Origin of the sequence: Nocardioides phosphati (assembly GCF_014646375.1) — a bacterium.
In the GTDB taxonomy this organism is placed as follows: domain Bacteria; phylum Actinomycetota; class Actinomycetes; order Propionibacteriales; family Nocardioidaceae; genus Nocardioides; species Nocardioides phosphati.
On record NZ_BMNI01000005.1, the window covers coordinates 1 to 57,015 of the forward strand.

The following is a 57,015-nucleotide window of genomic DNA, read 5'->3' on the forward strand; positions in this document are numbered from 1 at the left end:
AAGGATTCACCCGGTGGCCGCGCCTACGTTGGAGGCACGCGCTCACTCAGGACGTCGTACACCACTCTGCTGGACTCCACTCGTACGGGCGGCCTCGGTGACGGCCAGCTCGTCCTCGACGGCGGCGAGCCGGAGGAGCTCCTTGCGCATGAGCATCGCCAGTGCGACGTCAGGGGCGAGCTCTGGACCCGCTGCTTCTGACTCCATGCCACCCACCTCCTGTCGTCCGGTCACCTCTCGACCGTACGGCGACCGGGCGTCGCGCACATCGGCCAGAAGGGCCGCCCGGCCCCACCCGTCCGGGTGGTCTGGACCCCTCCGCACGGGCCACCAACGCGACCGACGGGTCAGCCGCAGGGAGCGCCTTCGCAGCACGGGCGGATGTAGCCGCAGCCGTCGCAGCGCTCGTGGGAGGTCTCCCAGCGCATCAGCGTCTCGCAGTTGGGGCAGGGTTCGGTCAGGTCGGGCACGGGCCAGATCCTAGGGCCGTCAGCGGGTCGCGGCAGGGTCGAAGCCGAACGGCAGCTCGAGGCGGTGTGCCCGCATCAGCGCCTCGTCGGTGAGCACGTCGTACGTCGGGCCGTCGGCCGCGACCACGCCGTCCGACAGCACGATCGACCGCTCGCAGAGCTGGAGCGCGTAGGGCAGGTCGTGGGTGACCATCAGCAGCGTGATGTCGAGCGACACGAGGATCTCGGCGAGCTCGCGGCGCGAGGCGGGGTCGAGGTTCGAGGAGGGCTCGTCCAGCACCAGGATCGAGGGGTTCATCGCGAGCACCGTCGCCACCGCGACCCGGCGCCGCTGGCCGAACGAGAGGTGGTGCGGCGGACGGTCGACGTACGCCGCCATGCCGACGCGGTCGAGGGCCGCCATGACGACGCCGTCGAGCTCGGCGCGGCGCAGGCCGAGGTTGCGCGGGCCGAAGGCGACGTCTTCACGCACCGTCGGCATGAAGAGCTGGTCGTCGGGATCCTGGAAGACCACGCCGACGCGGCGCCGGATCTCCTTGAGGTTCTTCTTCTCGACGGGCAGCCCGGAGACCGCGACCGAGCCCGCGCCGCCGGTGAGGATGCCGTTGAGGTGGTGCACCAGCGTCGTCTTGCCCGCGCCGTTGGGGCCGAGCAGCGCGACCCGCTCGCCCTGGTGCACGTGCAGGTCGACGCCGAAGAGCGCCTGGTGCCCGTCGGGGTAGGCGAACGCCAGACCGCGTACGTCGAGGACCGGGGTGCTCACGAGGGCATCCTTCCTGGGCTGTGGTCAACCGGCCTCTCGCCTGCTGCGCGACCCCATACGGGCTCGTCGGCTGCGTTGTCGTGCCTCGACGGGCCGCCGGCCCGCCTTCGGCGCTCCGCCTTGCCGACGAACCCGTCTGGCGTCGCTCGCGACGGCGTCGGCCGCTCGCCCACGGCCTCGTAGCCGCGCGCCAGCATCGCCAGGTGGACCCGCTCGCCGCGCTCGTAGGAGCGGATGAACAGCGCACCGATCGACTTCGCGAGCACCGGCCAGTGGCGCGGGTCGCGGGCGACGAAGCCGCGGGAGGCGAGGGCGATGTTCTGCCGGCGGAGGTCGTCGGCGACGACCTCGAGGTAGCGGATCATGAACGCTGCGATCTGGACCAGCGCTGACGGCAGCCGCAGCCGCTCGAGCCCACGGACCAGCTCCGGCGGCGAGGTCGTCGCGGCGAGCGTGAGGCCGGCGATGACGCCGAGGGTGCCCTTGGCGAGCAGCGTCCACGCGGCCAGCAGGCCCGACTCGCTGACGGCGACGCCCAGGACGTCGACGCGCGGGCCGTGCGCGATGAAGGGCATCAGCACCGCGAAGACGACGAACGGCACCTCGACGACCAGCCGGGGCAACAGCCAGCGGAACGGGACGCGCGCGACCACCACGACGGTCAGGAGGAGCGCCAGCCAGAGGCCGAAGGCGGAGTGCCAGTGGCCGGGCGTCGCGACGACGAGCAGCATGAAGCCGAGCAGCCCGAGGATCTTCAGGTGCGCAGGCGCGCGGTGCACCGGCGAGTGGCCGTGCACGTGCAGCGCGTGGCCGTGACCGGCCCCCATCAGGCGCGCACCTCAGGAGTCCGACGACGGGGCGTCGGTTGCGGCGGGACGGCGCACGAGCCGGCCCAGGCCGAGGCCGAGCCCGAGGCAGACGAGGACGCCGACGACGCCGGCGATGCCCTTGCCGAGGCGGTGGTCGAGGCCGCTGACGCCGTAGCCGGCCAGGGGGCTGCCGTCGGTCGCGTGGGTCTTCTGCGACGACGCGATGCCCGTGGTGTCGGCGACGTGCATGAGCCCGTCGGGGGAGGTCGAGGCGTAGTAGCTGAGCACGCCCGCGACCAGCAGCGCGGCGACGAGCAGCACGACGTAGAACGTGCGGGTGCGGATCACGCCACCGCCTCCGGCGTGCGGATCTCCAGCGAGCGGTCCGCCAGCAGCGGGCGGGCGGCGTACACGAGGTCGGGGCGGGTGGCGACGACGGAGCTGATGACCAGCGCGGTGATGACCGCCTCGCCGAGGCCGATCAGGGTGTGCCAGCCGATCATCGCCGTGAGGACCGCCCCGAGCGGGACGTCGGCGACGCCGCCGACGGCGAAGAGCGCGGTGAACGCCGCAGCCGCGACGGGCACCGAGATCGCGGCGCCGAGGGCGGCGGCCGGCACCACCGACGAGGTACGCCGGGGGAGCAGCGCGCGGACGAGCACGATGACGGCCCAGCCCACGCCGACGCCGACGAGGCCCATGAGCGTGATGTTGGTGCCGAGCGCGGTGAGCCCGCCGTCGGCGAAGAGGAGGGCCTGGACGAGGAGCACGACGCTCATCACCAGCACGCCGGTCCACGGCCCGACGAGGGCGGCGGCGAGGGCGCCGCCGAGCAGGTGGCCACTCGTGCCGGCGCCGACCGGGAAGTTGACCATCTGGGTGGCGAAGACGAAGGCGGCGACGAGGCCGGCCAGGGGAGCGGTGCGCTCGTCGAGCTCACGACGGGCGCCGCGGAGGGCGAGGCCGACGCCGACGACCGCGACCGTGCCGGTCGCGAGCGACGTCGGTGCGTCGAGAAACCCGTCGGGGACGTGCATCCGCCCACTCTCCTTGTTGCGAAGAACTTGCAACAAGGAGACTAACGCAGGTGCGGAGGCGCGTCCCCGACGGAGTGGCTCAGCCCGCGATCAGCGGGCGGGGCCGTCGTAGTACGTCTCGCTGCGGCGCCACGGCGGTGCCACGACCAGCGAGAGCACGATGGCCAGCACGCCGGCGAGCACGAGGATCCAGCCGAGGGCGTTGTCGTTGATGAACGACAGGTCGACCTGGATGACGTCGAGCACGAACACGAGTCCCAGCACGAGCAGGACGATTCCGAGTCCGATGTACATGAGGCGTCTCCTTTCCTGAGGACGCCTCTCCGGTGCCCCGCGGAGGCCCAATCCATTCGAGTAGCCCGTTCGGACTATGCGGATGGCCCATCCGGGCGGAATTGGGGAGGAGGGGGCGACAGTGCGGTGGTGGAGGGCGCAAGATTCTCCTGACCCCGCGGTGACCCGAGACGCCGCGGGGTCATCCCATTTCCGGACGACGTCCTCCGCCGGGCGCGGGTGCGGTGTCGGCGGGGCCTGACATCCTGTCGCCGTGACGCTGTACCTCCACCGCGCCGAGCGCACGGACCTGCTCGCCGACGGGCTGGCGGACCTGCTGGGCGGCTCGCCGCTCGCGGACCCGTTCGCCCGCGAGCTCGTCGTCGTGCCCGCGCGCGGCGTGGAGCGGTGGCTGACCCAGCGGCTCGCGCACCGGCTCGGCACGGGGGAGCGCGGTGGTGACGGCGTGTGCGCCGGCGTCGACTTCGCCAGCCCGCGGTCCCTGGTCTCGATGCTCCTGGGCCGCGAGCGCGACGACGTGTGGGATCCCGACCGCGTCGTCTGGCCGCTGCTCGAGGTGATCGACGAGGCTGCCGGCGAGCCCTGGTGCCGCGTCCTCGCCGACCACCTCGGCCTGTCCGGCCCGCCTGACGACCTGCGGCGCAACCGGCGCTACGCCGTCGCCCGACGCCTCGCCGGCCTCTTCAGCGCGTACGCCGTCCAGCGGCCGCAGCTCGTGGCCGCCTGGCGCGCGGGGCTCGACGAGGACGGCCTCGGTGGTGCGCTCGCGGAGGACCTGCGCTGGCAGCCCGAGCTGTGGCGACGGCTCTGCGCGCGCATCGGCGGACCCGCTCCCGACGAGCGCCACGCCCGCATCGTCGCGGCCCTGCGCGAGGGAGACGGCGACCGGCCGGGGCGCCCGCTCGACCTCCCGCCGCGCCTCTCGCTCTTCGGCCACACGCGCATCCCGTCGACCGAGCGTGACCTGCTGGCCGCGCTGGCGGTGCACCGCGACGTACACCTCTGGCTGCCGCAGGCTTCCGCTGCTGCGTGGGAGCGGCTGGCGCCGGCGGTCTCCGCGGGCCCGGTGCCGCGCGACAGCGATGAGTCGGCGTTGCTCGTGGAGCACCCGCTGCTCGCCTCGCTCGGGCGTGACGCACGCGAGCTGCAGCGCACGCTGGCGGTGGTCGCGCCGGTCGAGACGGCTCCGCTGGTGGCGACAAGCTCTCCCGCCGACTCGGTGCTCGGCTGGCTGCAGCACGACCTCCGGCACGACACGGTGCCGGACGAGGCGCTGCGGGCCGCCCGCACGCGTGACCCGGAGGACCGGTCGGTCCAGGTGCACGCGTGCCACGGCGCGGCCCGGCAGGTCGACGTGCTCCGCGAGGTGCTGGTCGGCCTGCTCGCCGATGACCCGACGCTGGAGCCGCGCGACATCCTGGTGATGTGCCCCGACGTGGAGGCCTACGCGCCGCTGATCGCGGCGGCGTTCGGCATGGCGTCGGTCGCTGCGCTCCCCGCCCCCTCGGGCAAGGCCGACGCCGCTGACGGCGAGGGGCACCCCGGGCACCGGCTGCGCGTCCGCCTCGCCGACAGGGCGCTCTCCTCGACCAACCCCCTGCTCGGGCTCGCCGCGACCCTCGTCGAGCTCGCGGGCGGGCGGCTCACCGCGACCGAGGTGCTCGACCTGGCCGGTGCGGCGCCGGTGCGCAATCGGTTCGGGTTCGACGACGACGAGATCGACCGGATCCGCGGCTGGATCGCCGAGTCGGGCGTGCGGTGGGGCTTCGACGCCGGCCACCGGGGGCGCTACGGCCTCGACCTCGGCGCCAACACCTGGGCGGCCGGCCTCGACCGGGTGCTCCTCGGTGTGGCCGTCGCGGGTGACGAGCACCGCCACCTCGGGGCCGTGCTGCCGCTCGACGACATCGGCTCGGGCGACGTCGACCTGGCGGGGCGGTTCACCGAGCTGCTCGACCGGGTGCACGCCTTCACCGCACGGGCGGAGGCGGCGCGCGGTGTCGACGAGTGGGCGCGCGTGCTGCGCGACGGCGTCAACGCGCTGGCCCGGGCCGAGGAGCCGTGGCAGCAGGCCGAGTTCGAGCGCGAGATCGGCCGCCTCGACGACGGCTCGGTCGCGACCTCGCTGGGCCTGGCCGACGTACGCACGCTCCTGAAGCAGCGCCTCGGCGGCCGACCGACGCGGGCCAGCTTCCGCACCGGCACGCTCACGGTCTGCACGATGGTGCCGATGCGCTCGGTGCCGCACCGCGTGGTGGCGCTGCTCGGCCTCGACGACGGCGTCTTCCCGCGGCAGACGATCGCCGACGGCGACGACGTCCTCGCCCGGCGGCCGGTCACCGGTGAGCGCGACGTGCGCGCGGAGGACCGGCAGCTCCTGCTCGACGCGATCCTCGCCGCGCGCGAGACCCTCGTCGTCACCTACACCGGAGCCGGCGAGCACACCGGCTCGCCGCGTCCGCCCGCCGTGCCACTCGGCGAGCTGCTCGAGGCCGTCGCGCTGACCACCGTCGACAGCGTCGAGGACATCCACGTCCACCACCCGCTGCAGCCCTTCGACGAGAAGAACCTCCGTCCGGGCGCGCTCGTGCCCGCGCGGCCGTTCAGCTTCGACCGCGCGGCGCTCGTCGGCGCCGAGGCGTCGCGGGGCACGCGCGAGCAGGTCGGCGTGCTCTGCCCCGACCCGCTCGCCGGTCTCGTCCCGGCGCCGGCCGGCGAGCCGCTGGAGCTCGCGCTCGCCGACCTCAAGGCCTTCTTCGCGCACCCCGTCCGCGGCTTCCTGCGTGACCGGCTCGGCCTCGCCGCGCCGCTCGAGGCCGACCCGCTCGCCGACGCTGTGCCGATCGAGCTGGGCCCACTCGAGCGCTGGGCCGTCGGCGACCGGCTGGTCCGCGACGTCCTCGCCGGCATGAGCCCGGGCGACGGCATGACCGCCGAGCTCCTCCGCGGCCTGCTGCCCCCCGGTGCGCTCGGCCAGCGCGAGCTGACCCACGTGGTCAAGGCGGTCCAGCCGCTCGTCACCCAGGCGATGCACCTGCGCCAGGGCACGCCGCGCAGCGTCGACGTCGATGTCGCGCTCCGCGTGCAGGGCCGCGACGTGCGCCTGACCGGCACGGTCACCGACGTCTTCGGCCCCGACATCGTGACCGTCACCTACTCCAGTCTCGGCCCGAAGCAGCGGTTCGCCGCGTGGCTCGACCTGCTTGCCCTCTCGGTCGCGCACCCCGACCAGATGTGGCGCTCGCACGCACTCGGCAAGCAGCGCTCCGGCGCCCAGCGCGCGCTCGCCGGCCCGCTCGACGACCGGGCCGAGCAGTGGCTCACCGACGTCGTCGACGTCTGGCTGCGCGGGCAGTCGGAGCCGCTCCCGATCCCGCCGAAGACGACCCTCGCCTACGCCGAGGAGGCCGGCCGCCTCCGCCGCGGGGCCGACGCGCACCCCGACGAGCGCGCGGCCAAGGCGTGGGCCACCGACCCGTTCAGCGACCACGGCATCCCCGGCGAGGACGCCGACGCCTGGCACGTGCGCGCCTTCGGTGCCCACGCGGCGTACGACGTGCTGACGGGCGCCCCGCGGTCCGACGAGCGCTGGGACGACGAGGAGCGCCACCGGCTGGGGCAGTACGCCTGGCGGCTCTGGGGGCCGCTCGTCACCGGCGCCGAGCTGGTGAGGTCGCTGTGACGGCCACGGGCCGGGCGATCGGGCGGTTCGACGTCCGCGGGCCGCTGCCGACGGGCACGACGCTGCTCGAGGCGAGCGCGGGCACGGGCAAGACGTGGACGATCGCGGCGCTCGTGACGCGGTTCGTCGCCGAGGGCGAGGCGCTGCTCGAGCAGATGCTCGTCGTCACCTTCGGCCGTGCGGCGAGCCAGGAGCTCCGCGAGCGCGTGCGCGCGCAGCTGGTCTGCGCCGAGCGCGCGCTGGCCGCGCCCGCGGCCGTCATCCCGGGCGACGACGAGCTGATCGACCTCCTCCTCGACGCGCCGCCGGCCGAGCTCGCGCTGCGGGCAGGACGGCTGCGGCAGGCCCTCGCCGACTTCGACGTGGCGACGATCGCGACGATCCACCAGTTCTGCCAGCAGGTGCTCCGCGGGCTCGGCGTCGCCGGCGACTCCGACGCCGGCGCGCAGCTGGTCGAGGACCTCGACGACCTCCTCGTCGAGGTCGTCGACGACCTCTACCTCCGCGCGTACGCCGGGTCCGCCGCCGACCAGCCGCCGGCCTTCTCCCGCAAGGATGCGTTGGCGCTCGGGCGCGCGGCCGTGGTCGACCCACGGGCGCGGCTGGAGCCAGCCGATGCAGCCGCGGGGTCGACGCCGGCGGTGCGGGTCGCGTTCGCGCAGGCGGTGCGGGCGGAGTTCGAGCGCCGCAAGCGTCGGCTCGGACTGCTCGGCTACGACGACCTGCTCGGGCAGCTCGCGGATGCGCTGGCCGTGCCCGACTCGCCCGCCGCCCAGCGGATGCGCGCGCGGTGGAAGGTCGTGCTCGTCGACGAGTTCCAGGACACCGACCCGGTGCAGTGGCAGGTCTTCGACCGGGCCTTCTCCGGCCACGCCACGATGGTCCTCATCGGCGACCCGAAGCAGGCCATCTACGCCTTCCGTGGCGGCGACGTCGCCACCTACCTCGCGGCCGCCGAGACCGCCGGGTCGCAGGCCACGCTCGGGGTCAACTGGCGCTCCGACTCCGACCTGGTCGACGCGCTCCAGGTCGTGCTCCGCGGCGCTGCGCTCGGCGACGAGCGGATCGTCGTCCACGACGTCGAGGCCCACCACCGGGGTGGTCGGCTCGAGGGTGCGGGTGCGCCGTTCCGCCTCCGCGTCGTGCGCCCGCAGGAGCTCGGCATGGGCGAACGCCGCGCCCCGTCCGTCGCCGCGATCCGCGACCACCTCTGGCCCGACGTGGCCCACGACATCAAGCGACTGCTGACCTCGGGCGCCACCTTCGAGGGCCGTCCGCTCGAGCCCGCCGACGTGGCGGTGCTGGCCCACAAGCACAGCGACCTGGCCTCGATCCAGGCCGCGCTGGCGGAGCTCGGCGTACCTGCGGTGGTGGCGGGCAATGGCAGCGTCTTCTCGACACCCGCGGCGCGGGAGTGGCTGACGCTGGTCGAGGCGCTCGAGCAGCCGCACCGGCCGCCGCGGGTCCGGTCGGCGGCGCTGACGTCGTTCCTCGGGCACACGGCTGCCGACCTCGCCGAGGGTGGCGACGCACTGACCGACGTGGTCGCCGAGACGGTCCGCACATGGTCCGAGCTGGCCACCAGCCGCGGCATCGCGGCGGTCATGGAGGCGGCGGTGACGGGCGGGCTGACCGCGCGCGTGCTCCGCTGCACCGGCGGTGAGCGCCTCCTCACCGACCTGCGCCACATCGGCCAGGTGCTCCACAAGGTCGCCGCCGAGGAGCGCCTCGGCCTCGTCGCGCTGGCCGGCTGGCTCCGCGACCAGATCGCCGACGACCGGCCCGACACCGCCGGCGAGCGGACCCGCCGCCTCGACTCCGACGCGGCCGCGGTGCAGCTGGTGACGATCCACGGCTCGAAGGGCCTGCAGTACCCCGTCGTCTACCTCCCCTCCCTCTGGGACCGCTGGCCCCGCGACCCGGCGGTCGCGCTCTTCCACGGCCCCGACGGCGTGCGTTGCCGCAACGTCGGCGGACCCGGACCGACCTGGTCGCCGCACGCCGCGCTCCACCTCGCGGAGGAGGCCGGCGAGGCGCTCCGCCTGCTCTACGTCGCCCTCACCCGGGCCCAGTCGCAGGTCGTCGCGTGGTACGCCCCCGCCCCCCGCAACGCGCCCACCTCCGCCCTCCACCGGCTCCTGCTCGGCCGCCGTCCCGGCACGCCCGCCGTCCCCGACAGCCACCCGGTCGAGACCGCCGAGTCCCTCGTCGCCAAGCTCGACTGGTACGCCGCCAACGGCGGCCCGTGCTGGGAGCCGGCCGTCCGGGCGACCGTCGCCTCCGAGCCGCTGCCGACGGACCACGCGGCCCTGGCCGTGCGGAGCTTCGACCGGTCGATCGACACCGCCTGGCGGCGCACGTCGTACTCCGCGCTCACCGCCGTCGACCCCACGCCGGGCCATGGCTCCGCGGGTGCCGCCGCTGCCGGGCTGAGCGAGCCGGAGCTGGTGCCGCGCGACGACGAGCAGGACGGCGCGGGTGCTTCCGTGTCGCCGGTTGGCCAGGCGGACCTGGCGACGTCTCCCGGTCCAGGACTGGGAGGGGAATCTGCTCCTGCCTTAGCGATCGCTAAGGCAAGGGAGGATCTGTCGGGCGCCGTGGACGGCAGGGGCACGCCGCCGCGCGCGGCTCGGAGCGAGGTGCCGATGGCGACGCTGCCGATGGGCGCGACGTTCGGCTCGCTGGTGCACGCGGTGCTCGAGCACGCTGATCCGGCGGCGCCCGACTTCGACGGCGACCTGCGTGCCGAGCTGCTCCACCACATCGACGAGCAGCTCACCTGGTGGCCGGTCACCGTCGACCGCGAGGAGCTCGCCGATGCGCTCGTCGCGGTCTGCGACTCCCCGTTGGGCCCGCTCGCGGGCGACCTCACCCTGCGCGAGCTCAGCCGCGGCGACCGGCTCTGCGAGCTCGATTTCGAGGTGCCTCTGGCCGGCGGCGACCTGGCCGCGGCGACCACCGGGGGCGCCGCGAGCCCCCTCCTCGGCGACCTCGCTCCGCTGCTGGAGAAGCACCTGCCGGGGGGCGACCCGGTCCGCTCCTACACCGCCGCGCTGAACGACCCCGCGCTCGGCGGGCAGTCGCTGCGGGGCTACCTCACGGGCTCGATCGACGTCGTCCTCCGCGTCACCACCCAGGCCGGTCCACGCTTCCTGACCGTCGACTACAAGACCAACTGGCTCGCGCAACCCGGCCACGAGCTGAGCATCGACGACTACCGCCCCGAGGCGCTCGACGCGGCGATGGGCCACTCCGACTACCCCCTGCAGGCGCTGCTCTACGTGGTGGTGCTCCACCGCTACCTGCGCTGGCGGCTGCCCGGCTACGCCCCGGAGCAGCACCTCGGCGGCGTGCTCTACCTCTACCTGCGCGGCATGGTCGGGCCGGCCACCCCGCGCGACGGCGACCGTCCCTACGGCGTCTTCGCCTGGCAGCCGCCGGTCGCGCTGGTCGAGGCCGTCTCCGACCTCCTCGACGGCTCGGCGCAAGGAGGCAGTCGATGACCGCCGGCCTGTGGGAGTCCGACGACCCGTGGGATGTCCGGCGTGCACTGGGCGCCGGCGGCGACCTTGCGGCGTACAACGCGGCGGGGGTGCTCGAGGCCGCCGACGTCCACGTGGCGCGGCGGGTCTGCGCGATCGCCGGTGACGCCGATCCGCGGAGCGCGCTGGCGGTGGCGCTGGCCGTCCGCGCGGTGCGCCACGGCTCGGTCTGCCTCGCCCTCGACGAGGTCACCGAGCTCGCGCCGGACCTCTCGTGGCCCGACCTGGAGGAGTGGCGCGAGGGCCTCACCCGGAGCAAGGTCGTCGCGAGCGGCGCCCTCGCCGTCGAGCACGGCCTCGTCTACCTCGAACGCTACCGCGCGCAGGAGCAGCAGGTCGCCGACGACCTCATCGCGCGCGCCGCCCGCCCGGCGCCCGAGGTCGACACGGCGCTCCTCGACGCCTCCCTCGAGCGCCTCTACCCCGACCCGACGTACGCCGAGCAGCGCGCCGCCTGCGCGGGCGCGGCCACGCGGTGGACCACCGTCCTGACCGGCGGCCCGGGCACGGGCAAGACGACCACCGTGACCCGGATCCTGGCCGTGCTGACCGAGCAGCTGGGCCCCGACGCGCGCATCGCCCTGGCGGCGCCGACCGGCAAGGCGGCCGCCCGGCTCCAGGAGCAGGTGCTCGCCGCGGCGACCGACCTGCCGCCGGCCGACGCCGCGCGGTTGCAGGGGCTGCGGGCGACCACGCTCCACCGGCTGCTCGGGTACCGCCGCGACAACCAGACCCGCTTCCGCCACGACCGGTCCAACCGGCTGCCGCACGACCTGGTGATCGTCGACGAGACATCGATGGTGTCGCTGACGATGATGGCCCGCCTGCTCGAGGCGGTCCGCCCCGACGCCCGGCTCGTGCTCGTCGGCGACCCCGACCAGCTCGCGTCGGTCGAGGCGGGCGCAGTCCTCGACGACCTCGTCGCCGGCTTCCGCGGGCGCAGCGACTCCCCGGTGGTCGAGCTCGGCACGGTCCACCGGTTCGGCGCGACGATCGGCGAGCTGGCGCAGGCGATCCGTGCGGGCGACGCCGAGGCCGCGATCGCGGTCCTGCGCGCGGGCCACGACGACGTGCGCTGGACCGAGACCGACGACCCGGCAGCGGTGGCCGAGGCGGTCCGGGCGGCTGCCCTCCCGCCGGCCCGGGTCGTGCGTGCCGCGGCGCTCGCGGGTGACCCGGCCGCTGCCCTCGCCGCGCTCGACGAGCACCGCATGCTCAGCGCCCACCGCGACACGGTCCGCTGGTGGAACTCCCGCATCGAGCTCTGGCTCCGCGAGGCCGAGCCGGGCGCGACCGACCTCTTCGACCGGATGTACGCCGGCCGTCCGCTGCTCGTCACGCGCAACGACCCCGGCCTGGGCCTCCACAACGGCGACACGGGGGTCGTCGTACGCGGAGAGGACGGGCGTCCGCGCGCCGTTGTGGCCGGCGCCGGCGGCCCGCTCGAGCTCGCGCCCGGGCGCCTCGCCGACGTCGAGACGATGCACGCGATGACCATCCACAAGAGCCAGGGCAGCCAGGCCCGCGAGGTGACGGTGCTGCTTCCCGACGCCGATTCGCGGCTGCTCGCGCGCGAGCTCCTCTACACCGCGGTGACCCGCGCGCGGGGTGTCGTCCGTCTCATCGGCGGCGAGGATGCGCTGCGGGCGGCGCTCGCGCGGCGGGCCCACCGGGCGAGCGGATTGCAACGGCGGCTCGCCGGGTCGTTAGATTCTGCGGAGACAACCCGTACCCGGAGGTAACAAACGATGAGCCGCACCCTGCGCGCGACCGCCCTGTCGGCCGCCCTGCTCGGCGCGCTCGCACTCTCCGGGTGCGGCAGTGACACGGCGGCCCACACGCCGACCAGTGCGTTCGGCAAGCAGACCGCCGCGCAGATCAGCGAGGCGGTCCGGTCCGACATGAGCGGTGTCCGCTCGGTCACCATCGACGGCACGACGAAGGACGCGAGGCTCCACGTCAGCCTCGCCGACGACGGCACCTGCACCGGCTCCGTCGAGCCCACCTCTGGTGGCAAGGCGCAGGTCATCGAGGACGCCTCGGGCTCCTACGTGCACGGCGACGCGGCGTACTGGCGGGGGCAGGCGTCGACCGACGCCGACCGCACGCGCGTCGAGCGGGCGCTGAAGGTCTGGGACGGCCGCTGGGTGAAGAGCCCGCGGAGCGGCGGCTACCTGCTGCTGCAGTGCGACCTGAAGTCCTTCCTGCCGCTGCTCACCTCCGGTGACCGCACGCTGGCCACCAAGGGCGACGAGCGGAAGGTCGACGGCGTCGAGGCGGTCGCGCTCAACGCCGACCAGGCCGGCGTGAAGAGCACCCTCTGGGTCTCGACGGACGCGCCGCACCGCATCGTCCGCCTCACCGAGCCGTCGAGCGACGCCGTCTACACGCTGAGCCACTACGACCAGCCCGTCTCCATCCAGACTCCTGACCCCGCCGAGGTGTACGACCTGGCGGCAGCGAACAAGAAGAAAGCGGAGTGACCCATGAAGCGCACCATCTACACCCAGGACCACGAGGACTTCCGCGGCGCGGTGCGCACGTGGCTCGAGCGTGACGTCATCCCCAACGGCGAGCAGTACATCGCCGACAAGGCCCTCCCGCGTGAGTTCTGGCTGAAGGCCGGCGAGAACGGCTTCCTCGGCCTCGCCCTCGACGAGGAGTACGGCGGCGCGGGCGACTTCCGCTACAACGCCGTGCTCGCGGAGGAGCTCGCCAAGGTCAACGCCGCGCTCCCGACCTGCGTCGGCATCAACTCCGACATCACCGCGCCGTACATCAACGAGCTCGGCACCCCCGAGCAGAAGGAGCGCTGGCTCCCGGGCGTCGCGTCGGGTGAGATCGTCCTCGCGATCGGCATGACCGAGCCCGGCGGTGGCTCCGACCTCGCCGCGCTCAAGACCACCGCCGTCCGCGACGGCGACGAGTGGGTCATCAACGGCTCCAAGACCTTCATCACCAACGGCTACTCCTGCGACATCGTGATCGCTGCCGTCCGCACCGCTCCGGAGCTCGGCCCGAAGGGCATCACGCTCTTCGCGATCGAGGCGACCAAGGAGGGCTTCTCGCGCGGTCGCAAGCTCGACAAGGTCGGCATGGAGGAGTCGGACACCTCGGAGCTCTTCTTCGAGAACGTCCGCGTCACCGACGCCGAGATCATCGGTGAGCTCAACAAGGGCTTCATCCACATGATGCAGAAGCTCCCGCAGGAGCGCATCGCCTGCGCGATCGCCAACACGGCGCACGCCAAGCAGATCCTCACCGAGACGATCCAGTACGCCCACGAGCGCCAGGCCTTCGGCCAGCCGATCGGCAAGTTCCAGCACCTCAAGTTCCTGATGGCCGAGCTGGTCACGCAGATCGAGGTGTGCGAGGCCTACATGGACAAGTGCATCGAGGCCCACGACAAGGGCGAGCTCACCGCCGTCGACGCCGCCAAGGCCAAGTGGTGGTCCTCGCAGGCCCAGTCCGAGGTCCTCGACGCGTGCGTCCAGATCCACGGTGGCTACGGCTTCATGAACGAGTACCGCGTCGCCCGCGCCTGGCGCGACGCCCGCGTCACGAAGATCTGGGCCGGCTCCAACGAGATCATGAAGGAGCTCATCGGCCGCGAGCTCGGCTTCTGAGTCTTCTTCCGTACGACGCCGCTCACCGTTGGTGGGCGGCGTCGTCGCATTTCCGGCCGCGGCGAGGCCCGGGCTGCGCCGGAGCGCACCCCGCCCTGGTTCCCGCCGCTCGCTGCGCTCGCTCCGGTCAACGCTCGGGGCTGCGGCCCGGCTCCGCCTGGGCCTCGCCGCGGGTGGGCAATGCGGTTGCGCGCGTCGCCACACTGGTCGGATGAGACTCTTCGCCGCCGTCGTGCCTCCGGAGGAGGTGACCGCCCACCTCGACACCTTCCTCGACGTACGCCGGGAGGTCGCCGGCCACTGGCGCTGGTCGCTGCCGGAGCAGTGGCACCTGACGCTGGCGTTCGCGGCGGAGGCGCCGGAGCGGGTCCTCGACGAGGTGGAGGAGCGGCTTGCGACCGCGGCCGGGAGGCGTCAGCCGTTCGAGGTGCGCCTCACGGGTGGCGGGGTCTTCCCGCACGTGGCCGAGGCGAAGGTGCTGTGGGCCGGCGTGCAGCCGGCTCGTGAGGAGGCTCCTGTCGATGCGCTCGCGGAGCTCGACCTCCTGGCCGCCGGTGCGCGTGCGGCGCTCGCGAAGGCGGGGGCGACTGTCGACGGGCAGCGGTTCCGGCCACACGTGACGCTGGCGCGGCTGGGCTTTCCCGAGGAGCTGAGCAACTGGGTCAGGCTGCTCGACGCCTACGAAGGCCCGGCCTGGACGGTGGACACGCTCACGCTGGTCCGGTCGCACCTGGGCGAGGGCCCGCGTCGTACGCCTCGCTACGAGACGGTCGCCGAGTTCCCGCTCGGCTGAGCCCCCAGACGACGTACAGCTGCGGCCGGTGGAGTGCCGACCGCCCGCCGCACACGTGGTCCGGCGCCACCAGGTGTACGTCGTCCGGGGGCGCCGCGCCCGGGAGGGTGGAGGATGCTCAGGCCACCGACGGATCGACCGACGGCTGGGCGAGCAGCCCGTCGATGAGATCCGCCCCGGCAGCGGCGCCGGACTGCGCGCGGATCGCAGCACCCAGGCGTGCGGCGGCAGCCCGGTGCGGCCCGTCCTCGAGCAGTGCGCGGATGGCTGCGGCCAGGGCATCGGGCTTCGCGCGCTTGGTGAGGAGCCGCCCGGCACCCGCGTCGACGAGGGTCGTGCCGACCATCTTCTGGTCGAGCATCGGGTGCATGGGCAGCACCAGCACCGGCAGGTCGTGGCTGAGCGCGAGCATCGTCGTCGCATGGCCGCCGTGCCCGACGACGACGGAGGCCTGGGGCATCAGCTGCGCGTGCGGGACGTAGCGGTGGAGCTCGACGTTGGCTGGCGCGCGGAGGTCGGCGGGATCGATGACCGGACCGGTCGTGACGATGCCCCGGACGGGCAGGGTCGCGAGGGCGTCGAGCACGTTCTGGAGGCACGCCTGCATGCCCGGGAAGTTCACCGTGCTCAGGCTGACCAGCACGGTCGGCGTGGCCGGGGCGGCGGGCGTGCCGCGCACGACCGGGCCGCAGTAGCGGACGTTGGCCGGGACCGGACGGGCGGTGGCCGGGTCCAGCTCCGGCAGCGTGGCGACGACCCGCAGCCGTGCGCGGCGGACGAGCTCACGGGTGGCGAACCGCTTGATGCGCAGCCCGGTCCCCATCGGCCCGCGCATCCACGTGCGCGTGAAGTACTCGGCGTACGTGTGCTCCAGCAGGACGTACGGCGTGCCGCTCGCCGCGACCGCCTCGATCGGGCCGAAGAGGAGGCAGTCGACGACGACCAGATCAGCCGGGCGGTCGGCGAGCTCGGCGAGCACGTCGCGTCCCATCGCCCGGTCGCCGAAGACGCCGAGGTAGTCGAACGGGCTGTTCTTGCCGCCGCAGGTGAACGCTCGCGCCGTCGTGAACGGCACCAGCGAGAGGCCCGACGCCTCCACGAACTCCGCCTGCTGGGCGTGGCCCATGACCCGGACCTGGTGGCCGCGCGACTGCAGCTCGGCCGCGATGCCGAGCAGGGGCGGGACGTTGCCGCCGCCGTCCCACGTGATGAAGAGGATGCTGCTCATGACCGTGGCTCCTTGGGGTCGGACGTGGCGAGCAGGGCGCCCACCAGTCGGCGCATGCGTGCCTCGGTGCGCGCCCGCGAGAGGCGTCGGTCGAGGCGGAGGATCTTCCAGGTGTAGACGTCCGTGGCGACGACCAGGAGGTCGACCAGCCCGTCGTCCTCAGCGGAGCCGTCGGCCCCGTCCCCTCCTCCGAGGAACGGCGCGAACACCTCCGTGACCCAGTCGCGGTGCAGCTTGCGGCCACGCCGGGTCAGGTCGGTGACGGCCGGGTCGTCCTCTTGCGCGAGCATGAGGAGTGCCGTCCTGCCCCGCTGCTCGTAGTGGTCGACGATGACGCGCACGGCGGCGTCGACGTCGCCGACCGGCGCCTCGCGCTCCCCGGCGACCCGGGCGAGGGCGTACTCCATCGTGGTCTCGAGGAGCCCGGCCCGGGTGCCGAAGTGGCGCAGGATCGTCTGCACGCTCACCCCCGCCTCGGCCGCCACGTCCTCGAGCGAGATGTGCGGGAACATCCGGTCGGCCCCGAGGTCGAAGAGCGCCGCGAGGATCCGCTCGCGGGTCTGCGTGACCGCCTCCGCCCGGGCCCCCATCCGGTATGTCCGTGTTGTCTTCATGGTGCTTCCAGTGGACGCCTGCCGCAACTTCATGTCAATGGCTACTCACACGAAACTGGGGTCGCGGTCCGCCCGTCCTGTGGATCTGTCGCGGCGCACCTCGATCCGGGGCAGGATGGGCGCCATGGAGATCGCAGTCCTCGGCACCGGCATGGTCGGCAAGACCCTCGCCGCCGGCTTCCAGCGCGCAGGCCACACCGTCACCGTCGGCACCCGTGACCCCGAGGTCACCGCGGGCCGCGAGGAGTGGACCGACGTCCCCCTCGCGACGTACGCCGCCGCTGCCGCCGGCGCCGACCTCGTGGTGCTCGCCGTCGGTGGCCAGGTGGCCGAGGAGGTGCTGGCGCAGGCCGACCTGCCGCGCGGCGCGATCGTGCTCGACCTGACCAACCCGCTCGACTTCAGCAACGGCTTCCCGCCGACGCTCACCGTCAAGGACACCGACTCGCTGGCCGAGCGGCTGCAGCGGGCCAACCCGACGGCGCAGGTCGTCAAGGCGCTCAACACCGTCAACTGCTCGCTGATGGTCGCGCCGCAGCAGCTCGCCGACGGCGACCACACGATCTTCGTCGCGGGCGACGACGCGGCCGCGCGGGCGCACGTGAAGAGCGTCCTGCAGGACCTCGGCTGGAGCGACATCGTGGAGTTCCCGACCCTCGACGCGGCCCGCGGCCTGGAGATGTACCTCCCGCTCTGGGTCCGCCTCATGGGCCAGCTCGGCACCCCGCAGTTCAACCTGAAGCTCGTGCGCTGAGACAGCGGGAAACCCGCGAGAAACACCATCCGGTTAAGGTCACTGACATGCCGTTCCTGCTTCGCGTCGAGCTGCCCGACGTTCCCGGTTCCCTGGGCAAGGTCGCGTCCGCCATCGGTGAGGCCGGCGGTGACATCGAGGCGATCGAGATCGTCGAGCACCGCGCCGACGGCACCGCGGTCGACGATGTCCTCCTCGAGACCACGGCGATGCCCGACACGATCGTGTCGGCGTGCAACGCCCTCGACGGCGTACGCGTCGTCTGGATCAGCCGCTACAACGCCGGCGGCAACCTCTTCCTCGACCTCGAGGCGGTCGAGGAGCTGACCGCCAACCCGGCCGGCGCGCTCGACCGGCTGGTCGACCTGCTGCCGCCGACGTTCCGCGCCGACTGGGGCCTGCGCCTGCGCCGCAACGGCAACGGCTCCACGGCTGTCCTCCACGGCACCGCGGCGGCGCCCGAGTCGCTCGACTGGTTCGACATCGCCCGCGCGGCCCACGTCGAGTCCCCCGACGAGAACAACGTGCTCGCCGCCGCGCCCCTGATCCAGGACGAGATCGTCGTGATCGGCCGCCGTGGCGGGCCCGAGCTCCTCGACTCCGAGGTGGCCCGGCTGGGCCACCTGACCGCCCTCGCGGTCAGCATCGCGAAGAACGCCTGACGGAGCGGCCCCACGCGTGACGCGGTGCGTCAGAGCGAGGTAGCGGGCAGCGAGAGCAGCGGCGCGGAGGTCGGCGTCGCGGAGCCGGCCTTCGGCTCCATCGTGATCCACAGGTCGCCCTCACCCATCGGTACGACGACGCTCTCGTCGTCCTGGAACATGCCGACCGACTCGGTGTGCCCGGGCGCTGCCCACCAGACCTCGTAGGCCATGCCGGCGCCGGGGTCGGTCATCGCGCTGCCGTCGACGGCGACCACGTGCATCTCGTGGGACATGCCGACGCGCACCTTGCCCATCTTCGTCGGCATCTCGTGGGTGTGGACGTCGGCCGCGGAGAAGACGTCGGCGGCCGTCATCGTGTCGTCCCGCTGCGTGGCCACGAGGCCACCGCCGAGCGCGAGGAGCACGGCTGCTGCCGCGGCTCCCACCCACAGCCGGCGCGAGGGCCGCGATGCCGGACGCGATGCCGGGCGCGCGCCCCGGCGTACGGGCCGGGTCTGGGCGGCCAGCCGCATGACCTGCTCGCGGAGTGCGGGCGGCGGGGAGAGCGGGGTGTCCGCCAGGGCTGCGGCAGCCGGCCGGAGGTCGGCGACCTCGTCGCGGCAGGCCGGGCACTCCCGCAGGTGCCCCTCGAACGCCGCGCGCTCGGCCGGCTCGAGGGCGTCGAGGACGTAGGGCCCGAGCAGCGAGTGGACCTCGGGGTCGTGGGCGTTCATGCGCCTGCCTCCATGCAGTCACGGAGGCGGGCGAGGCCGTCGGCCATCCGGGTCTTGATCGTCGACAGCGGACGCCCGAGCCGCGCCGCGACCTGCGGGTAGGTGAGCCCGTCGTAGTAGGCGAGCCGGACCGACTCGAGCTGGAGCGGCGTGAGCCCCTCCAGGCACCGGCGTACGTCGGCCCGCTCGGCGTCGGCGAGCACCTCGGTCTCGGGGCCGGGCACCTCGTGCAGCTCACGGCGGCCGGCCCGGTCCTCGCGGGCGCGGCTCGCCTCGACCGAGCGCACCACGTCGATGGCGCGGCGGTGGGCGATCGTGACCAGCCAGGTGCGGACGCCGCCGAGCTCGGCGCGGTAGCCGTCGGCTCCGCGCCACGCCTCGAGGAAGACCTCCTGCGTGACCTCCTCGGCGCGGATCGGGTCGCGCAGCACCCGGGTCGCGACGCCGTGCACGGCAGCCGCGTAGCGGTCGTAGAGCCCGCCGAACGCGTCGAGGTCGCCGTCCGCGACGGCCGCCATCAGCTCCTCGGGCGCTGCTGGCGCGGCGGGCACGGCGCGGAGCAGGCCACGACGGGGCACGGGCTGGCTCCTCTCGCGCGGGCTGGCGCTGGTCGGTCGTGCGTTCACGTCAGGAGTTCGGAGCAAAGAGTCGCCCGGACGGGCCGTCCGGGACGAAATCTGCTCCGAACCTGTTGCGTGACCACCCCTTCGCACTCTTCCACGTTCGGGCGGGCCGATGCAGCAGCGGCCGGGCTCGGGTCCGGCGCGCTCGGGCTCGGCATCGCCCAGGCCCTCGCCGCCGTCCTCCACGCCAGCCCGACGCCGCTCATCGCGCTCGGTGACCGGTTCATCGACCTGACACCGCGGCCGCTCAAGGAGTGGGCGGTCGAGCGGTTCGGCACCGCCGACAAGCCGGTCCTGCTCGGCAACATGCTCGTCGTCACCGCGGTGCTGCTGCTCGCCGTCGGGGTCGCGGCACGCTGGCGGCGGCCGCTCGGCCCGGTCGGCTTCGCGGTCCTCGGCGCGGTCGACGCGCTCGCGCTCGCGTCCGGCCGCCACGGCGCCGACCCCTCGTCGTACGTCGCGCTGGTGGTGGGGCTCGCGGTGGGATCCGGGGTGCTGTGGTGGTTCACGGTCCCGGTCGTGCCCGAGCCGGAGGCCGAGGCGCCGCCGGGCTTCGACCGGCGCCGGTTCCTGCTGCTCGCGACGGCCACCGGTGCCGCCGGTGCCGTCGCCGGGCTGGGGGTGCCGCGCCTCGTCCCGGGCGAGACCGGCCGCGCGGGGATCTCGCTGCCGCGCGCCACCGACCCGGCGCCGCGGCTCGCGCGCGGCGCCGACTTCCGGCTGCCGGGCCTGACCCCGCACCTCACCTCGAACGACGACTTCTACCGGATCGACATCGCCCTGCTGACGCCGCGGCTCAACGTCGACGACTGGAAGCTGCGCGTGCGCGGGATGGTGGACCAGCCCTTCGAGCTGACCTACCGCGAGCTCCTGGCGATGCCGCTGGTGGAGCGCCGGGTCACCCTCGCCTGCGTCTCGAACCCCGTCGGCGGCGAGTACGTCGGCAACGCCACGTGGCTCGGTGTCCGGGTCGCCGACGTGCTCGAGCGGGCCGGGGTGAAGGCGGGTGCGGACGCGGTGCAGTCGCGGGGTGCCGACGGCATCACGATCGGCACGCCCCTGGCCGCGCTGACCGACGGCCGTGACGCGCTGCTGGCGATCGGCATGAACGGCAAGCCGCTCCCGATCGACCACGGCTTCCCGGTGCGCATGGTCGTGCCCGGGCTCTACGGCTACGTCTCCGCGACGAAGTGGATCACCGAGCTCGAGGTGACGCAGTACGCGGACTTCACGGCGTACTGGACGCAGCGGGGGTGGGCGCCGGAGGGCCCGGTGAAGACCGGGTGCCGGATCGACCTGCCCGGCGACAACGTGAAGGCGGGGGAGGTCACCGTGGCCGGGGTCGCCTGGGCCCAGCACCGCGGCATCGGCAAGGTCGAGGTCCGCGTCGACGACGGCCCGTGGCAGCCCGCCGAGCTCGCCGCCGAGGACGGCATCGACACCTGGCGCCAGTGGCGCTGGACCTGGCCCGCCTCGGCGGGCACGCACCGGATCGAGGCACGCGCCACCGACCTGCACGGGGCGACCCAGACCGGCGAGGTGGTCGACGTGGCGCCCGACGGCGCGACCGGCTACCCGAGCCTCGCCGTCCACGTGGGCTGAGGGCTCGTCATCCGATCCATCGGAGACCGGCCGGCACCCGTCCGCGGCCACCGCAGCTCCGAACCCGGGGTGTCCGTTCCACCGATCGAAGGATCCCGCCATGACGTCCACCGCCCTCCGCCGCCTGCTCGCCGTCGCCACCGTGACCGGCGTACTCCTGACCGGTGCTGCCTGCGGCAGCGACGACACCCCGATGACCCCCAAGGACCACTCGACGAAGATGACCGACGACATGTCGACCTCGCCGATGACCGAGAAGTCGGACCCGATGACGGAGAAGTCCGACGGGATGATGAGCGACTCCCCGATGACCGACCCGTCGGCCAGCACGAGCGACGACATGATGGACAAGTGAGTCGCTGAACCGAGCAGTACGAACGGGTTCGGCCCGCGGAATCGTTCGTACTGCTCGGTTCACGCCCCCGGACGGCCGCTAGCCTTCCGCCCATGAGTGCGATCGAGGGCGTCAGCGAGATCTTCGACCCGGCGGACTGGGACGAGGTGCCGGGGTTCGAGGACCTGACGGACCTCACCTACCACCGCGCGAAGGAGCACGGCACCGTCCGGATCGCCTTCGACCGGCCCGACGTGCTCAACGCGTTCCGGCCCAACACGGTCGACGAGCTGCTCCGCACCCTCGACCACGCCCGGATGTCGGCGGACGTCGGCTGCGTGATCCTCACCGGCAACGGCCCGTCGGCCAAGAACGGCAAGTGGGCGTTCTGCACCGGCGGTGACCAGCGGATCCGCGGCAAGGCGGGCTATCAGTACGAGGACAAGACCATCGGCGCCGGTGACACCGGCGCCGAGGAGCCGAGCGTCATCGACAAGGCGAAGCTCGCGCGCCTCCACATCCTCGAGTGCCAGCGGCTGATCCGGTTCATGCCGAAGGTCGTCATCTGCGTGGTCCCCGGCTGGGCGGCCGGTGGTGGCCACTCGCTCCACGTCGTCTGCGACCTCACCCTCGCCTCCCGCGAGCACGCGCGCTTCAAGCAGACCGATGCCGACGTCGGCTCGTTCGACGGTGGCTACGGGTCGGCGTACCTCGCGCGCCAGGTGGGCCAGAAGTTCGCCCGCGAGATCTTCTTCCTCGCCGACGAGTACGACGCCGAGGAGATGCGCCGGATGGGTGCCGTCAACCGCGTCGTCGAGCACAGCCAGCTCGAGAAGGTCGCGCTCGAGTGGGGCCGCAAGATCAACGGCAAGTCCCCGACCGCCCAGCGGATGCTGAAGTACTCCTTCAACCTCCTCGACGACGGCCTCGTCGGCCAGCAGCTCTTCGCCGGTGAGACCACCCGCCTGGCGTACATGACCGACGAGGCGCAGGAGGGTCGCGACCAGTTCCTCGAGAAGCGCGAGCCCGACTGGTCGCCGTACCCCTGGTACTACTGACGTACGCCGGAGCCCGGGCCGAGCGCCCGGGCCGCGGCTGCACGGTGCAGCTCGCGCACGGTCGCCTGCTGCTCGCGCGCCTGGGCGGCGAGCTGCTCCAGGAGCGCGCGGTCGAGGCGCGGCTCGTCGTCGACGATCGCGAGCAGTGACTCCCAGCCGGCGAGCTTGCCGCCGAGGGCGATCACCATCGACTCGAGCTCGACCAGGTCCGTCATGGTCGTGCGGTGGAGCAGGTCGCCGTTCGGCTTGAGGCGCGCGACGCGTTCGGCTGCGAGGGCCATGGAGTTCAGGAGCGGGTTCTCGTGGACGCCGAGGGCATCCATCATCGCCCGGAGCGCGACGCGCTCCTCGACGAGCTCGCCGTGGATCCGGCGGACGATGCTGCTCGCCGGCTCGGGCAGCCCCCGGGCCGCGCGGTCGAAGAGGTTCACCCCTGCGGTGGAGCCGGAGAGATGGGTGCGTAGGTAACGTCCGAGGTCGCTCATGCGTCGCGAGGTACCCGCCCCGGTCTGGCCGCTAACGGACTGTGACGAATGCGGCAAGTCGGACTCTCCACATCTGGTGTCGTTGCCCGCTCTCGTTCGTTAGCCCTCCAGACGACGTGAGAGCTGGAGGACAAGTGGTCGAGGATCGTGCTGGTGACCCGCTGGTCGCTGCGCTGTGGGACATGGTCGAGGACTGGTCGTCGGCGGCCATCCAGCGCACCCGGGAGGCGGCCGCCACCGGCCCGACCGACGTCCTCGATGCCGAGATCCGCCTGCTCATCTCCCATGCCGCGCAGCTGCGCGGCGTGATCGACGTCCATCTGGACGGCGCCGAGCCGGAGCCGAAGGCCGCTCCCGTGGTGGTGCTCCCGCCCGCCCCGGAGCGCACGCCGGAGCCCGAGCCGGAGGCCGAGGAGCAGGGCGAGATCCTGGCGCGCCTGCACGAGGTCGCCCATGCCCAGGTCTGCCCCGAGTGCTTCACGATGGTCCGCCTGGACGAGGTCGAGACCCACGACCTGGTCTGCGTCCGGCACAAGGTGATCGAGAAGATGGAGCGCAAGCTGGAGGAGGAGCAGGACGCCGATCCGGCGCCTGCGTCCCCTGCAGCTGCTCCGGTCGAGCGCGAGGCGGAGCCCGAGCCGGAGCCCGAGCCCGAGCCGCACGACGTCGAGCCCGAGCCCGAGCCGGACCCGGAGGAGGCCCAGGACGTCGAGGCCGGGCAGGCTGAGGCGCCGGTGCAGCCCAGCGAGCCCGCACCCGCCGACCACACCTGCAACTCGGCGGACTTCGAGCGGCCGCTCTGTGCGACCTGCGGCAGCCTTCACTGGTACTGCTCGATCTGCGGTGCCCAGCGCGACGCCTGCCGCGAGGCCGCGCCCACCGGCTGACCGCCCGGCGCCCCACCTGCCGCACCCTTCCCAGCACCCCCGGCTTTCCCTAGGGTGCGAGAGCGCCCGCGATCCGGGCGTCCCTCTCGGAAGGACAACTCGACATGCCCCACCCCCGCAGGACCGTCATGGCCGTCACCTCGGCCTCGCTCGTGGCCCTCGCCACCCTGGCTGCCACCGGCAGCCCCGCCCACGCCGTCGACGACCCGCCCTCGACGCCGGTCCCCATCACGACGCCCGACGGCGCCCTCTTCTCGTACGTCGTCAACGCCGACACGCGACAGCACACCGCGGCGGTCAAGCGGGCCGTGAGGCACGCAGGAGGCGTCGTCGTCCAGGCCTGGCCGCAGATCGGCGTCGTCGTGGCCCAGTCGACCAACGGCGACTTCCGCTCCGACGTCCTCGCCGGTGCTGACGGCGCCCGCGTCGAGAGCGTCGGCGCGACCCGCACCGTCCCGGTCTCCGAGGGCACCCCCGGCTCCGGCGGCACGACGGCGTACGCCGAGGAGAAGGCGAGCGGCGCGGGCCGCACGTTCGACGGCTCGCTCGTGGGCGCCACCGTGGCCGACCCACGCGAGGGCGAGCAGTGGGACATGGCGATGATCAAGGCTGACCAGGCCCACGCGGTCACCGACGGGCGCAAGGGCGTCGTGGTCGGCGTCCTCGACAGCGGCATCGACGTGACGCACCCCGACCTCGCCGGCCAGGTCGACCTCGACAAGTCGGTCAACTGCTCCGACGCCGGCAAGGTCGACGAGTCGCTCGCCGGCAAGACCTCGCTCTCGGGCACTCACGGCACCCACGTCGCCGGCACGATCGCCGCCGCGCGCAACGGCATCGGCATCGTCGGCGTCGCGCCGGGCGTCACCCTCGCGTCGGTCAAGGTGGTCAACGACGACGGCTTCATCTACCCGGAGTACGCCGTCTGCGGCTTCATGTGGGCCGGCCTCGAGGGCATGGACGTCACCAACAACAGCTACTACGTCGACCCGTTCGAGTACTACTGCGAGGACCAGCCCGACCAGTACGCCGCCAAGGAGGCCGTACGCCGGGCGGTGGCGTTCTCGACCGCCCGTGGCGTCGTGCACGCGGCCGCCGCCGGCAACTCGGGGACGGACCTCGACACCAACACGACCGACGACACGAGCCCCGACGACTCGACGCCGGTCACGCGCACGATCAACAACGGCTGCCACGACATCCCGACCGAGCTGCCGGGTGTCGTGACGGTCTCCGCGATCGACCAGGCCGGCCTGCTGGCGCCGTTCTCCAACCGGGGCCTCGAGGCGATCGACGTCGCCGCGCCGGGTCGCCGGATCCTCTCGACGGTCATCGGCGGTGGCTACGGCCTGCTCAGCGGCACGTCGATGGCGTCGCCGCACGTGGCCGGCGTCCTGGCGCTGATGAAGTCGCAGCACCCGACGTGGTCGCCCGCGCAACTGGTCGCCGCCGTCCGGGCGCAGGCCGACGACCACGCGTGCGCCGATGTCACGGGTGCGCCGTGCGTCGGCACGGACGCGGACAACAGCTACTACGGCGAGGGCGTCGTCGATGCCCTCGGCGCGGTGAGCTGACCCGGCTCGGCAACAGCGAAGGCCCCCGTCCGGCAGTGCCGGGCGGGGGCCTTCGTGTCGATCAGCCTCAGAGGACCAGGCGGCGGACGTCCTCGACGAGGTTGCCCAGGTGCGCCGTGAAGCGCGCGGCGAGGGCGCCGTCGATGACGCGGTGGTCGTAGGAGAGGCACAGCGGCAGCATCAGGCGCGGCTCGAAGGTCTCGCCGTTCCAGACCGGGGCCATCTTCGACCGGACGACGCCGAGGATCGCGACCTCGGGGGCGTTGACGATCGGCGTGAACGCCGTGCCGCCGATGCCGCCGAGGCTGCTGATCGTGAACGTGCCGCCCTGCATGTCGGAGGCCGTCAGCTTGCCGTCGCGGGCACGGGCGGAGAGGTCGCCGAGCTCGAGGGAGAGCTCCTTGATGCCCTTGCGGTCGACGTCCTTGATCACCGGGACGACGAGGCCGTCGGGGGTGTCGACGGCGACGCCGATGTTGACGTACTTCTTCAGGACCAGCTCGTCGCCCTGGAGCGAGCTGTTGACGACCGGGAAGGCGCGCAGCGACGACGCGGCGGCCTTGAGCAGGAAGCTGAGCAGCGTGACGCGGTACCCCTCACCCTTGGCGACGCCGTCGAGCTCGCGCCGGTAGGCGTCGATCTCGGTGATGTCGGCCTCGTCGTTGTGCGTGACGTGCGGGACGTTGAGCCACGAGCGGTGCAGGAACGGACCGGAGATCTTCTTGATCCGCGGCAGCGCCACGGTCTCGACCGGCCCGAACTGCGAGAAGTCGACGGTCGGGATCGGCGGGATGCCCATGCCGCCCGACACCGCGCCGCCGGCAGCCGGCGCGACGGACCTGTCGTAGTGGCTCAGCAGGTCGGCCTTGGTCACGCGGCCCTTGATGCCGGTGCCGGCGACCTTGCCGAGGTCGACCTCGAGGTCACGGGCCAGACGGCGGACGAGCGGGGTCGCCCGCAGGCCCTCGGCCTCGGCGGACGCGGGGGCCGGGGCAGCCGGCTCGGCGGCAGCGGGAGCGGCGGCCGGAGCAGCCTCCGCCGGTGCGGCAGCGGGCGCGGGAGCCTCGACCGGAGCCGGCGCGTCGGCGGGCTCCTCGGTCGCGGCATCCGCGGAGTCGATGACCGCGAAGACGGAGCCCTGGCTGACCTTGTCGCCGACGGAGACGTTGATGGCGGTGACGGTGCCGGCGACGGGCGCCGGGATGTCCATCGTCGCCTTGTCGGTCTCGAGGGTGATCAGCGGAGCCTCGACGTCGACGGTGTCGCCGACGCTGACGAGGATCTCGATGACGGGTACGTCGGTGAAGTCACCGATGTCGGGAACTCGAATATCCATGCTGTTGGCCATGTCCTTTTCTCTTACGCGAGAGCCGGCGTCGGCCGGTCGGGGTCGATGCCGTACTTCTCGATCGCCTCGGCGACGACGGAGCGCTCGATGGCGCCCTCGTCGGCCAGGCGCTGCAGGGCCGTGACCACCACGAAGTGGCGGTCGACCTCGAAGTGGCGGCGCAGGTTGATGCGGTAGTCCGAGCGGCCGAAGCCGTCGGTGCCGAGGGCGGTGAAGCTGCCGGGCACGAAGGCGCGGATCTGGTCGGCGTACGACTTCATGTAGTCGGTCGCGGCGATGACCGGGCCCTTGCGGCCGGCGAGGCACTGCTCGACGTACGACTGCTTCTTCTCCTCGAGCGGGTGGAGGGTGTTCCACCGCTCGGTCTCGAGGCCGTCGCGGCGGAGCTCGTTGAAGCTGGGGACGCTCCAGAGGTCGCTCTCGATGCCGTACTCGTCGCGGAGCAGGTCGGCCGCGGCGATGACCTCGCGCAGGATCGTGCCGGAGCCCATGAGCTGCACACGGGCGGCGTTCTTGCCGCGCTTGGCGGGCGCCTCGCGCAGCGGGTACATGCCGCGGAGGATGCCCTCCTCGACGCCCTCGGGCATCGCGGGGTGCTCGTAGTTCTCGTTCATCAGCGTGAGGTAGTAGAAGACGTCCTCCTGCTCGACGTACATGCGCCGCAGGCCGTCGGCGACGATCACCGCGAGCTCGTAGGCGTACGTCGGGTCGTACGACACGCAGTTGGGGATGAGCGCCGCCTGCAGGTGGCTGTGGCCGTCCTCGTGCTGCAGGCCCTCGCCGTTGAGCGTCGTGCGGCCGGCGGTGCCACCGCAGAGGAAGCCGCGGGCGCGCATGTCGCCGGCGGCCCAGGCCAGGTCGCCGATGCGCTGGAAGCCGAACATCGAGTAGTAGATGTAGAACGGGATCATCGGCGTGTTGGACGAGGAGTACGACGTGGCCGCCGCGATCCACGACGACATCGCGCCGGGCTCGTTGATGCCCTCCTGGAGGATCTGGCCGCTGGCGTCCTCCTTGTAGAAGAGCAGCTGGTCGGCGTCCTCGGGCGTGTAGAGCTGGCCGGCCTGCGAGTAGATGCCGACCTGGCGGAAGAGCCCCTCCATGCCGAAGGTGCGCGACTCGTCGGGGACGATCGGGACGACCCGCTTGCCGATGTTCTTGTCGCGCAGCAGGATCGTCAGGATCTGGACGAACGCCGTGGTGCTGGAGAACGACCGGCCCTTGGAGTCCGTGAGCAGCTTGCCGAACGCGTCGAGACCGGGGACCTCGAGCGACTCCGACTTCTGGCGACGCTGGGGCAGGTAGCCACCCAGCTCGCCCCGGCGGGCGTGGAGGTAGGTGTGCTCCTCCGAGCCCTCGGCGAAGCGGACGTAGGGGTAGTCGGCGATCTTGGCGTCGGCGACCGGCACGTCGAAGCGGTCGCGGAACGCCTTGAGCGCGTCGGCGGCGACCTTCTTGGCCTGGTGGGCGATGTTCTGCGCCTCGCCGGCCTTGCCCATGCCGTAGCCCTTGACGGTCTTCGCGAGGATGACCGTCGGCTCGCCCTTGTGGGTGTTGGCGGCCGCGTAGGCGGCGTACACCTTCTGCGGGTCGTGACCACCGCGGGTGAGGCGGAAGATCTCCTCGTCGGTCCAGTCGGCGACCATGGCCTTGAGCTCGGGGGTGGCGAAGAAGTGCTCGCGGACGAAGGCGCCGTCCTTGGACTTGTAGGTCTGGTACTCGCCGTCGACGCACTGCATCATCCGGCGCTTGAGCGCGCCGGTGTGGTCGGCCTTGAGGAGCTGGTCCCAGCCGGAGCCCCAGATGCACTTCACGACGTTCCAGCCGGCGCCGCGGAAGACGCCCTCGAGCTCCTGGATGATCTTGCCGTTGCCGCGCACGGGGCCGTCGAGGCGCTGCAGGTTGCAGTTGATGACGAAGACGAGGTTGTCGAGCTTCTCGCGGCCGGCCAGCGAGATCGCGCCGAGCGACTCGGGCTCGTCCATCTCGCCGTCGCCGAGGAAGGCCCACACCTTGCGGTTGGCGGTGTTGGCCAGGCCGCGGGCGTCGAGGTACTTGAGGAAGCGCGCCTGGTAGATCGCCATCAGCGGGCCGAGGCCCATCGAGACGGTCGGAAACTGCCAGAAGTCGGGCATCAGCCACGGGTGCGGGTACGACGACAGGCCGCCGCCGCCGGCGTTGACGCCGGTCTCCTGGCGGAAGCTGTCGAGCTGCGCCTCGGTGAGGCGGCCCTCGAGGAACGCGCGGGAGTAGATGCCGGGCGAACAGTGGCCCTGGACGTAGACCAGGTCGCCGCCGTGCTCCTCGCTCGGGGCGTGCCAGAAGTGCTGGAAGCCGGTGTCGTAGAGCGTCGCCGCCGACTGGAAGCTGGAGAGGTGTCCGCCGAGCTCGCTGGACTCCTTGTTGGCGCGCAGCACCATCATCATCGCGTTCCAGCGGACGGCGGAACGGATCCGGCGCTCGACGTCGAGCTCGCCCGGGTGGGCCGGCTCCTCGTCGGTCGGGATGGTGTTGACGTACGGCGTGGTGGCGTTCAGCGGGACCCGTGCCCCGAGACGCTGCGCCTCTTCGAGGATCTCCTCGAGGAGGAAGCGGGTGCGTGACTCACCCTCGAACTCAAGAACGGCGGCGAGTGCTTCGCGCCATTCCTGGGTCTCGGCGGGATCGATGTCGGACATGGGTGGCCCTTCGATGTCGTGTGAGCGGTCTCACCATCGTGCGGGATCGGGGGCTCATGCGTCCAATGACCTGTGTTTCCGTGACACATGCACCCTGTGCATGAGTCACGGAGAGTCACCCGGGAGTCACTCGGGGAGGCGCTCGGCCACCGCCTTCGCCTGCTTCAGCGTGTGGGTGCGGAAGTGCTCCGACGGTGCCGGCAGGCGGCGGCCGCCCATCCAGGCCAGACAGATCTCGCGGCTCGCCTGCACGTCGGTGACCCGCAGGTGGGGCGACGCCGGGACCCCGACACCGTGGGGCTCGGGGATCAGGGCGACGCCGAGACCGGCCGCCACCAGGCCACGGAGCGTCTCGACCTCCTCGCCCTCGAAGCCGATCCGCGGTGCGAAGCCGGCCTCGCCGCACAGGTGCTCGGTGATCGCGCGGAGGCTGAAGCCCGGCAGCAGCGCGATGAACGTCTCGTCGGCCGCCTCGCTGAGACGCACCGCCTTGCGGCGGGCGAGCCGGTGGTCCGGAGGTACGACGAGGCGCAGCGGCTCGCGCAGGATCCGGCGGCTCTGGATCAGGGGGTGGTCGGGCCGGTCGCCCGTGATGGCGAGGTCGACCGCGCCGGTGAGCAGGTCGCTCACGAGGCCGTCGTCGCCGTGCTGGCGGAGGTCGAACCGGACGTTGGGCCGCTCGGCACGGAACCCCTTGATCAGCTCGGGAACGAGCCAGGTGCCGAGCGTGTGGAGGAACGCCACCGGCACGAAGCCGCCGTCAGGCCGGGCGAGGTCGTCGACGGCCCGGATGCCGCGGTGGTAGGCATCGACGATGTCGCGCGCGTGGATGACGAGCTCGCGCCCGGCGGGGGTCAGGGTCAGCCCGCGGCCGACGCGCTGGAAGAGCTGCGTGCCCACCTCGTGCTCGAGCCGGGCCAGTGCCCGCGACATCGCCGGCTGGGTGCGGTGCGAGCGCTCCGCCACCTCGGTGACCGTCTGGCCGTCGGCGACGGCGAGGAATGCGCGAATGATCTCGATGTCCACGCACTCATGTTGTCAGGACATGGGTCTCGGGGCGAGCGGTCAGGGCTGGGTCACGCCGAGGCGGCGCAGGATCACGGGCTCCAGCTCGCGCAGCGCCTGGTCGCCGATCCCGGTCGCGAGCGTGGCCAGCTCGCGCGAGGCCCGGTCGCGGTCGGCGTCGGGCAGCTCGAGCAGGTCGAGGACCGCGTCGGGCTCCCACGCGGCGTACACGATGCACTGGAAGCGGGCGCCCTCGCGCGTGCGGCGCTGGGAGATGCCGACCGCCTTGCGGCCGTCGACGAGGACCTCGCCCGGGCCGAGCGCACCGAAGCACACGAGCCGGCCCCAGTCGGTCTTCTCGAGGCCGTCGCGGTAGAGCTCGGCGTCGAGGCCGACCTCGCGCAGGGCCTCGGCCCAGGCCTCGCCGAGCCACCACGTCGACGCGCGTACGTCGTCGTCCCAGCGTGGGTCGTGGCGCGGGACCACGACGTCGACCCAGAGGCAGCCGCTGGTGGGCACCCAGACCGCACCCCCGCCACTGCGCCGGCGTACGACCTCGACGCCGGAGGCGGCTGCGGCGCGCAGGTCGACCTGCTCGGGCTTCTGGCTGCTGCCGAGCACCAGCGCGGGCCGTCCGGGCTCCAGCACCCAGGCCTCCGCCTCGGCGAGATCGGGCCGGATCGGGCGCTCGTGGAAGTCGCCGATCGGCTCGGTCAACCGGAGAAGGTGCATGGTGGGATTGTGCACGGTGCGCACGTCGAGAAACTTATGCGTGACAAAAGGTCAAAAGTAGGTACGATGGCGGCACTGAACTGTGTGGTGCTGCGCGTCCACCCGAGAATCTGGAGGTTCCTGCGATGACTGTTGCCCTGGGCGTCGACGTCGGCGGCACCGGCATCAAGGCTGCTCTGGTGGACACTGCCACCGGCGAGCTGCTCTCCGAGCGCTACCGGCGCGACACGCCGCAGCCTGCCACCCCCGAGGGCGTCCGTGACGCCGTCGAGTCGGTCTGCGCCGACGCGGGTCTCGACGCGATCGACCGCATGGGCATCGCGGTCCCCGGCATCGTCCGCCGCGGCGTCATGCTGAGCGCTGCCAACCTCGACCACTCCTGGATCGGCCGCGAGCTCGGTGACGTCTTCAAGGGCTTCGCCGGCGAGCACGTCGCGTTCCTCAACGACGCCGACGCCGCGGGTGTCGCCGAGATGGAGTTCGGCTCCGCGCGGGGCGTCGACGGCCTGGCCATCGTCATCACGCTCGGCACCGGCATCGGCGGCGCCTTCATCCACGACGGCGTCCTGATCCCCAACTGCGAGCTCGGCCACCTGCAGATCGACGGCCGCGTTGCGGAGCACTTCGCCAGCGCCCGTGCCCGTGAGGTCCTCGGCCTCTCGTGGCCCGACTGGGCGGCCGGCGTCTCGCGCTACCTCCAGCACCTGGAGTTCCTCTTCTCGCCCGAGGTCATCGTCATCGGGGGCGGCATCACCAAGGACCCCGAGCTCTGGTTCGACGACCTCGAGTGCAACACGCCGCTCCGGCTGGCCACGCTCTCCAAGAACGCCGGCATCGTCGGCGCGGCGATGACCGCGGCTCGTTGATCGGCTGACCGTTGACCGGCTGATCTGCGGATCTGCGGATCCCCCGGCGCCTCGGCGCCGGCCTGCTCTGCGAGGCGGCGGCCGCGTTGCGCTGCGCCGTCCGCCGTCCGCCGTCCGCCGTACGCCGTACGCCGTCCGCCCGTCGTACGGCGAGCGCCGCAGGTGCCGCCAGGCTCCCGGGCGCCTGCACGAACCGACACGTTGACGCATCACTCACCGCGCGCTGAGCGCGTCTGAGCGATGGTTGACACATCAATGTGTCGCTTCGTGCAGATGCGCCGTCGGTTGGAAGCACCGGCAGTGCCGGCACGTCCTGCCAGGGGCTCGGAGCGAGGGGAGCTCGGCTGGGGCGGGCGGGTTGGCGCCGGAGCGTCAGCCTGACGGTTTCGCCGCACGGGACAGTTCCGACGTGTCAGTCCGGGCCGAACTGTCAACCTGCCACTTTGGCGCGCCGTGTGCGCCGTACACCGCCCGCCGCGGGGTCGCCCGCCGTTACAGCGGGAGAAAGACGTCCGGCCCCACCTTCCTGGGACCAATCAGGAAGGCAGGGCCGGACGAAGAAGCGCGCTCGGGCCCCTGTTGAGGAGGGCCGGTCGCAGGACTGAGGAAGAAGCTCAGTCCTGGATGAGCGCGCTGACCGTGGCGCGGGCGGTGGCCGTGATCGACGACCAGTCCCGCGACTTCACTGCGCTGGCCGGGGTCAGCCAGCTGCCGCCCACGCAGGCGACGTTCGGCAGCGCGAGGTAGCGCGGCGCCGAGTCCAGGGTGATGCCTCCGGTCGGGCAGAACCGGAGGTCGGGGAGGGGCCCGCCGAGCGAGGAGAGGAACGGCGCGCCGCCGACCGCCTCGGCGGGGAAGAACTTCAGCTCGGTCAGCCCGGCCTCGCGGAGCACGAGCGCCTCCGAGATCGTGGAGCAGCCCGGGAGGACCGTGACGCCCGTCGCCAGCATCGCGTCGAGCAGCGCCGGCGTCGTGCCGGGGGAGACGAGGAACGACGAGCCTGCCTTGACCGCGTCCTCAGCCTGCTGCGGCGTGGTCACGGTGCCGGCGCCGACGGCGATCTCGGGCACCTCGGCGGCGATCCGCCGGATCGACTCGAGCGCCGTCGGCGTGCGGAGGGTGAGCTCGATGACGCCGATGCCGCCCTCGACGAGCGCCCGCGCGAGCGGCACGGCCGAGTCGGGGTCGTCGAGGACGACGACGGGGACGACGGGGGAGAGGTCGAGGATGCTCATCAGTGGTTGCTCCCGAAGAAGGACGCCCCGCGGTCGGCGGAGGAGACGAGGTGGCGCATGCCCGCGAAGAGCTCGCGACCGGTGCCGTGGACAGTGTTGTCGACCAGGTGCGGCTCGCGCCCCGCCAGGTCGGCGTCGATGTGGAGGAGGCCGGTGGCGCCGTCGACGGTGATGACGTCACCGTCGCGGACCCGCGCCAGCGGGCCGCCCTGCGACGCCTCGGGCGTCACGTGGATCGCGGCGAGGACCTTGCCCGACGCGCCGGACATGCGGCCGTCGGTGACGATGGCGACCTTCTGCCCCCGCCCCTGGAGTACGCCGAGCGGCGGGGTCAGCTTGTGGAGCTCCGGCATGCCGTTGGCCGAGGGCCCCTGGTGGCGGATGACCGCCACGAAGTCGCCGGTCAGGTCGCCGGCCTGGAAGGCGGCGATCAGGTCGTCCTGGTCCTCGAAGACGCGGGCCGGGGCGGTGACGGTGCGCTTGTCGGGGGCGACGGCGGAGACCTTGACGACGCCCGTGCCGAGGTTGCCCTTCAGCACCCGGAGGCCACCCTCCTTGTCGAAGGGGTCGTCGGCGGTGCGCAGGATGTCGGTGTCGAGCGACTCGGCCGGGCCGTCGACCCAGGTGAGCTCGCCGTCGATCAGCTTCGGCTCCTGCAGGTAGCGCGCGAGGCCCGGACCGGCGACCGTCTGGACGTCCTCGTGCAGCAGGCCGGCGTCGAGCAGCGTGCGGATCGTGAGCTGGAGGCCGCCGGCGGCCGCGAAGTGGTTCACGTCGGCGGAGCCGTTGGGGTAGACCCGGGCGATCAGCGGCACGACGCCGGAGAGGTCGCTGAGGTCCTCCCACGTGAGCTGGATGCCCGCCGCCGCCGCGATGGCGGGCAGGTGGAGCGTGTGGTTGGTGGAGCCGCCGGTGGCGAGCAGGGCGACGCAGGCGTTGACGATGACCTTCTCGTCGACGAGCTCGCCGAGCGGGGCCTCGGCGCGCTGCGCGAGCTGGGTGACCCGCGCGGACGTGGCCTCGGTCAGCGCCTGGCGCAGCGGCGTACCGGGGTTGACGAAGCTCGAGCCGGGCAGGTGCAGGCCCATGACCTCCATCAGCATCTGGTTGCTGTTGGCGGTGCCGTAGAAGGTGCACGTGCCGACCGAGTGGTACGACGCGGCCTCGGCCTCGAGGAGCGCGTCGCGGCCGACCTTGCCCTCGGCGTAGAGCCCGCGGATGCGCGCCTTCTCGTCGTTGGGCAGGCCCGAGGTCATCGGGCCGGCGGGGACGAACGCGGTCGGCAGGTGGCCGAACGAGAGCGCGCCGATCAGCATGCCGGGAACGATCTTGTCGCAGACGCCGAGCATGAGCGCGCCGTCGAACATGTCGTGCGAGAGGCCGATCGCGGTGGCCATCGCGATGACGTCGCGGGAGAAGAGCGAGAGCTGCATGCCGTCGCGACCCTGCGTGACGCCGTCGCACATGGCGGGGACCCCACCGGCGACCTGGGCGATGCCGCCCGCGCGGATGACGGCCTTCTTGATCAGCGGCGGGTAGGTCTCGAACGGCGCGTGTGCCGACAGCATGTCGTTGTAGGACGTGACGATCGCGATGTTCGGCTTCACCAGCTGGCGGAGCTCGGCCTTGTCCTCGACCGGGGCCGAGGCGAAGCCGTGGGCCAGGTTGCCGCAGGCCAGCCGGCCACGGGCCGGGCCGCGCTGCTGGGCGGCGCGGATGCCGGCGAGGTAAGCGGCTCGCGACGTGGCCGACCGCTCGGTGATGCGCGCGGTCACCGCCGCGAGGGTGGGGTGGAGTGTGGTCATCAGACGTTGCTCTCGTGCCAGGAGCGCCCGTCGCGCTCGATGAGTGCGGTGGCCTCCGCGGGGCCGGTCGTGCCGGCCTCGTAGGGCGCCGGGGGGAGGTCGGAGGCGGCGTGGTGCTCGATGATCGGCTGGGCCCACTGCCAGGCCGCCTCGATCTCGTCGCGCCGCATGAAGAGCGTGGGGTTGCCGCGGACGACGTCCATCAGGAGCCGCTCGTAGGCCTCGGGTGACGGTGCGCCGAACGCCTGGGCGAAGTTGAGGTCGAGCGAGACCGGGCGTGTGCGGTAGCCGCCGGGGCCGGGCTCCTTGGCCATCAGGTGGAGCTGGACGCTGTCGTCGGGCTGAAGCCGCAGGACCAGCCGGTTGGGCTCGGTCACGGTGTCCTCACCCGGGAACATCGGGTGCGGGATCGGGCGGAACTGGATGACGATCTCGCTCGCCCGCGCGGCCAGGCGCTTGCCGGTGCGCAGGTAGAACGGCACGCCGGCCCAGCGCCAGTTGCTGACCTCCGCGCGGATCGCGACGAAGGTCTCCGTGCGGGAGGCGCCGGCCTCCAGCTCCTCGACGTACGCCGGGACGGGCTTGCCGCCGACCGTGCCCGCGGCGTACTGCCCGAAGACGGCCGCCCGGGCGACGTCGTCGCCGGTGAGGGGCTTGAGCGCCTGGAGGACCTTGAGCTTCTCGTTGCGGACTGCCTCGCCGGCGACCGCCGACGGCGGTTCCATGGCGACGAGGCAGAGCAGCTGGAGCAGGTGGTTCTGCACCATGTCGCGCATCGCGCCGGAGTGGTCGTAGTAGCCCGCGCGCTGGCCGACGCCGAGCGTCTCGGCGGCGGTGATCTGCACGTGGTCGATGTGCTGGGCGTTCCACAGCGGCTCGAAGACGGCGTTGGCGAAACGGGTGACCAGGAGGTTCTGGACCGACTCCTTGCCGAGGTAGTGGTCGATGCGGAAGACGCGCGACTCGTCGAAGACGGCGTCGACGGCGTCGTTGATCGCGCGGGCCGACGCGATGTCGGTGCCGATCGGCTTCTCGAGGACCACACGGCTCTCGGAGGTCACGAGGTAGTTGTCCGCCAGGCGCTGGCAGATCGTGCCGAAGAGGGCGGGGCCGACGGCGAGGTAGAAGACGCGGGTGAGGTTGGCGCCGTCCTCGATCGCGCGGGCGAGCGCGGTCCAGCCTGCCTGCTCGTCGATGTCGAGCGTGACGTGGCTCAGGCGGGTCAGGAAGTGCGCGAGGTCGGCCGGGTCGGCCTCCGGCACGAACTCCTCCAGCGCGCTGCCGACCTTGTCGCGGTAGCCCGCGTCGTCGAGGCCGGCGCGGGAGACGGCGACCACGCGGGAGGAGGCGGGCAGCTGCCCGTCGCTCATCCGGTGGAAGAGGGCGGGGAGCAGCTTGCGGAAGGCGAGATCTCCGGTGCCACCGAAGATGACGAAGTCGCTCGGGGTGAGCTCGGTCATCGAGGTCATGTTCAGCAGAGTACCGACTTATGCGCTCGAAAGATACATAAGTTCCCGGAAAGTTGGACCAGACCGGCAGAAGTGCGGCTAGGCTCCCGCTCATGGCAGGCGGAGGCGCGACAGCACTACCGACCGCTGGCGGGGTCCTCGACCTGATCCGCCGCGGCGACGTACGCACGCGTGCGGACGTCGCCTCCGTGACCGGCCTCTCGCGTACGGCGGTGACCGCGCGCCTCTCCGCGCTGCTGGGCTCCGGCCTGGTCGTCGAAGGTGGCGAGGCACCGTCCACCGGCGGCCGTCCCGCGACGTTCCTGCAGTTCAACGGGCGCGCCGGCAGCGTGCTCGCCGTGGCCGTCGGCCGCAGCCGCACCCAGCTCGCCGTGTGCGACCTGGCCGGCGAGGTGCTGGCCACCGCGGAGTTCGACCACGCCGACGGCCTCGAGCCCGACGCCCTCTTCCGCCGCGTCGACAAGCGGCTCGGTGCCCTGCTCGCCGAGGCCGGGGTGGCGCGCGACTCGGTGCGCGGCGTGGGCCTGAGCCTGCCCGGCATCGTCGACGCCGCCACCGCCACCTGCGTCTCCGCCCCGGTGCTCCGCGGGTGGGACGGCGTGGCGCTCGCGCCGTACTTCTCCAGCCTCGAGGGCGCCGTCGTCCACGTCGAGAACGACGCGAAGGCGCTCGCGCTCTCCGAGGCCCACGGCCACCTGCTCGAGCACCCCGACCTGGTCGTGCTCAAGGCGTCGACCGGCCTCGGCTGCGGCGTCTTCGTCCAGGGCCGCCTCGTGCGCGGTGCGAAGGGCGCGGCGGGCGAGATCGGCCACACCAAGAACCCCGGCGCCGACGGCCGCACCTGCCGCTGTGGCGAGGTCGGCTGCATCGAGGCGGTCGCGGCCGGCTGGGCGCTGGTCCAGGACTCCATCGCCGACGGCGTCGAGGTCGCCCACGTGCGTGAGCTCGCCGACCTCGCGGTCGCGGGCGACGCGGTCGCTCGCCGCCGGATCCGCGAGAGCGGACGCCGCGTCGGCGAGGTGCTCGCGGGCGTCGTCAACCTGCTCAACCCGGGCGCGATCGTCGTCGGCGGCGACCTCGCCGCGGCGTACGACATCTTCGTCGCGGGGCTGCGCGAGACGCTCTACGCCGGTGCTGCGGCAGGTGCCTCCAACGACCTGGTCATCCTGCCCGCGACGCATGGTGCGGCCGCGGGCACGGTCGGCTGCGCGCAGCTCGCGATCGCCGACGTGCTCAGCCCCGCCGCCGTCGACGCGCTGCTCAACCGCGACTGAGGTCCACCCGGCCACGAGGACGGCGCGCTGACGGGCGGGCGGCGCTCATGCGGGTCAGCGCTGGTCGATGCGGCAGGCGTCGGTCGCGCCCGGGAGCCGGTAGCGGTTGCGCGCCACCCAGCCGTAGACGACGGCAGCGAGCAGGCGGATCACGGGGAGCGTCATCAGCCACCCCGCCAGCCGGTACGGCGCGGCGCAGGTCCGCAGCGCTGCCGCGATCGCCTGCGCACCCGAGGCGGTCGCCTGCCCGGAGGCGTCGAGCCACCAGGCGGCGGTGGTGACGTCGTGCTCGGTGAGCTGGAGCGCCTCCAGGTCGACCGCCTGCCACGGGGTGACGGTGCAGGTGCCGTGCCGCTCGAGCCAGTGCGCCGACGTCGTGCAGAAGCCGCAGTCGGCGTCGTACAGGACCGTGCCGGAGAGGCGGGCGAGCGGCGTCATGCTGCCGAGGCTACGCCGCGGGGCCACGTGACGGCTTAGGGTGCACGTCATGCGCATCGTGGTCCTGACCGGAGCCGGCGTCTCCGCGGAGAGCGGGGTGCCCACCTTCCGCGACGCCGACGGGCTCTGGGAGGGGCATCGCGTCGAGGACGTCGCGACGCCCGAGGGCTACGACGCCGACCCCGGCCTGGTGCACGCCTTCTACGACGCCCGGCGCGCTGCGCTCGCCGACGTCGCGCCCAACCCGGCGCACCTCGCGCTCGGCCGTCTCGAGGCGGTCCTGGGCCACGACCTCACCATCGTCACGCAGAACGTCGACGACCTCCACGAGCGCGGCGGCGCCCACCACGTCCTCCACATGCACGGCGAGCTGCTCTCGGCCTGGTGCCGCGCCTGCGGCCACCGGTTCCGCTGGGAGGGCACGCTGGCCGACCGCCCGGCCTGCCCCGGCTGCGGGGTGAGCGAGCTCCGCCCGGACATCGTCTGGTTCGGCGAGATGCCCTACGAGATGGACCGCATCTCCGCCGCCATCGCCGAGGCCGACCTCTTCGTCTCGATCGGCACCTCCGGTGCGGTCTACCCGGCGGCCGGCTTCGTCATCGAGGCGCGGGCGCGTGGCATCCGCAGCCTCGAGATCAACCTCGAGCCCTCCGAGGGCACCCACTGGTTCGACGAGGCGCGCCACGGCAAGGCCGGCGACCTCGTGCCGCGGTGGGTCGACGAGGTCCTCGGCCGGCTCTGACGGTCACCTACCTCCCGCGCGGGGTCAGCGCTCGGCCACGGCGGTGACCACCGCGTTGCCGAGCGGGTCGCCGTGGTGAAGCGGGCCACCGGTGCTGATCAGCCGCAGCTCGGGCCGGTCCGTCCGTGGGAAGACCCGGTCCGCGGGGAACGAGCCCTGCGCGTAGTAGTCGACGGACGTGACCCGGTAGTGGACCCGCTTGCGGTCCTTCCGCTCGACCGTCACGACGTCGCCGTCGCGGAGCCGCCCGAGCCCCTTGAGTACGCCGGGCTGCCGCGACGTACGCGCGATGTAGCCGGTGACGACCGTGATGCCGGCCTCGCCGGGGGTGACGGAGGTCGAGTCCCAGCCGGTCTCGCGCAGGGGAGGGAGCGTCAGCGTCCTGCCGTCCGCGGCCGCACGGAGCTCGACCACCTTCGCCGCGAGCCGGAGGCGCTCGATCAGGATCTGGTCCGGGGGCGAGGGCGGCAGGGGCGCAGCCGTCACGGCGGCGGGGGCCTGCGTCACTCCGGGCGCGGCCTGCGGGGACACGCCGGCGCCGAAGGCCATCGTCGCCCCTCCGGCCGCGAGGCAGACGGCGACCCCGGCGGTGAGGAGCCGGTGGCGGCGGGGCAGGGACGTGGACATGGAGGCCTCCGGGTGGGTCAGGCTGCCGTGAGCGAGGTGAGGTGGGCGTAGACGACGACGTTGGAGAGGTAGTGGCCGGTCGCGGCGTCGAAGGTGCCGCCGCAGGTGATCAGCCGGAGCTCGGGGCGCGGGGTCGCGCCGTACACGCGCTTGGTGGGGAAGGCGGACTTGGAGACCTGCTCGACGTGGTCGACGCGGAACGTCGCGGTGCGGCCGTCGCTGCGGGTGACGACGACCCGGTCACCGCGATGCAGCTCGCGGAGCCGGTAGAAGACGGCGGGGCCGGTCTTCGAGTCGACGTGGCCGGCGAGGACCGACGGGCCGACCTCGCCGGGGACGGGGGAGCGGTCGTACCAGCCGGCCGTCCAGGGCTGCGAGAGCGGAGGGACCTGGAGCTCGCCCTTCGCGGTGAGGTCGAGGTCCATGAGGCGGGTGTCGACGCCGATCCGTGGGACCCGCAGGCGCTCGGGGCGATCGGCGGCGCCTGCGCTGACGGGCCGGTCGGGCCGCTCGCCCTGGGCGACCGCGGGGGCCGCGCCCTCCGCAGCGGGGCCGGGGCGGTCGCCGGCCATCAGCCACGCGGCACCGACGACGAGGCCGATGAGCGACCACATCGCGATGGCGAGCACGCCCAGGCCGATCGCCGTGGAGGGGTGCGGCGACGACTGGTCCGGACGGTTCGGGGTGAGCGTCTCCATCGCTCAGTCCTCCATCGGGGCCGCGGTCACCCACGCGGCGTGGGCGAAGACGATCGTGTTGCGGCCGGACTCCGCGTCGTAGCCGACCAGCCGGAGGAGCGGACGGCGGGTGGCGCCGTAGACCTCCTGTGTCGGGAAGGCCCGGGCGTCGACGGTCATCACCCGGTCGACCGTGAACGCCACCCGGCTGCCGTCGGTGCGGACGACGCGGAGCTGCTGGCCGGCCTTCGCGTGGGCGAGGCCCTGGAAGATCGCGTCGGTCGAGCCGATGACCACCGCCGGTCCCCGCTGCCCGGGGGCGGCGCCCTGGCCGTACCAGGCGGCGTGCCGCGGGTCCGGTGTGACCAGCACGCCGTTCTCCTTCATCAGCGTCATGCCCAGCCGCGTGTCGACACCGGCCGCCGGGAACTCGACGTACGCCGGGAGGACGCGCTTCGTGGTGTCCCACGCGTGGAGCCTGCGGACGCGCTCGACCTTCATCGCCTGGTGCTCCTCGCCGTGGGTGAGGCGCGGGTCGGCGGCGGGCGGCGGGGTGTCGTGGCCGAGCAGCGGCGCGAGCAGGAGCACCGCGCCGAAGACGCCGACGAAGAGCGCGACGGTCGCGAAGCGCGGGGTGCCGGGCCGCAGCCCGAGGGCGCCGAGGCTGAAGCCGCGGCTCCTGGCCGGCGCTTCCTCCGCTGCGGGCTCCTCCGCAGTGGTGGTGGCTTCGGGTGCGCGCGCCGGGGCCGGGATAGCAGCGCGCGCCCGGGCCACCACCAGGCGCTGGCCCTCGTGCCGCCAGTGGGGCAGGAGGACCGGGAGGACCGCGGCCCGCACCAGCAGGGCCGCGGACCAGAGCAGCGTGAAGAAGACGAGGTGTGTGCCGCGCGGTGCGGCGGAACCGAGCGCGTTCAGCGCCAGCCACGAGGCGCAGGCCTCGGGGACCCACGACAGCAGCGTGAGGAGCGGCGGCCAGTCACGGTCCCAGCGCCGGTCCTGCAGCGCCTGGTACGCCGCGTCCCAGACGAGGCCGAGGACGGTGATGACGAGCAGGCCGATGAGGGCGCGCCCGAGCGTGAGGTGGTCGAGGAGGCCGGCGGCCGCGAGGGCAACCGGCACCCCGGGGACGAGGGCGAGGGCGAGGCGGGTCTGGACCCGGCCGGCGAGGGTGGGGGTCACAGCGACTTCCCTCCGATCCACTGGAGCCAGCCGCGCGCGGACCGCAGCGGACTGAGGCGTTCGCCGAAGCCGGCGGTGGCCAGCGTGTCGGCGATGGACAGCGCCGCCTGCTGCAGCCCGGTGAACGAGTCGACCGGGCCGTAGTGGCCGCCGCGTGCCGTGCGGCCGGAGGCGAACATCCGTCCGTCGCCGCTGTCGCCACCCTCGACGGTCCAGTCGGGAGTCGTCCGCAGGCCGCCCAGGCGGTTGGTGGCGACCGGGCTGAACGCGAGCAGGTCCGCGACGAGCGCGTGCTGCCCGGCGTCGGTCTCGAGGCCCGTCGCGTCGAAGACATGGTCGGCGGCGATCGTCATCCGCTCGCCGTTCTGCAGCAGCACGCGGGTGGCGATCTGGGCCCCGTCGTCGGCGAAGGACTCGACCTCGCCGACCACGGCGTCGTACCACCCGGCGGCGCGGGCGCCGTCGAGGAGCTCGTCGACCGCCTTGCGGCGGGGCGTGGTCGGGGCGCCGAGGCGCTCGAAGGCGTCCAGCCGCTCCTCCTCTGCGGCCCGCCGCAGCTCGTCGCGCAGCGCGCCCGTGTAGGCGGCACGCGGGAAGTCGAGGGCCTGGTGACGGAAGCCGAGGCGCTGGTCGTGGCCGGTCGACCCGTCGGGCCAGCTCCGCACCACGTGCCAGATGTGCAGGTCACGGCCGTGCCGGATCCGCCCCGCGGCGAGCTGCTCGAGGAGCTGCACCGCGGCGGGTCCTGCGCCGCGGACGACCACGTTCGCGCCGCGGTTCGCGAGCTGGCGCAGGACGGCCGCGTTGTCGTCGTACGCAGAGGTGAGGCGGGTGCTGCCGGGGAAGGCCTCGCGGTACGCCGCGACCTCCGGCGTGGTGCGCGGCCCGGGCGCGCCGAGTGCGAGGTGGACGTGGTCGCAGCGGATCGCGACCATGCCGCCCTTCTTGCGGCAGATGACGAAGTAGCCGCCCGCGTCGCGCTTGAAGAGGTAGTCGGCGGGGATGCCGCTGGTCATGAGGGGCCAGCCGATGCGACGGGCCTCCTTGTCGAGCGCGGCGCGGACGGTCGCGACGGTCGGGCTGGAGCCCTCGCCGGCGACCCCCTGGAGGAGCTGGCGGGTGAGGGGCCGGAGACTGCGCGTACGCCGCGCCTCGCCGCCGGCGTACCCGGGGAAGCCCCACAGGTTGTCGATGCGGGCCGTGGCGTCGCTCCGCAGGCGGCTGTCGTCGGTCATGCCGAGCGCCGTGCAGCGGGCCTGGAACGCCGCGCCGGGGGAGGTGTGGGCGCCCAGGACCGCGATCTCCTCCGCCGGTACGCCGGCGACCCGGAGGCGGTCCACGAGGGCGAAGGAGCCGAGGCCGCCGCCGATCGTGGCGAGGCCGACGCGGGTCACCGGGATCCGGGCCGCGTCGAGCTGCTCGTCGCTGACCAGGCGCTCGGGGGCGTCGGCGGCCTGTTCAGGAATGGTCGTCATGAGGACCTCTCAAGGGACGGTTCAGGTCGAACGTCGGGGGTGCTGACGGGGCGCGGCGCGGGAGGCGCCGCACCCCGTCAGCGGGGTGCTCGTGCGTCAGCGCGAGCGGGAGGTGCGGACGCGCGGGGCCGCGACGGCCCCGACGCCTGCGAGGAGGAGCAGCCAGGCGTACACGTCGTGCTCGCCGTCCTGCTTCTCTTGCGTGGCCTGCACGCGCGCCATCCCGCCGCCGCCGGTCCCGACGCCACCGAGAGGCATCGGGAACGCGCCGGCGGACGGGTCGACGATCTGCTGCAGACCGGTCGGTGCCGGGACGCCCCCGAGGATGACGTGGCTGGCTGCCACCCCTGCCCCGGTCGACATGCCCGTGTGGGTGCCGACGGGGACGGGAGCGTGGGCCACCGTCTCCGGCTCGACGCCGGAGGCGGGCGGCACCATCGTCATCCCGGCCAGGTAGAGGCTGCGGTGGGCGACGGTCGGCTGACCGTCGGCCGTCACGGCCGAGACCTCGACCGGCGTCGTCTGCGAGCCCACGACCGGAACGATCCGGCCGGAGCACGTGGCCGTCTCGCCGGGCGCCAGCTCGGTGTCCGAGCAGGTCATGACGGTGTCGCCAGCGGTGGCGGTCAGGTCGCTGATCGCCTGGTCGCTGGTGTTGCTGACCGTCATCTCGACCTCAGCCGGCCTGTGCGCCTCCGCCTTGGCAGCACCGGGCGCGTCAGCGGACTGGCCGTTGACGGTCGCGGCGCTGACCGCCAGGGCGTGCTCCGCGTCGGTCGAGCCGGTGCCGTCGGTCGGCGTGGAGCCGCCCGTCGTACCGTCCGTCGGCGTGGAGCCGGCGCCACCGGTGGTGCCGCCGGTGGTGCCGCCGGTCGGGGTCGAGCCCGTGCCGGAGGTGCCCGTGTCGCTGGTGACCTGCGAGACCGTGCCGTCGGGGTTCACCTGGTAGGTGGTCCCGCCGAACGTGATGGTGAAGCTGCCGTTGGTGCCCTGGGTGACCTGCGGTGCGTTGGTCACGGTGCTGCCGGACGGGCTGGTGACGGTGCCGTCAGGCTGGATCACGTACGTCGTACCGTTGTACGTGACCGTGGAGGAGCCATTGCTGCCGGGCGTGACCGTCGGGAGGCTGGAGCCGCCCGTCGGCGTACCGGACGTGCCGCCCGTCGGCGTGCTGCCACCGGTGGTCTGCTTCACGACGGTGCCGTCGGGCTTCACCTGGTAGGTGGTGCCGTTGAACACGATGGTGAAGGAGCCGTTGGTGCCCTGGGTGACCTGCGGTGCGTTGGTCATCGGGGCGCCGGAGGTGTCGGTGACCGTCCCGTTGGGCTGGACCGTGTAGGTCGTGCCGTTGAAGACGACCGTGGAGGACCCGTTGCTGCCCGGGGTGACCGTCGGGAGGCTGGAGCCGCCCGTCGGGGTGGTCGAGCCGCCCGTCGGCGTACCGGACGTGCCACCGGTCGGGGTGGTCGACCCGCCCGCCGGCGTGCTGCCACCGGTGGTCTGCTTCACGACGGTGCCGTCCGGCGTCACCTGGTAGGTGGTGCCGTTGAACACGATGGTGAAGGAACCATCCGAGCTCTGCGTGGTGACCTGCGGTGCGTTGGTCACGGTGCGGCCGGCCGGGCTGGTGACGGTGCCGTTGGGCTGGATCACGTACGTCGTTCCCTTGAACGTGATCGTGTACGACCCGTTGCTGCCGGGGATCACCTGCGGAAGGTCGCTCCCGCCCGTCGGCGTGGTGCCGCCGCCGGTCGGGGTCGAGCCGGTGCCGCCGGTGGTACCGGTGACGTACGCGATGCCGCCGGTGGTGGTGCGACCACCGTCGGGCGTCGTGCCGTACACCGTGATCGGCACGGCCTGGTCGCCGGGCTTCGGCTGGACCGGACCCGAGCACGAGGTGGACTCGGCCGGAGCCAGTTCGCCGTCCGCGCAGGTCAGCGGCCCGTCGGGGCTGCTGGCGGACAGGTTGCTCACCGTCTTGTCACCCGCGTTGTAGACCGGGATCGAGGCGGTGGTCGGCTCGTACGCCGCGACCTGTGCGAGGCCGGGCGTGCCGGCCGTCGTGCCGCCCACCGTCGGGGTGCCCGACGTCAGGAGGCAGCTGCACTTCTCGTCCGGGGTGCCGCCGGCCGGGCTGCCGCCCGTGGTGCCGGTGGTGGTCCCGGTCGGGGTGCCCGACGTACCCGACGTACCCGACGAGCCCGCGGCACCGGCGAGACCGGTGACGAAGAGCAGGCCGGACGTCGACACGTTGCGTCCGTCAGGCGTGGAGGCAGTCGCCTGGACGGGTGCGCTCTGGTCACCGGCGGTGGGCGCGTAGCTTCCACTGCACGTCGTGGAGGCGGAGACGGCGAGCGTCGTCGTCCCGCAGTCCATCGCCCCACCCGGTCCGGAGACCGAGAGTCCCGTCACCGACAGGCTGCCGGTGTTGGTGACCGGTACGGCGACGCTGCTCGGCGTGCCGGCCGGAGCCTGGGCGGTGCCCGGGCTTCCAGCAGCGGCGCCGTTCATCGTCGGCGTACCCATGGTGAGGTTGCAGGAGCACGCCGCGGCCGACGACGAGGACGACACCGAGCTTGTCGTCGTCATCGTGGGAGCCGAGCCACCGGTCGACGAGGTCGCCGACCCGGAGGTGTCGTGCCCGGCGACCGGGGTGGTGCTGGTCGCGTGCGCGCTGGTGCCGGACGCCGCGCCGGCGTCCGTGGTGGCGTGCATCGTGGTGGCCGGCGCCGGCGCGGGCGCCGTCTTCGCCGTGGGCGTCGCGAGCGTCTGCACGGAGACCGTGGGGACGTCGTGCGTCGTGGTGGGGCCGGTCAGCGTGCCCAGGGGCGAGGTGAGGCCTCCGAGTGGCCCACCTCCGCCGAGCAGCTGCGTGACAGATCCGAGGATCGGCTGGTCCGGCGGAGGGGTGGTCCCCGCGTCCTCGGCATGGGCAGCGCCCACGCCGAGGGCGAGGAATCCTCCGACGAACAAGCCGGTCCCGACGGACCGCCTCATCCAGGGGTTCATCTCAATGACCTTTCGTCCGTCAGGCCTGTGAAGGGGCCGTCGTGGCGGCGCAGGTGCAGAGCGTGTACTCGAACCGCTCCTGCGCGGTGGTGACCTTGCCGGTTGGGTCGGTGCCGGTGAAGGTGACCGGGACGGTGTTGATGCCCGACTTGGGTGCGATCTGGATCGAGTACCAAGTGCTCTCGCCCGGCTGCAGGGTGGTCTTGCCGCCGGTCACCGGGCCCGTGGGCGAGGTGGCCGTGATGTTCTGCAGCGGTGCGTCACCGTGGTTGGTGACCTGGACGTCGAGCTTCGACACGTCCGTGGAGTGGAACGTGTAGCGGACGGCGTCGTTGGTGGGCTGGTCGTCGACCTCGAGGGCGCCGGTCGTGGCGATCTCGCCGTTCTGGACGTCACCCGTGTAGACCGCCGAGCAGGTCTTGCCCTGCTGCTGGCCGTTGGGGTTCGACCCGACGATGCCGAAGGAGAGCGCCTGGGTGCCCGGCTTCGCGGTCGTCGTGTAGGTGAGGGTCGTCGTCTGACCGGGAGCAAGCGGCAGGCGCGCGCCGGTCATGGTGCCGCCGTCGGACGCCTTGCCGACCAGGGTGGTCAGCGGTACGTCGCCGGTGTTGGTCACGGGAACCGTGAACGTGACCTGGTGGCCCGTCGGGATGGTCACGCCGGGGGCGTTGGGCGAGCTCTGGCCGTTGACCTTCGGTGCAGCGATCGTGAAGGCGACCGTGCCGTGGGGCGTTTCGCTCGGCGAGTTGCCACTTGTCGTGGGCGTGGTGCCGCCCGTGGGGGTGGTGGTGCCGCCCGTGGGGGTGGTGGTGCCGCCGGTCGGGGTGGTCGAGCCACCGAGGACACTGCCGACGGCCGGGAGCGCGCTGAGCGGCGACGATCCGCCGAGCAGGTCACCGACGACCGGGAGCCCCGACGCGGGAGACGTCGAGCCGGAGCCCGTCGTGCCGCCGGTGGTGGGCGTGGTGCCGCCGGTCGGGTTGGTCGAGCCACCGGTCGGGGTGGTCGAGCCACCGGTCGGGGTGGTGGTGCCGCCCGTGGGGTTGGTCGAACCACCGGTCGGGGTGGTGGACCCTCCGGTCGGGGTGGAGGACCCGCCCGTCGGGGTGGAGGACGAACCGCCCGGCAGGGCGCCGCCGAGGAGGTCACCGACGACCGGGAGACCGGCCAGGGGCGACTTCGAGGTGGGAGCCGACGTGCCGGCGGTCGGGGTGGTGGTGCCGCCCGTGGGGCTGGTCGAGTCACCGAGCAGGTCACCGATGACGGGCAGGCCCGCGAGCGGCGAGGTGGAGCTGGACGTACCGCCAGTGGTCGGGGTGCTGCCGGTGCCGCCGCTCGTCGGCGTCGAGGCCGAGCCACCCAGCAGGCCACCGAGGACCGGGATGCCGCCGAGAGGGGAGCTCGGCGCGGAACCGTCGGACTGGCCTCCCTTGAGGAGGTCGCTCACGACCGGCAGGTCGCCGGTGGGGAGCGAGCCCGTCAGGCCGCCGCTGGTCGGGGCGTCCTTGACCGGGTACTGCTTGCCGTCGACGGTGACGGAGCCGCCCTGGGCGGTGTAGACCATCCCTTCGTCGGTCGTGACCTTGCCGTTGCGGACGGGGTAGGTCTTGCCGTCGATCGTGACCGTCTGGGTCGTGCCGGCCTGCGGGACGAGCGGCCCGAGGAGCGAGCTGAAGCCCGGCATCCCCAGGGACTCGAGCGTCTTGATGTTGTCCGTGACCTGGAGAACCTCGAGGAGCTTCGTCGGGTCACCGCTCGCGAGCGGCTCGAACGCCGTCGTCCCCAGGGTGCGGAAGGCGTCGGCGTTGTTCGTGGCGAAGTTGAGGTACTCGTCCGGGGTGAACACCGTGTTGAAGCCGAGACGATCGGTGATCTCGTCGACGGCGAGGGTGTTGTAGAGGTAGTCCGGACCCAGGATCTTCTGCGGGTTCGGGACGTCCGGCACGACCCGCTTTGCGAAAGTCATCACCTTGTCGGGCGTGGGCAGTCGGTCCAGGTTGACCGCGCCGGTCTTGATGTCGACGGGGAGCCCCATCCCGCCGCAGCCGGTGAGCATCGTGGCGTAGTCGGTGCCGTGGCCCTCGACGTGCTTCGGGTTGAAGATCGGGATCCAGCCCAGCGGTCCGCCGTACAGGTCGACGATCGGCATCTGGGAGTTGCCGATCGAGCCGCTCGCGAGCGACAGGATCAGGTTCTTGTACTCCGCGTCCGTGTGGTACGTCAGGAAGTGGGTGTTCGTCCCGATGACGGGGATGCCGTCCTCGTTCTTCCACATGTGCTCGAGGAAGAAGTCGCACGCGTCGCCACCCTGCGAGTGGGCCGTGTGCTCGGGCCGCGGGACCGAGGTCTGCACGCCGTCCTTGCCGGCGAGGAGGCCGCCGGAGAAGATCTTCGGCGCGTTGGCGATGAACTTGCCCATGACGGGGAGGTTCGACCCCGGGAGCTCTCCTCCGCCGAGCCCCGAGAGCGGGGAGCTGGTCGAGCCCGTCGTGGTCGTCGTGCCGCCGCCGGAGGTCGCCGTGCCACCGGTGGACGTCGAGGTCGACGTCGTCGTGGTGGTCGACGTGGTCGACATGGTCGGCTGGCTGGTGGTGGTCGCCGTCATTCCGGTTGCGGCCGCCGTCGACGCGATGCCGAGGGTGGCGGCGAGGACGACGCCGGGGGCGATGAGGGAGCGCGCCGTACGGCGGGCCCGGGCGACCGAGAGGTCGTGGACGAAGAGGCGGGGATCGTCGTTCGTCGTGAGGGGGGTGGCCAGACCGATGGGCTGCCACTCCGAGATGCGCGAGGCGCGAGGCTGCTTGGACATGCGGGTTTCTCCTGATTCAGGGACGTTCGAAGGAATCGACTGCAGGTGTGTTGCGGGCACAGCTGTGTTCCTGCGAAGGCCGACGTCACGCGTCCGGGATGGGTGGTCGACCATCCGGCGTCCGCGCGGGGTGCCGGCTGCCGCGTCGCTCAGAGGACGCGGCGTCCTGGATCAGTCAGGCGAGAAGGCCGGATCGTCTGCCGGGGTGCCCGGCATCGGCCCGGTGGGGCCCTCGATGGGCTCGGTGGTGGTGGCCGTGAACTCCGGCTCGGACTCGACGCGCACCAGCGTCTGGTCCACCGCAGGGGTCGGGGCCGAGCCACCGCCGCCCGTGGTGGAGCCTGCGCCCGACACCGGGACCGGAGCAACGGTCGCGATGTCGGAGGCGGGCTGCGCCACGACGTGGGAAGAGCTGGCGGAGGCGTCCGGCGGCGGCACCGCAGGCCCGCCGTGGGCGTCGTCGGAGCAGACGCTCGCGGTGCCCCGGATCGCCCCGGCGGGGACATCGGTGACGGCCGGCGCGGCCGAGCCGGGCACGGCCGCGGGCAGGCCGGGCTGGAGAGCCGGGACGCCGCTGCTGCCCCCGGCACCCGGACCGCTCACGGCGATAGAGCCCGCCGGGCCGGTCACCGCGGCCAGGACCGGAGCGAGGGCCCGGGTCGTCCTGGCGACGGCTGCGTCGGCCGTGCGGCCCGCCAGCGTGGCGGTGGAGGTGAGGGTGTCGGTGGTGAGGTCGACCGCGTGGGCCACCGGGGCCAGGAGCTGGTGGAGGGGGTACGCCACCGGCAGCGGGGCGGCGAGGGTCACGGCAGCGTCGGCGGCGAGCTGGGTGGCCGCGTCGACCTGCTCGCCGGCGGCGGCGACGACCGGGGTCAGCGTCGCGCCGAACGACGGGACCTTCACGTCGAGCAGCTTCCCGCTGGACGCCGTGTCCTCGGCCGTGGCGCGCACGCTGTCCGTCAGGCCGCTGACGGCCTGGAGCCCTCCGACCGCCGGGGCGTACGCCGGCGCGGCGGCCGCCGCGCTCGTGGCCGCCTTCGCGACGGGGGTGGTGGCGCTGGCCGCCGCCTGCGTCACGGTCTCGACCGCGTGCGCGACGGGCTGCGCGACCGGCTCGGGCGCCGCGGTGGAGCGAGCGCCGGAGGTGAGGACCTGGGTGACGGGCTGGATCGGCAGCGCCTCGGCCACGGTGCCCAGGCTGGCCAGGCTCTGGCCGAGCAGCGGGATCGGTCCGGGGGCCGTCGGCGGGGTGTCGCTGCGGCCCTCGTCGGCGGGGGCCGCGTGGGCGGTGCCGCCGATCAGCAGCAGGGCGACCCAGGCCAGCCCGAGCAGCACGACGAGGCGCCAGCAGCCGCGGGACGTCGTCCACGCGCGCCGCTGGAGGCGCACCAGACCGCCGTCAGCGGTCGCAGTGGCTTCAGCCATCGTCGAATCTCCCGAGAGTTGCGCGCCGGACGGCGCGGAGGGTCACATCAGTCGCCGCGAGGGCGGAGCTGCGGAACTCATGCAGCGTGCAGTTGTGCCGTGGCCTCGAGTGCTCGGAATGCGACAGCTGTCGCCACCTTCGGCCTTGGAAAGCAGGGATCTCGGAATTCCCTGACTCCAATGGCGTCATCCTGCACCCGGCTTCGATCAGGTGTCCAGCGTCATGCGAGAAAACTTTTTGCGACGGTGCGGCGACCCTCAGCGGGCGAGCTCGTCGTCGAGGACGGGCATCAGCCGGTCGAAGTCGCCAGCCTGGCCGAGGCGGGCGAGCCAGTCGATCATCGTGCTCCGGTAGAGCGCCGAGGAGCGCACGAGGGTGGGCTCGACGTAGCCCGTGACCTCCAGCGCGATCACGCCGTGGAGGGAGGTGCAGACCCGCGCGTGGAGCCACGAGAGCTCCTCCGGCCACGGCTCCGCATCGGCGCGAACGACGTTCGCAGTCGCGCTCACCGCCGCGGGCGGGACGGGCGGAAGGGCCAGGTCGTGCTGCTGCCAGAGCGCATGCAGGAGCCGGCCGAGGAGGGCGTCGGAGAGCTCGCGCACGGGGGCGCCTCCGCTGCGCGGTCGGGCCAGCAGCATCCGGAACTCGTCGGGGCGCGCCAGCGCCCGGCGGCGCAGCCCGGTCCAGGCGGCGAGCCACCGTCCGGTGGCGTCGAAGGGCGGCAGGTGCTCGAGGTCGGCGCGGACGTCGGCGGCGAGACTCTCGTCGATCGCGGCCGCGACCAGGTCCCGCAGCTCGTCGAGGTTGGCGACGTAGCGGTAGAGCCCGGCCGGGCTGGCGCCCATCGCCGTCGCGACGCCGCGCAGGGTCAGCTCCTGCTGGTGCGCGAGGAGGGTGCGGGCGGCCCGCACGATCTCGTCGTACGTCGCGGCCCGGCGTCGCGCCTGCCGGGTCGGATGCGCGCTGCGGGCTCCCGTGGCCATCGCGCCCCTCCTGCCCCGCATGCAGTGGTCTTCACGCTCAGGTGCGAACGGTGTTCGCACAGCGTCGCCCCGTTTGCTCCCTCCGCGGGCGGTCCGGTTTTCCGAGTACCCGGACCGCCCGCGTCGGTGCAACCCGGACCAGGCCCGGGCGCACGACGACGTTATCGATCCGTGTCCTTCGCGGGCGAGGGAGACACCTCCGGTTTGCGTCGACCATCCGCTTTGCGATGAAGGTCCATCAGCGGAGTGGCTCCCCGGCCGGGTCAGTCGTTGACGAGCACCCGGTAGCGCGCCGTGATCCGGAACGACCTGACGTCGTACCTCTTGCCGCGGTTGACCCGCATGTCCCACTGGACGCTGCGGTCGGTGTGCACCATGCCGGCGTACGACGAGCCGGTGTGCCACCCGACGGGCGACTGCGGGCTGGTGACGCCGATCCAGCGGCCGTCGCGGAGCCGGTAGGAAAGCTGCGCCCAGTCGGGTGGGCTCAGGTCGGGGGAGCCGCCGTAGACGTCGATCTGGACGCCGTCATGACGCGTCGCTGCCGGCACCAGTGCCCGATGGATCGTGCGGACCTTGCTCGCATCGAAGCCGTCGTGGCACTTCACGTTGGAGTACAGCCCGAGTGATCCCGCCCAGCCGTGGCGTGAGGGCGACCGGACGCGGGAGCAGTGCCCGACCTCCTGACGGACCCGGCTGTCGGCCGCCGTGACGACCTTGCGCCAGGTCCGGGCCTCGAGGTGCTTGCGGACGACGGTGATCGACGGCCCGTCGTACGCCGTCTCGCGCCCGTCGTCCGTGTAGACCGCGCGGGTGGCGTAGACGCCAGCGGGCATCCGGGTGCCGTCGGCGGCCCGTCCCGTCCAGATGAAGACCGTCGAGGCCGCAGTCTCGTAGGACCAGTCGAGCGTCCGGAGCAGCTGGGTGCGGTCGGCATTCCAGATCTCCAGCCGCGCCTCGATGCCGAGGTCCTCGTGGTAGCCCCACATCGGCGAGGTGCGGATCTCGACGGAGTCCCGGTAGCCGTCACGAGTCGGGTAGACGCGGGTGTCGGAGAGCGTCACCGCGGTGATCTTCGGCGGAGTGGGGTTCGTGACGACCTCGACGGTGAACTCCTGCGTGGTGGTGACCTGTCCCGGCCGCGGACCACGGACGTTCAGCCGCAGCCGGTGGACGCCGGGGCCCATGTACGTCGGCGAGAACCCCACGTCGTACGTCGCGGCGGGCTGCGGCAGCTCGACCTCTGTGTCGGGGAACTCGGCGAGCGTCCACCCGTCGGCGTCGAGCCACTCGACGTACATGCGGAGGTGGCCGACGCGGTTCTCGGTGTTGCCGAGGGTGACGCGGATGCTGCTCTCGGGGTGCTCGGAGACCGCGATGGGCGACGCGTCCGCCGGCTCTGCCGCGACCGTCACCGGGCCGGCATCGGCCAGGGTCACGGTGCGCTCGTCGGCAGTCACGCAGTTGCCCCAGTCGGCGTCGCACTCCGTCAGCGTCAGCGTGGCCGTGCTGCCCGGCTCCAGGACGAGGGCGTAGGCCTGGAACGCGGTGGGCACGCCCGCGGTCGGGGTGTAGCCCCGCTGGTCCGAGACCCGGCCGTCGGGTCCGCGCAACTCGACGCGGGCCCGACCTGCCTCCGACGTGAAGGTGCCGCTGACCTGACCGTCCACGCTCGTGTCGATCGTGGCGAACGTGCCGGTCGCTGCGTGGGCGGCCGTCAGCGGCAGGGTCGCACCGCCCAGAGCCAGGCCCACGGCACTGACGAGGTGGATGAGGTGGCGACGCATGGTTCCCCCGAGGACGTACGACGGGTGCCCCCGCGGCGTCCGTCGATGAATGGTAAGTCGGACTTGTTCCGATGCGCACCGCTTGGCCGGTCACGACCTGGTGACGACGTCGACTTCCAGCCGCCGGATATGCAGGAGCCGCGGAGGGTGCCCGTCGTTAGGCTTCGCCCATGACTTCCACGCCCGCTGCCCCCGCCTCCGCGCGCTCCGCGCTCGATGCGATCACGGGCCGCGAGGCGTGGGCGGCGATCCGGTTGCGCGACTCGGCGACGGTGACCCTCATCGCCGGCGCGCGGGCCGAGGTGGAGTCGATCCTCGACATCCCGCTCGAGACGGGTGCGCCCGCGGCCGGCCGGCGCTTCGACCGGCTCGTCGCGATCCCGTTCCGCCAGGTCGCGGAGCGCGGCTTCGAGGCCCACGACGACGGCACGCCGCTGGTCGTCGTGACGATCGACAGCGAGACCGAGGTGCCGGTGGCCGACCTGCTCGCCGCGCTGCCCGACGTACCGGTGGAGTTCGAGGACCGGGGCGGCTTCGAGTCGTCCGACGAGGACTACGCGAAGGTCGTCGAGTCGATCATCCGCGACGAGATCGGCCAGGGCGAGGGCGCCAACCTCGTCGTCGGGCGCCACTTCCGCGCGCAGGTCGCCAACATGTCGACCGACGTCGCGCTCACCGTCTTCCGCCGCCTGCTCGAGCGCGAGCGCGGCGCCTACTGGACCTACGTCTTCTTCACCGGCGACCGTTACCTCGTCGGCGCCTCCCCGGAGCGCCACGTGTCGGTCACCGGCGGTGACGTCCGGATGAACCCGATCTCCGGCACCTTCCGCATCCCGCGCGACGAGTCCGTCGACCGCAAGGCCGCGCTCCTGGAGTTCCTCAAGGACGAGAAGGAGATCTACGAGCTCTTCATGGTCGTCGACGAAGAGCTGAAGATGATGTGCGACATCTGCAACGAGGGCGGCCAGGTGCTCGGCCCGTTCCTCAAGCCGATGACGCACCTCGTCCACACCGAGTACCTCCTGGCCGGCCGCTCGAGCCGCGACGTCCGCGAGATCCTCCGCGACACGATGTACGCCGCGACCGTCACCGGCTCCCCGGTGGAGAACGCCTGCCGCCTGATCAAGAAGTACGAGACCGAGGGCCGCGAGTACTACGCCTCCGCGCTCGCGCTCATCGGTCGCGACGCGTCGGGTGAGGCCACGGTCGACAGCCCGATCATCATCCGCACCGCCGACGTCCGCGTCGACGGCCGGCTCAAGGTCACCGCGGGGGCGACGCTCGTGCGCGACTCCGACCCGGCGTACGAGGTGGCGGAGACGCACGCGAAGGCGGGCGGCATCCTGTCGGCGTTCGGCCTGGTGCCGGCGGCGCCCGCCGCGCCCGAGGGCTCCATCGCCTCGCTGGCCCAGGACGAGGACGTGCTCCTCGCGCTCGGCTCGCGCAACCAGCGGCTCTCGAAGTTCTGGCTGACCGACCAGGGCGGCTCGGCTCCCGATGTCGCGCTGCGCGGCAAGCGGGTGGCGATCCTCGACGGCGAGGACGACTTCGTCAACATGATCCGCCACGTCTTCGCGGTGATGGGCATGAGCTCCGACGTCGTCGAGTTCGAGGACTACGCGCCCGGCGTCTTCGACCCCTACGACCTGGTGATCGTCGGCCCCGGCCCCGGTGACCCCCGCGACGGCGACCACCCGAAGATCGCGGCGTTCCGCGCGGCGACCGACGAGCTGATCGGGTCGGGGCAGCCCTTCCTCTCGATCTGCCTGGGCCACCAGACGCTCTGCGAGCGGCTGGGCATCGAGCTCGGCTACAAGGACATCGTCTTCCAGGGCACGCAGTCGCCGATCCCGTTCAACGGCCGCACCGAGCGGGTGGGCTTCTACAACACCTTCGTCGGCCGCGTCCGTCGCGACGGCTCGGGGCTGCCCGACGGCGTGACGGCGGAGTTCGACCCCGACACCGGCGACATCCACGTGGTGCGCGGAGCGACCTTCCGCGGCATCCAGTTCCACGCCGAGTCGATCCTCACCGAGCATGGCTTCGACATCATCCACGACCTCGTCTGCGAGCTCGTCCTCCCGTGAACGCCGGTGCTCCGCGCGTCGTGCTCGTGGACCACCACGACTCCTACACGTGGAACCTCGCGCACCTGATCGCCTCGGTGACCGGTGTGCTGCCCGACGTGGCCTCGCATGATGCTGTGTCGCGAGACGACCTGGCGGGCTACACGCACCTCGTCCTCTCGCCGGGCCCGGGCTCGCCCCACGACCCGGCGTTCTTCTCGCTCGGGGCTGCGCTGATCCGCGAGGACGAGCGGCCGATCTTCGGTGTCTGCCTCGGCATGCAGGGCCTGGTCGCGGCGTACGGCGGCAGGGTCGACCGCATCGCGCCGGCCCACGGCGAGCTGGCGTCGGTGACCCACGACGGCTCGGCGCTCTTCGCGGGGGTGCCGGTGCCGTTCACGGCCGTGCGCTACCACTCGCTGGCGGCACTCGAGGTGCCTGCCCAGCTCGAGGTCACCGCCACCTGCGAGGCGGCCGACGGCTCGTCCGTCGTGATGGGGGTCGCCCACCGGTGGAAGCCGCAGGTGGGTGTGCAGTTCCACCCGGAGTCGGTGCTGTCGGCCCATGGTGCGCAGCTGGTCGCCAACTTCCTGGAGCTCTCGTGACGACGCCCGAGGAGCTCTTCCGCACCGTCGCCGCCTCCCACGACCGGGTCTTCTGGCTCGACGGCGGCGGCGCCCGCGCCTGGTCGTCGCGCCGCTCGGTGATCGGCTGGCTCGACGCCGACGACGTCTCGCTCACCTTCGACGCGGCGGCCGGCGAGGTCACCCGCCACACCGGCGCGTCGTCGGAGGTCGTGGGCGATGACATCTTCGCCGCGCTCGCTGCCGAGATCGAGGCGGGCGATCCCGACGACAGCTGGGTCGGCTACTTCGGCTACGCGTGCCGCACCGACCTGCCCGCGCGCCCGGCCGTGGGCGTGCCCGACGCGGTCTGGATGCGCACGCGTAACCTCCGCGCCTTCGAGCACGACCCGGACGCCCGTGCCGCGCGGAGTGCATCCCCGCGTGGTGCGCAGCCGGCGCCCGAGGTCCCTGCCGACTACGCCGCCGCCTTCGAGCGCGTCCAGGACGCGCTCCACGCCGGGCTCACCTACGAGCTCAACCTCACCTACCGCGAGGCGGTCGAGGCGGGCGTCGACCCCGTCACGGCGTACCTCCGGCTGCGGGCGAGCAACCCTGCGCCGTACGCCGGGTTCCTGCAGCACCGCGGCACCTGGCTGCTCTCGTCGAGCCCGGAGCGCTACGCGCTGGTCGACCGGCAGCGGGTGCTCGAGACGAAGCCGATCAAGGGCACGACCCCGCGCGGCGCGACGCCCGAGGAGGACGCGGCGCTGGCGGCCCACCTCGGGAGCGACCCGAAGTTCCGCGCCGAGAACCTGATGATCGCCGACCTGCTCCGCAACGACGTCGGCATGGTCTGCGAGGCCGGGTCGGTGGAGGTGCCGGCGCTGATGGAGGTCGAGTCCTACGCCTCCGTGCACCAGCTCGTCTCGACCGTCCGCGGGCGGCTGCGCGACGGCGTCACGACGGTGGGTGCGCTGCGCGACCTCTTCCCGGCGGGCTCGATGACCGGCGCCCCGAAGCTCCAGACGATGCGGGTCACCGACGAGGTCGAGGCGACCCCACGCGGTGTGTACGCCGGTGCGTTCGGCTGGATCGCCGCCGACGGCCGCGCCGACCTGGGCGTCGTGATCCGCTCGCTGGTCGCGACCGCCGCCGGAGAGGGCTGGCGCTACGAGCTCGGCACCGGGGGTGGCATCACGGTGCAGTCCGACTGCGTCGAGGAGTACGCCGAGACCCGCTGGAAGGCGGAGCGCCTGCTCCGCGTGC

General features: G+C 72.9%; 48 protein-coding genes (1 of these 48 only partly in view). 19 read left to right on the forward strand and 29 right to left on the reverse strand.

Going from position 1 to position 57,015, the window contains the following annotated elements; genetic code table 11:
- Positions 1–23: 23 nt before the first annotated feature.
- The 7 genes from IEX47_RS11010 to IEX47_RS11035 all read right to left on the reverse strand — a co-directional run bounded on the left by IEX47_RS11010 (position 24) and on the right by IEX47_RS11035 (position 3,373).
- Positions 24–212, reverse strand: a complete 189-nt coding sequence (locus IEX47_RS11010) for an EspF repeat-containing protein (protein ID WP_188784065.1) — start codon at positions 210–212, stop codon at positions 24–26.
- A gap of 135 nt (positions 213–347) precedes the next feature.
- Complete coding sequence (locus IEX47_RS18115) at positions 348–470, reverse strand: hypothetical protein (protein ID WP_268238980.1); 123 nt, start codon at positions 468–470, stop codon at positions 348–350.
- A gap of 19 nt (positions 471–489) precedes the next feature.
- The gene (locus IEX47_RS11015; protein WP_188784066.1) at positions 490–1,233 is read right to left on the reverse strand and encodes an energy-coupling factor ABC transporter ATP-binding protein; all 744 of its coding nucleotides are present in this window, start codon (positions 1,231–1,233) and stop codon (positions 490–492) included.
- Positions 1,230–2,060, reverse strand: coding sequence for a cobalt ECF transporter T component CbiQ (cbiQ, locus tag IEX47_RS11020; protein ID WP_188784067.1), 831 nt, complete (start codon positions 2,058–2,060; stop codon positions 1,230–1,232). Before cbiQ ends, IEX47_RS11015 begins: the two co-directional genes overlap by 4 nt.
- A 12-nt stretch (positions 2,061–2,072) precedes the next feature.
- On the reverse strand, positions 2,073–2,390 hold the full coding sequence (locus tag IEX47_RS11025; protein WP_229662810.1) for a PDGLE domain-containing protein: 318 nt from the start codon (positions 2,388–2,390) through the stop codon (positions 2,073–2,075).
- Positions 2,387–3,079: an energy-coupling factor ABC transporter permease gene (locus IEX47_RS11030; protein WP_188784068.1), complete on the reverse strand. Its 693-nt coding sequence runs from the start codon at positions 3,077–3,079 to the stop codon at positions 2,387–2,389. The genes IEX47_RS11025 and IEX47_RS11030 overlap by 4 nt, the downstream gene beginning before the upstream one ends.
- Before the next feature lie 90 nt (positions 3,080–3,169).
- Positions 3,170–3,373, reverse strand: coding sequence for a DUF6458 family protein (locus tag IEX47_RS11035; protein ID WP_188784069.1), 204 nt, complete (start codon positions 3,371–3,373; stop codon positions 3,170–3,172).
- Positions 3,374–3,626: 253 nt separating this feature from the next.
- Here IEX47_RS11035 and recC point away from each other — a divergent pair, with 253 nt between their 5' ends.
- From recC to thpR, 6 genes are all read left to right on the forward strand, one after another.
- Positions 3,627–7,055, forward strand: a complete 3,429-nt coding sequence (gene recC, locus IEX47_RS11040; RefSeq protein WP_188784070.1) for an exodeoxyribonuclease V subunit gamma — start codon at positions 3,627–3,629, stop codon at positions 7,053–7,055.
- On the forward strand, positions 7,052–10,558 hold the full coding sequence (locus IEX47_RS11045) for a UvrD-helicase domain-containing protein (protein WP_229662811.1): 3,507 nt from the start codon (positions 7,052–7,054) through the stop codon (positions 10,556–10,558). Before recC ends, IEX47_RS11045 begins: the two co-directional genes overlap by 4 nt.
- On the forward strand, positions 10,555–12,339 hold the full coding sequence (recD, locus tag IEX47_RS11050) for an exodeoxyribonuclease V subunit alpha (RefSeq protein WP_188784071.1): 1,785 nt from the start codon (positions 10,555–10,557) through the stop codon (positions 12,337–12,339). The genes IEX47_RS11045 and recD overlap by 4 nt, the downstream gene beginning before the upstream one ends.
- Before the next feature lie 6 nt (positions 12,340–12,345).
- A complete protein-coding gene (locus tag IEX47_RS11055; RefSeq protein ID WP_188784072.1) occupies positions 12,346–13,080 on the forward strand; it encodes a hypothetical protein in 735 nt (244 codons plus the stop codon).
- A gap of 3 nt (positions 13,081–13,083) precedes the next feature.
- Positions 13,084–14,223 (forward strand): acyl-CoA dehydrogenase family protein, encoded by a 1,140-nt coding sequence (locus IEX47_RS11060; protein WP_188784073.1) that lies wholly within the window; start codon positions 13,084–13,086, stop codon positions 14,221–14,223.
- A 211-nt stretch (positions 14,224–14,434) separates the two neighbouring features.
- Complete coding sequence (gene thpR, locus IEX47_RS11065) at positions 14,435–15,016, forward strand: RNA 2',3'-cyclic phosphodiesterase (protein WP_188784074.1); 582 nt, start codon at positions 14,435–14,437, stop codon at positions 15,014–15,016.
- Positions 15,017–15,134: 118 nt separating this feature from the next.
- Here the strand turns inward: thpR and IEX47_RS11070 are convergent, their stop codons facing one another.
- Both IEX47_RS11070 and IEX47_RS11075 read right to left on the reverse strand, forming a co-directional pair.
- A complete protein-coding gene (locus tag IEX47_RS11070; protein WP_188784075.1) occupies positions 15,135–16,244 on the reverse strand; it encodes a glycosyltransferase in 1,110 nt (369 codons plus the stop codon).
- Positions 16,241–16,858: a TetR/AcrR family transcriptional regulator gene (locus tag IEX47_RS11075; protein ID WP_188784076.1), complete on the reverse strand. Its 618-nt coding sequence runs from the start codon at positions 16,856–16,858 to the stop codon at positions 16,241–16,243. The genes IEX47_RS11070 and IEX47_RS11075 overlap by 4 nt, the downstream gene beginning before the upstream one ends.
- Before the next feature lie 124 nt (positions 16,859–16,982).
- Here IEX47_RS11075 and IEX47_RS11080 point away from each other — a divergent pair, with 124 nt between their 5' ends.
- Both IEX47_RS11080 and IEX47_RS11085 read left to right on the forward strand, forming a co-directional pair.
- Positions 16,983–17,612, forward strand: a complete 630-nt coding sequence (locus IEX47_RS11080; RefSeq protein WP_188784077.1) for an NADPH-dependent F420 reductase — start codon at positions 16,983–16,985, stop codon at positions 17,610–17,612.
- Between the two features lie 47 nt (positions 17,613–17,659).
- Complete coding sequence (locus IEX47_RS11085) at positions 17,660–18,274, forward strand: ACT domain-containing protein (protein WP_188784078.1); 615 nt, start codon at positions 17,660–17,662, stop codon at positions 18,272–18,274.
- A 29-nt stretch (positions 18,275–18,303) separates the two neighbouring features.
- Here IEX47_RS11085 and IEX47_RS11090 read toward each other — a convergent pair whose 3' ends face one another.
- Complete coding sequence (locus IEX47_RS11090; protein WP_188784079.1) at positions 18,304–18,990, reverse strand: anti-sigma factor; 687 nt, start codon at positions 18,988–18,990, stop codon at positions 18,304–18,306.
- Positions 18,987–19,568 (reverse strand): sigma-70 family RNA polymerase sigma factor, encoded by a 582-nt coding sequence (locus tag IEX47_RS11095; protein ID WP_229662812.1) that lies wholly within the window; start codon positions 19,566–19,568, stop codon positions 18,987–18,989. Before IEX47_RS11095 ends, IEX47_RS11090 begins: the two co-directional genes overlap by 4 nt.
- A gap of 117 nt (positions 19,569–19,685) precedes the next feature.
- On the opposite strand from IEX47_RS11095, the gene IEX47_RS11100 reads away from it, so the two are divergent.
- From IEX47_RS11100 to IEX47_RS11110, 3 genes are all read left to right on the forward strand, one after another.
- Positions 19,686–21,215: a molybdopterin-dependent oxidoreductase gene (locus IEX47_RS11100; protein WP_188784080.1), complete on the forward strand. Its 1,530-nt coding sequence runs from the start codon at positions 19,686–19,688 to the stop codon at positions 21,213–21,215.
- A gap of 100 nt (positions 21,216–21,315) precedes the next feature.
- The gene (locus IEX47_RS11105) at positions 21,316–21,570 is read left to right on the forward strand and encodes a hypothetical protein (RefSeq protein WP_188784081.1); all 255 of its coding nucleotides are present in this window, start codon (positions 21,316–21,318) and stop codon (positions 21,568–21,570) included.
- A gap of 92 nt (positions 21,571–21,662) precedes the next feature.
- Positions 21,663–22,607: a 1,4-dihydroxy-2-naphthoyl-CoA synthase gene (locus tag IEX47_RS11110; protein WP_188784082.1), complete on the forward strand. Its 945-nt coding sequence runs from the start codon at positions 21,663–21,665 to the stop codon at positions 22,605–22,607.
- On the opposite strand, the gene IEX47_RS11115 is transcribed toward IEX47_RS11110, so the two are convergent.
- Positions 22,601–23,092 carry a hypothetical protein gene (locus IEX47_RS11115; protein WP_188784083.1) on the reverse strand — a complete coding sequence of 164 codons (492 nt, stop codon included), beginning with the start codon at positions 23,090–23,092 and terminating at the stop codon, positions 22,601–22,603. The genes IEX47_RS11110 and IEX47_RS11115 overlap by 7 nt on opposite strands.
- Positions 23,093–23,226: 134 nt before the next feature.
- Between IEX47_RS11115 and IEX47_RS11120 the strand changes: the two genes are divergently transcribed.
- Both IEX47_RS11120 and IEX47_RS11125 read left to right on the forward strand, forming a co-directional pair.
- Positions 23,227–23,979 (forward strand): hypothetical protein, encoded by a 753-nt coding sequence (locus IEX47_RS11120; RefSeq protein ID WP_188784084.1) that lies wholly within the window; start codon positions 23,227–23,229, stop codon positions 23,977–23,979.
- 104 nt (positions 23,980–24,083) lie between these two features.
- Positions 24,084–25,553, forward strand: a complete 1,470-nt coding sequence (locus IEX47_RS11125; RefSeq protein ID WP_188784085.1) for a S8 family peptidase — start codon at positions 24,084–24,086, stop codon at positions 25,551–25,553.
- Between the two features lie 67 nt (positions 25,554–25,620).
- Here the strand turns inward: IEX47_RS11125 and aceF are convergent, their stop codons facing one another.
- From aceF to IEX47_RS11145, 4 genes are all read right to left on the reverse strand, one after another.
- Positions 25,621–26,901, reverse strand: a complete 1,281-nt coding sequence (gene aceF / locus IEX47_RS11130; RefSeq protein WP_188784086.1) for a dihydrolipoyllysine-residue acetyltransferase — start codon at positions 26,899–26,901, stop codon at positions 25,621–25,623.
- A gap of 11 nt (positions 26,902–26,912) precedes the next feature.
- A complete protein-coding gene (gene aceE / locus IEX47_RS11135) occupies positions 26,913–29,579 on the reverse strand; it encodes a pyruvate dehydrogenase (acetyl-transferring), homodimeric type (RefSeq protein WP_188784087.1) in 2,667 nt (888 codons plus the stop codon).
- A 126-nt stretch (positions 29,580–29,705) separates the two neighbouring features.
- Positions 29,706–30,605, reverse strand: a complete 900-nt coding sequence (locus IEX47_RS11140; RefSeq protein WP_188784088.1) for a LysR family transcriptional regulator — start codon at positions 30,603–30,605, stop codon at positions 29,706–29,708.
- A gap of 39 nt (positions 30,606–30,644) precedes the next feature.
- Positions 30,645–31,316, reverse strand: coding sequence for a lipoate--protein ligase family protein (locus IEX47_RS11145; RefSeq protein ID WP_188784089.1), 672 nt, complete (start codon positions 31,314–31,316; stop codon positions 30,645–30,647).
- Positions 31,317–31,441: 125 nt separating this feature from the next.
- Between IEX47_RS11145 and ppgK the strand changes: the two genes are divergently transcribed.
- Complete coding sequence (gene ppgK / locus IEX47_RS11150) at positions 31,442–32,182, forward strand: polyphosphate--glucose phosphotransferase (RefSeq protein WP_188784090.1); 741 nt, start codon at positions 31,442–31,444, stop codon at positions 32,180–32,182.
- A gap of 614 nt (positions 32,183–32,796) precedes the next feature.
- On the opposite strand, the gene eda is transcribed toward ppgK, so the two are convergent.
- Genes eda through zwf form a run of 3 tightly spaced genes read right to left on the reverse strand, consistent with a single transcriptional unit; the run spans position 32,797 to position 36,691 of the window.
- Positions 32,797–33,417 (reverse strand): bifunctional 4-hydroxy-2-oxoglutarate aldolase/2-dehydro-3-deoxy-phosphogluconate aldolase, encoded by a 621-nt coding sequence (eda, locus tag IEX47_RS11155; protein WP_188784091.1) that lies wholly within the window; start codon positions 33,415–33,417, stop codon positions 32,797–32,799.
- Positions 33,417–35,222 (reverse strand): phosphogluconate dehydratase, encoded by a 1,806-nt coding sequence (edd, locus tag IEX47_RS11160; protein ID WP_188784092.1) that lies wholly within the window; start codon positions 35,220–35,222, stop codon positions 33,417–33,419. Before edd ends, eda begins: the two co-directional genes overlap by 1 nt.
- The gene (gene zwf / locus IEX47_RS11165) at positions 35,222–36,691 is read right to left on the reverse strand and encodes a glucose-6-phosphate dehydrogenase (protein ID WP_188784093.1); all 1,470 of its coding nucleotides are present in this window, start codon (positions 36,689–36,691) and stop codon (positions 35,222–35,224) included. The genes edd and zwf overlap by 1 nt, the downstream gene beginning before the upstream one ends.
- A 92-nt stretch (positions 36,692–36,783) precedes the next feature.
- Between zwf and IEX47_RS11170 the strand changes: the two genes are divergently transcribed.
- Positions 36,784–37,965, forward strand: coding sequence for an ROK family transcriptional regulator (locus tag IEX47_RS11170; RefSeq protein WP_188784094.1), 1,182 nt, complete (start codon positions 36,784–36,786; stop codon positions 37,963–37,965).
- Between the two features lie 54 nt (positions 37,966–38,019).
- Here IEX47_RS11170 and IEX47_RS11175 read toward each other — a convergent pair whose 3' ends face one another.
- On the reverse strand, positions 38,020–38,403 hold the full coding sequence (locus IEX47_RS11175) for a thiol-disulfide oxidoreductase DCC family protein (protein ID WP_188784095.1): 384 nt from the start codon (positions 38,401–38,403) through the stop codon (positions 38,020–38,022).
- 49 nt (positions 38,404–38,452) lie between these two features.
- Here IEX47_RS11175 and IEX47_RS11180 point away from each other — a divergent pair, with 49 nt between their 5' ends.
- Positions 38,453–39,145 (forward strand): NAD-dependent deacylase, encoded by a 693-nt coding sequence (locus tag IEX47_RS11180; protein ID WP_188784096.1) that lies wholly within the window; start codon positions 38,453–38,455, stop codon positions 39,143–39,145.
- A 24-nt stretch (positions 39,146–39,169) separates the two neighbouring features.
- Here the strand turns inward: IEX47_RS11180 and IEX47_RS11185 are convergent, their stop codons facing one another.
- The 9 genes from IEX47_RS11185 to IEX47_RS11225 all read right to left on the reverse strand — a co-directional run bounded on the left by IEX47_RS11185 (position 39,170) and on the right by IEX47_RS11225 (position 53,117).
- A complete protein-coding gene (locus IEX47_RS11185) occupies positions 39,170–39,772 on the reverse strand; it encodes a class F sortase (protein WP_188784097.1) in 603 nt (200 codons plus the stop codon).
- A 17-nt stretch (positions 39,773–39,789) separates the two neighbouring features.
- Entirely contained in the window at positions 39,790–40,470 is a 681-nt protein-coding gene (locus tag IEX47_RS11190) for a class F sortase (protein WP_229662813.1), read from the reverse strand.
- Between the two features lie 3 nt (positions 40,471–40,473).
- On the reverse strand, positions 40,474–41,628 hold the full coding sequence (locus IEX47_RS11195; protein ID WP_188784098.1) for a sortase domain-containing protein: 1,155 nt from the start codon (positions 41,626–41,628) through the stop codon (positions 40,474–40,476).
- The gene (locus tag IEX47_RS11200; RefSeq protein WP_188784099.1) at positions 41,625–43,103 is read right to left on the reverse strand and encodes an FAD/NAD(P)-binding protein; all 1,479 of its coding nucleotides are present in this window, start codon (positions 43,101–43,103) and stop codon (positions 41,625–41,627) included. The genes IEX47_RS11195 and IEX47_RS11200 overlap by 4 nt, the downstream gene beginning before the upstream one ends.
- A gap of 96 nt (positions 43,104–43,199) precedes the next feature.
- A complete protein-coding gene (locus tag IEX47_RS11205) occupies positions 43,200–46,100 on the reverse strand; it encodes a hypothetical protein (RefSeq protein ID WP_188784100.1) in 2,901 nt (966 codons plus the stop codon).
- Between the two features lie 31 nt (positions 46,101–46,131).
- On the reverse strand, positions 46,132–48,921 hold the full coding sequence (locus IEX47_RS11210) for a COG1361 family protein (RefSeq protein ID WP_188784101.1): 2,790 nt from the start codon (positions 48,919–48,921) through the stop codon (positions 46,132–46,134).
- Between the two features lie 171 nt (positions 48,922–49,092).
- Entirely contained in the window at positions 49,093–50,346 is a 1,254-nt protein-coding gene (locus tag IEX47_RS11215) for a hypothetical protein (RefSeq protein ID WP_188784102.1), read from the reverse strand.
- A 258-nt stretch (positions 50,347–50,604) separates the two neighbouring features.
- The gene (locus IEX47_RS11220) at positions 50,605–51,330 is read right to left on the reverse strand and encodes a TetR/AcrR family transcriptional regulator (protein ID WP_188784103.1); all 726 of its coding nucleotides are present in this window, start codon (positions 51,328–51,330) and stop codon (positions 50,605–50,607) included.
- A 263-nt stretch (positions 51,331–51,593) separates the two neighbouring features.
- Complete coding sequence (locus IEX47_RS11225) at positions 51,594–53,117, reverse strand: flagellar hook assembly protein FlgD (RefSeq protein WP_188784104.1); 1,524 nt, start codon at positions 53,115–53,117, stop codon at positions 51,594–51,596.
- Positions 53,118–53,287: 170 nt separating this feature from the next.
- On the opposite strand from IEX47_RS11225, the gene IEX47_RS11230 reads away from it, so the two are divergent.
- The 3 genes in view from IEX47_RS11230 to IEX47_RS11240 are tightly spaced (each overlapping or abutting the next) and all read left to right on the forward strand, a layout consistent with a single transcriptional unit that may run on beyond the window.
- The gene (locus tag IEX47_RS11230) at positions 53,288–55,204 is read left to right on the forward strand and encodes an anthranilate synthase family protein (RefSeq protein ID WP_188784105.1); all 1,917 of its coding nucleotides are present in this window, start codon (positions 53,288–53,290) and stop codon (positions 55,202–55,204) included.
- Positions 55,201–55,788: an anthranilate synthase component II gene (locus IEX47_RS11235; RefSeq protein WP_188784106.1), complete on the forward strand. Its 588-nt coding sequence runs from the start codon at positions 55,201–55,203 to the stop codon at positions 55,786–55,788. The genes IEX47_RS11230 and IEX47_RS11235 overlap by 4 nt, the downstream gene beginning before the upstream one ends.
- A protein-coding gene (locus tag IEX47_RS11240) for an anthranilate synthase component I family protein (protein WP_188784107.1) crosses the window boundary here: on the forward strand, positions 55,785–57,015 show its 5' portion. Its footprint extends 11 nt past the window's final position; the window shows 1,231 of its 1,242 coding nt (coding positions 1–1,231); it begins with the start codon at positions 55,785–55,787; its stop codon lies beyond the right edge, outside the window. Before IEX47_RS11235 ends, IEX47_RS11240 begins: the two co-directional genes overlap by 4 nt.

What these genes read in the sequence shown, in the direction of transcription:
- IEX47_RS11175 (WP_188784095.1), bottom strand. Translation starts at nt 38,403, where the DNA reads ATGACGCCGCTCGCCCGCCTCTCCGGCACGGTCCTGTACGACGCCGAC.
- IEX47_RS11090 (WP_188784079.1), bottom strand. Translation starts at nt 18,990, where the DNA reads ATGAACGCCCACGACCCCGAGGTCCACTCGCTGCTCGGGCCCTACGTC.
- IEX47_RS11060 (WP_188784073.1), top strand. Translation starts at nt 13,084, where the DNA reads ATGAAGCGCACCATCTACACCCAGGACCACGAGGACTTCCGCGGCGCG.
- IEX47_RS11145 (WP_188784089.1), bottom strand. Translation starts at nt 31,316, where the DNA reads ATGCACCTTCTCCGGTTGACCGAGCCGATCGGCGACTTCCACGAGCGC.
- ppgK (WP_188784090.1), top strand. Translation starts at nt 31,442, where the DNA reads ATGACTGTTGCCCTGGGCGTCGACGTCGGCGGCACCGGCATCAAGGCT.
- IEX47_RS11110 (WP_188784082.1), top strand. Translation starts at nt 21,663, where the DNA reads ATGAGTGCGATCGAGGGCGTCAGCGAGATCTTCGACCCGGCGGACTGG.
- eda (WP_188784091.1), bottom strand. Translation starts at nt 33,417, where the DNA reads ATGAGCATCCTCGACCTCTCCCCCGTCGTCCCCGTCGTCGTCCTCGAC.
- recD (WP_188784071.1), top strand. Translation starts at nt 10,555, where the DNA reads ATGACCGCCGGCCTGTGGGAGTCCGACGACCCGTGGGATGTCCGGCGT.
- IEX47_RS11225 (WP_188784104.1), bottom strand. Translation starts at nt 53,117, where the DNA reads ATGCGTCGCCACCTCATCCACCTCGTCAGTGCCGTGGGCCTGGCTCTG.
- IEX47_RS11190 (WP_229662813.1), bottom strand. Translation starts at nt 40,470, where the DNA reads ATGGAGACGCTCACCCCGAACCGTCCGGACCAGTCGTCGCCGCACCCC.
- IEX47_RS11210 (WP_188784101.1), bottom strand. Translation starts at nt 48,921, where the DNA reads ATGTCCAAGCAGCCTCGCGCCTCGCGCATCTCGGAGTGGCAGCCCATC.
- IEX47_RS11115 (WP_188784083.1), bottom strand. Translation starts at nt 23,092, where the DNA reads ATGAGCGACCTCGGACGTTACCTACGCACCCATCTCTCCGGCTCCACC.
- IEX47_RS11125 (WP_188784085.1), top strand. Translation starts at nt 24,084, where the DNA reads ATGCCCCACCCCCGCAGGACCGTCATGGCCGTCACCTCGGCCTCGCTC.
- IEX47_RS11180 (WP_188784096.1), top strand. Translation starts at nt 38,453, where the DNA reads ATGCGCATCGTGGTCCTGACCGGAGCCGGCGTCTCCGCGGAGAGCGGG.
- IEX47_RS11105 (WP_188784081.1), top strand. Translation starts at nt 21,316, where the DNA reads ATGACGTCCACCGCCCTCCGCCGCCTGCTCGCCGTCGCCACCGTGACC.
- IEX47_RS11205 (WP_188784100.1), bottom strand. Translation starts at nt 46,100, where the DNA reads ATGAGGCGGTCCGTCGGGACCGGCTTGTTCGTCGGAGGATTCCTCGCC.
- IEX47_RS11185 (WP_188784097.1), bottom strand. Translation starts at nt 39,772, where the DNA reads ATGTCCACGTCCCTGCCCCGCCGCCACCGGCTCCTCACCGCCGGGGTC.
- cbiQ (WP_188784067.1), bottom strand. Translation starts at nt 2,060, where the DNA reads ATGGGGGCCGGTCACGGCCACGCGCTGCACGTGCACGGCCACTCGCCG.
- IEX47_RS11070 (WP_188784075.1), bottom strand. Translation starts at nt 16,244, where the DNA reads ATGAGCAGCATCCTCTTCATCACGTGGGACGGCGGCGGCAACGTCCCG.
- IEX47_RS11075 (WP_188784076.1), bottom strand. Translation starts at nt 16,858, where the DNA reads ATGAAGACAACACGGACATACCGGATGGGGGCCCGGGCGGAGGCGGTC.
- zwf (WP_188784093.1), bottom strand. Translation starts at nt 36,691, where the DNA reads ATGACCTCGATGACCGAGCTCACCCCGAGCGACTTCGTCATCTTCGGT.
- IEX47_RS11170 (WP_188784094.1), top strand. Translation starts at nt 36,784, where the DNA reads ATGGCAGGCGGAGGCGCGACAGCACTACCGACCGCTGGCGGGGTCCTC.
- aceE (WP_188784087.1), bottom strand. Translation starts at nt 29,579, where the DNA reads ATGTCCGACATCGATCCCGCCGAGACCCAGGAATGGCGCGAAGCACTC.
- IEX47_RS11230 (WP_188784105.1), top strand. Translation starts at nt 53,288, where the DNA reads ATGACTTCCACGCCCGCTGCCCCCGCCTCCGCGCGCTCCGCGCTCGAT.
- IEX47_RS11035 (WP_188784069.1), bottom strand. Translation starts at nt 3,373, where the DNA reads ATGTACATCGGACTCGGAATCGTCCTGCTCGTGCTGGGACTCGTGTTC.
- IEX47_RS11030 (WP_188784068.1), bottom strand. Translation starts at nt 3,079, where the DNA reads ATGCACGTCCCCGACGGGTTTCTCGACGCACCGACGTCGCTCGCGACC.
- IEX47_RS11085 (WP_188784078.1), top strand. Translation starts at nt 17,660, where the DNA reads ATGCCGTTCCTGCTTCGCGTCGAGCTGCCCGACGTTCCCGGTTCCCTG.
- IEX47_RS11080 (WP_188784077.1), top strand. Translation starts at nt 16,983, where the DNA reads ATGGAGATCGCAGTCCTCGGCACCGGCATGGTCGGCAAGACCCTCGCC.
- IEX47_RS11055 (WP_188784072.1), top strand. Translation starts at nt 12,346, where the DNA reads ATGAGCCGCACCCTGCGCGCGACCGCCCTGTCGGCCGCCCTGCTCGGC.
- aceF (WP_188784086.1), bottom strand. Translation starts at nt 26,901, where the DNA reads ATGGCCAACAGCATGGATATTCGAGTTCCCGACATCGGTGACTTCACC.
- IEX47_RS11220 (WP_188784103.1), bottom strand. Translation starts at nt 51,330, where the DNA reads ATGGCCACGGGAGCCCGCAGCGCGCATCCGACCCGGCAGGCGCGACGC.
- IEX47_RS11215 (WP_188784102.1), bottom strand. Translation starts at nt 50,346, where the DNA reads ATGGCTGAAGCCACTGCGACCGCTGACGGCGGTCTGGTGCGCCTCCAG.
- edd (WP_188784092.1), bottom strand. Translation starts at nt 35,222, where the DNA reads ATGACCACACTCCACCCCACCCTCGCGGCGGTGACCGCGCGCATCACC.
- thpR (WP_188784074.1), top strand. Translation starts at nt 14,435, where the DNA reads ATGAGACTCTTCGCCGCCGTCGTGCCTCCGGAGGAGGTGACCGCCCAC.
- IEX47_RS11200 (WP_188784099.1), bottom strand. Translation starts at nt 43,103, where the DNA reads ATGACGACCATTCCTGAACAGGCCGCCGACGCCCCCGAGCGCCTGGTC.